Here is a 56,284-nt window from a genome sequence, read left to right on the forward strand (position 1 = left end):
GGGGGCCCGCCCAAGTCGTCGTTCCTGAACCCCCCCCCTAGCTCCCCAGGCCGGGCCGGGGGGCCCCCCCCCCCCCCACGACCTTCAGAACGTCACTCGGTGGAGAAGGCGGCGTCGAAGGAGGTGGTGGGCGGGGTGATGGCGTTGAGGTCGCGGATGTAGGACAGGGCCTCACGGCCGCCGTCCAGGCGGTCCATGCCCGCGTCCTCCCACTCGATGGAGATCGGCCCGGTGTAGCCGATCGAGTTCAGCGCGCGGAAGCAGTCCTCCCACGGCACGTCGCCCCGGCCCGTCGAGACGAAGTCCCAGCCGCGCCGCATGTCGGCCCACGGCAGGTGCGAGGACAGGCGGCCGCGCCGGCCGTCGCCCACCCGCATCCGGGTGTCCTTGCAGTCCACGTGGTAGATGCGGTCGGCGAAGTCGAGGATGAACCCCACCGGGTCCAGGTCCTGCCACACCATGTGCGAGGGGTCCCAGTTGAGGCCGAAGGCGGGCCGGTGGCCGATCGCCTCCAGGGTCCTGACGGTGGTGTGGTAGTCGTAGGCGATCTCGCTCGGGTGGACCTCGTGCGCGAAGCGGACACCGACCTCGTCGAAGACGTCCAGGATGGGGTTCCAGCGGTCGGCGAAGTCCTGATAGCCCGCGTCCACCATCGAGGCCGGCACCGGCGGGAACATCGCCACCGTGTGCCAGATCGACGAGCCGGTGAAGCCCACCACCGTGTCCACGCCCAGCAGGGCCGCCGCCCTGGCGGTGTCCTTCATGTCCTCGGCGGCGGCCTGACGGACGGACTCGGGGTCGCCGGAGCCCCAGATGCGAGCCGGCAGGATGGCCTTGTGCCGGGCGTCGATCGGGTGGTCACAGACGGCCTGGCCGACCAGGTGGTTGGAGATGGTCCACACCTTCAGGCCGTGCTTGTCGAGCTGGGCACGCTTCTGCTCGACGTACGACGGGTCCGCCACGGCCTGCGCGACGTCGAAGTGGTCGCCTGAGCAGGCGATCTCCAGGCCGTCGTAGCCCCATTCGGCCGCCAGCCTGCAGACCTCTTCGAACGGCAGGTCGGCCCACTGGCCGGTGAACAGCGTGATGGGTCTCATGTGTCCTCCACAGTGGTGAAGCGGCTGCCGTCAGCCGCGCTCTGCTCGACCGCGGCCAGCACGCGCTGCACCCGCAACCCGTCGGCGAACGACGGCGTCGGATCGGTGCCGTGCCCGATCGCCTCCAGGAAGTCCCGGATCTCGTGGGTGAAGGTGTGCTCGTAGCCGAGGCCGTGTCCTGGTGGCCACCACGCGCCGACGTACGGGTGGTCCGGTTCGGTGACGAGGATGCGCTCGAAACCTCTGCCGCCCTCGCTGAACCACAGCTCGTTCATCGACTCGAAGTCGAAGGCGAGGCTGCCCAGCGAGCCGTTCAGCTCGATGCGCATCGCGTTCTTGCGGCCGGTGGCGAACCTGGTGGCCTCGAACGAGCCGACCGCCCCGCCGGAGAGCCGGGCGGTGAACAGCGCGGCGTCGTCGACGGTCACGGTGCCCGTCCCCGTGCTTGTTCCCGTGCCGCCCGCCGCGGCCAGGCCGGACGACCCCTCCGCGAGCGGGCGTTCCTTGATGAACGTCTCGGTGAGCGCCGAGACGCCGGTGATCCGCTGGCCGCTGACGAACTCGGCGGCGTCGATGATGTGCGCGCCGATGTCGCCGAGCGCGCCGGAGCCCGCCTTGTCCTTCTGCAGCCGCCAGACCAGCGGGAACTCCGGATCGACGATCCAGTCCTGCAGGTACTGGGCGCGTACGTGCCGGATCTCGCCGAGCCTGCCCTGCGCCACCAGGTCGCGGGCGAGCGCCACGGCGGGCACCCGCCGGTAGTTGAAGGCGACCATGCTCTTGCCGGTGGCCGAAGCCGCGGCCTGGACCATGGCCTGAGCTTCGGCGACGGTGTTGGCCAGCGGTTTCTCACAGATGACGTGCTTGCCGGCCCGCAGGGCGGCGATGGCGATCTCGGCGTGGGTGTCACCGGGCGTGCAGATGTCGACGATGTCGACATCTGGCCGCCCGATCACTTCCCGCCAGTCAGTCACCGCCTCCTCCCAGCCCATCTGTTCGGCCGCGGCCTCCGTGGACTCCTTCGAGCGTCCGGCGATCACCCGCATGCGCGGGACGACCGGTACGTCGAAGAAGGCAGCGACGCTACGCCAGGCCTGGGAGTGGACGCGTCCCATGAAGGCATAGCCGATCATGCCGACGCCGACGGTTCTGTCTGACATGCAGCCCCCGATCAGGATTCGAAGCCAAGTGGCAGATACTTCTCTACGTTCTCCTTGGTAATGGTCTCGGATGCCAGTGTGATCGACTGCGGCACCTGGTTCTCCACCAGGTCACTCATTCCCTTGCCCTGGGCGATCAGACGTGCGAGTTTGATCGCCGACGAGGCCATCGTGGGGCTGTAGGTGACCGTGGCCTTGAGCACCGACGTGCCGCCCTGGATCTCCTTCATGGCGTTGGCCGAGCCGGCGCCGCCCACCATGATGAACTCGTCGCGGTTGGCCGCGTTGATCGCGGCGAGCACGCCGATGCCCTGGTCGTCGTCGTGGTTCCAGAGGGCGTCGATCTTCTTGTGCGCCTGGAGCAGCGAGGCGGCCACCTCGTTGCCGGTCTCCACGGTGAACTGGGCGTCCTGCTTGTCCGTGACCTTGAACCCGTACGACTTCAGCGCGTCCTCGAAGCCCTTGCTGCGGTCCTGGGTGAGCGGCAGCGTGGCGATGCCCTGGATCTCCACGATGATCGGGTTGGCGACGCCCTTGTCCTTGAGCGCCTTGCCGATGTAGTGGCCGGCCGCGACGCCCATGCCGTAGTTGTCGCCGCCGACCCAGGTGCGGTAGGCGAGCTTGTCGGGGAAGACGCGGTCGAGGTTGATCACCGGGATGCCGGCGGCGGTGGCCTGCAGGGCGACCTGGTTGAGCTGCTGGCCGTCGTTGGGCAGGATCACCAGCGCGTTCACCTTGGCCGCGATGAGCGACTCGACGGCGGAGATCTGCTGGTTGATGTCGTTGGTGGGCTCGACCGGCTTGAACTCGACGTCGGAATACTGCTTGGCGGTGGCCTCGGCGTTCTTGGCGATGGCGGCGATCCAGCCGTGGTCGGCCGCCGGCGCGGAGAAGCCGATGACCACCTTGGTGCCCGGCTGGTCGTTGCCGCTGGCCGCCGGAGCGGGCGCGGGGGCCGCGCTGGAGGCGGTCTCGGCCGGCTCGTTGCTGGTGCAGCCTGCCGCCAGCAGAACGGCGCCGCCGACGAGGAATCCTCTGCGCGCGACTTTGTTGCTCATGGTGCTCTCTCCTTCAGATTCCGCCGCTGGAGAAGGACGGCGACGACGATGATCAGGCCCTTGGCGATCAGCTGGTCACTGGTGTTGAGCCCGTTGAGGATGAACAGGTTGGTGATGAGCGTGAAGATCAGCAGACCCAGGATCGAGCCGATGATCGTGCCCCGGCCGCCGGTCAGCAGCGTGCCGCCGATGATGACGGCCGCGATGGCGTCGAGTTCGTACAGGTCGCCGTGGGTGGACGAGCCCGTGGTCGTCCGGGCCATGATGAGGACCGCCGCGATGCCGCAGGTCAGCCCGGACAGCGCGTAGAGCAGGGCGGTGTGCTTGCGGACGTCGATGCCGGCCAGCCGGGCGGCTTCCGGGTTGCCGCCGACCGCGTAGGTGCGGCGGCCGAAGGTGGTGCGGTTGAGCAGGATCCAGCCGAGCACCACGACCAGCGCGAAGACGTAGACCAGCAGCGGGATGCCGAGCACCCGGGTGGTCGACAGGTCGACGATGGCCGAGTTGCCGCTCTGGATGAGCTGGGTCTTGCGATCGGACATGCGCTGGGCCAGGCCGCGCGCGGCCACCAGCATGGCGAGGGTGGCGATGAACGGCACCAATCGCCCGTAGGCGATGAGCAGCCCATTGACCAGCCCCGCGCCGGTGCCGACGAGGACCGCGCAGAGCACCATGACGAACGGCCCGAACTCCTGTGTGGCCACCGTCGTCGCCCAGACCGAGGCCAGCGCCATGATGGCGCCGACCGACAGGTCGATGCCGCCACCGATGATCACGAACGTCGCGCCGACGGTGATGACGCCGATGGTCGCGGCCAGCGTGAGGATGTTGACCAGGTTGGTGCCGGTGGCGAAGGTATCCGGCCGGGTGACCAGGCCGACGACGATCAGCAGGCCGATCGCCACCAGCAGGCCGAGGTGGCGGGCCTCGCCGAGCATGTTCAGCGGGTTGCGTGTCGCCGCGCCCGGCGGCGCGGACCCGCCTGTCTCCGGGACCGCCGCCGGCGGTCTTTTGGGGTCGCTCATCAGGCCGCTCTCCCATCCATGATCATGTCGAGTACGCGGTGCTCGTCGAGTTCGCCGGCGTCCGCCTGGTGGATGACCGTTCCTTCACGCAGCACCAGCACGCGGTCGGCGAGGCCGAGCACCTCCGGCACCTCGCTGGAGACCAGCAGCACCCCGATGCCCCGGTCTGCCAGGTCGCGGATGACCGCGTAGAGCTCGGCCCTGGCGCCCACGTCCACGCCCCGGGTCGGCTCGTCGAGCAGGAGCAGCTTGCGGCTGCCGAGCAGCCAGCGGGCCAGCACGGCCTTCTGCTGGTTGCCGCCCGACAGGTTCTTGATCGGCCGTTCGGGGTCGGGTGGCCGGATGTCCAGCGCCTTCACCAGCCGGTGCGCCTCGGCCCGCTCGCGGGCGCGGTTCATCCAGCCGAGCCTGGCGAAGCTCGGCAGGCTGCCCAGCGTGATGTTGGCGGTGATGCTCTGGTCCAGGAGCAGGGCCTGGGCCTTGCGCTCTTCGGGGGCCAGGCCCATGCCGCGCTTGACGTTGCCGACGACGCTGTGCCGTACCTCCTCGCCGGACAGCTGGACCACGCCGGAGGCGGGGCGGGCGCCGTACACCGCTTCGAGGATCTCCGAGCGGCCGGAGCCGACGAGGCCGGCCAGCCCGACGATCTCGCCCGCGCGTACGGAGAAGGACACGTCGGCGAACGCGCCCGGCGAGCTGAGGCGCTCGACCTTCAGCACCTCCTCGCCGGGCGGGCGCGCCGCCCTGGGCGGGAAGACGTACTCGACGTTCCTGCCGGTCATCAGCGAGACGACGTGCGAGGTGGCGGTCTCGCGGGCGGGCAGGCCGACGGCGACGGTACGGCCGTCCTTCAGCACGGTGACCCGGTCGCCGATCGCGCGGATCTCCTCCAGCCGGTGCGAGATGTAGACGACGGCCACGCCCTGCGCGGTGAGCTCGCGGATGATCCGGAAGAGGTTGTCCACCTCGTCGTGGGCCAGCGCGGCGGACGGCTCGTCCATGATGATCAGGCGGGCGTCGTGGGAGAGCGCCCGCGCCATCGACACGACCTGCTTGGCCGCGGCCGGCAGTCGTCCCACCTCGGTGGAGGGGCGGATCTCGCCGTGGCCGAGCCGTTCCAGCACCTGGCGGGCGGCGCGGTTGGCGGCCGACCGGTTGACGAAGCCGAGCTTGGCGTGCTCGTGGCCGAGGAAGATGTTCTCCGCCACGCTGAGCCCGTCCACCAGGTCGAGTTCCTGGTAGATGGTGGCGAAGCCGAGCCTGATGGCGTCGTTGGGGCTCGACGGGCGCACCTGCGCGCCGTTGAACTCGATGGTGCCCTCGTCCGGCTGGTGGACGCCGGCGAGCACCTTGATGAGCGTGGACTTGCCGGCGCCGTTCTGGCCGAGCAGGCAGTGCACCTCTCCCGCCCGCACGTCCAGATCCACCCCGTCCAGTGCGCGCACACCCGGGAACTGCTTGACGATCCCTCTCATGACGAGCATCGGATCCCCTCTCAGGCGTTGACGATGCGGTTGACGTTGTCGGGCGACAGATAGTGCTCGATGGCGAGCATCCCGGCGCCCAGCGCCGCGGCGTTGATCCCCATCCGGCTCGGCACGATCGACAGATGGTGCGTGGCCAGCGGCAGCGACCTGCGGTAGACCGTCTCCCTGATGCCCGCGAGCAGATGCTCGTGGACCCGGGACAGGGCGCCGCCGATCACGATGACCTCGGGGTTGAAGAAGTTGACCAGGCTCGCGAGCACCTCGCCGATGAGCCGGCCCGCCTCCCTGACCAGCCGTAACGCCTGGGTGTTCCCGGCCTGGACGAGCGCGACGACGTCGGCTCCCGTCTCGGCGGCGATGCCGAGCTCGGTCAGCCTGCGCGCCACGGCCGCCCCGCCGGCCACGGCCTCCAGGCAGGCGCTGTTGCCACAGCGGCAGCCGGCGGCGTCGTGGCCGTTGACCCGGATGTGGCCGATGTCGCCGGCCGAGCCCTGCGCTCCCCGGTGCAGCCTGCCCTCGGCCACGATGCCGCAGCCGATGCCGGTGCCGACCTTGACGAAGAGGAGGTGCTGGGTGTCGGCGAAGGCGTTGCGCTGCTCGCCCAGTGCCATCACGTTGACGTCGTTGTCGACCAGGACGGCGGCGCCGGCGAAGTACTCGGGGATGGGGTAGTCGTTCCAGCCGGGCATGATCGGCGGGTTGTTGGGCCTGCCGGTGGCGTACTCGACCGGGCCCGGCACGCCCATGCCGATGGCCCGCAGCGCCGAGCGGGGGCGTCCGGCCTCGGCGAGCAGCCGGTCGAGCCGCTCGTCCACGTGCGCCAGGACCGGCTCAGGGCCGTCGCCGATGAGCAGCGGGTCCTCACAGGAGGCCAGCACGTCGCCGGACATGTCCATCAGCGCGATCCGGCAGTGCGTGGCGCCGAGGTCGACCCCGGCGAAGGCGTGCTGCTCGGTGTGCAGGCGGAGCTGGCGGGGCGGGCGGCCTCCGGTGGACTCGCCGCTCTCGGTCTCCTCGACGAGGCCGCGCTCGATCAGTGCGTCGACTCGCTGGGCGATCGTGGACCTGGCGAGGCCGGTGAGCCTGGCGAGGTCGGAACGGGTCGTTGCGAAGCCTGCGCTGATGAGCGTCAGCACGTCGCCGGGCGAACCCGGAGCGGAGGTCATGCCGAGACAATAAGATCGCACACCTGGCAATACAAGAGTCCAGAGCGACCAAACTCCGCTGACTTATGTCGATAATCGAACAAACTCCGTTTTGTCAGGACTTAGCGGACAGCAAAGGGCGGTGGTCCACCGTGGGGTGGAACCGCCGCCCTCGCACCTGACCTGCCGCTTGAGCAGGGCTTTCGGGCCCTCGCCGCTAGAGCATCGCCTTCATCGAGTCGGCCGCCGTGAGCACGTAGGGCTGCTCGGCCATGACCGACTCCCAGTTGTCCGCCACCGCCTCCGGCGTGAGGTCGTCGCCCTTCCAGCCGGGCCCCTCCGCCACGAACACCCGCGCCACCCGGCCGCCGCCGACGCTGAACACCTCGCCGGTGACCTCGCAGGAGTCGTGCACGAGGTAGGCGACCAGGGCGCTGACCCGCTCGGGCGAGAACTTGGCCTCGAACTCGGCGGGCAGGATCGCCTCGGTCATCCGCGTCCAGGCGATGGGCGCGATGGCGTTGGCCTTGATGCCGTTGCGCGCGCCCTCGATGCCGATGGTCTTGGTCAGCCCCACCAGCCCCATCTTGGCGGTGGAGTAGTTGGCCTGGCCGAAGTTGCCGAACAGGCCCGCCGGGCTGGAGGTGTTGACGACGCGGCCGTAACCGGCCTCCTTCATGTACGGGTAGGCGGCCTGGCTGACCAGGTAGGAGCCGCGGACGTGCACGGCCAGCACGTTGTCGAAGTCCTCGACCGTCATCTTGCCGAACGATTTGTCACGCAGGATGCCGGCGTTGTTGACGACGATGTCGATCTTGCCGAACGCGTCGACGGCGGCGGCCACGATCGCCCTGGCGCCCTCCGGGGTGGCGACGTTGTCGGTGCTGGCGACGGCCTGGCCGCCGTTCTTGGTGATGAGCTCCACCACGTCGGCGGCCGGTCCCGCCGAGGCGCCGGTGCCGTCGAGCGCGCCGCCGAGGTCGTTCACGACGACCTTCGCGCCCCTGTCGGCCAGCAGTAGCGCGTGCGAGCGGCCGAGACCGTGCCCGGCCCCCGTGACGATCGCGACCCTGTCATCGAAGCGAAGCATCGAACCTCCCACCAGGCGAACAACATTCTAGTACGAGCACCATAACCCGAGCGGGAGGCAACGTGACTGATCGTCGCGGATAGTGATCGACCGGGTCTTTCTCTGCTAGAGTTCTGGGCTCGCACGGGCGGCGTTCCGTCACCACCATCCGCCCTCCACCCCCCGGGCCGGGAGGCCGGACATGCCTATTCGCGTGGTCCAGTGGGCCACCGGCGCCGTCGGGCGCTATGCGCTGCGCAGCGTGATCGAAAGGCCGTCGCTGGAGCTGGCCGGGGTCCTCGTCCACGACCCGGACAAGATCGGCAAGGACGCGGGCGAGGTGGCCGGCTCAACCCCCACCGGCGTCGTCTGCACCGGCGACTCCGGCCGGATCATGGCCATGGACGCCGACTGCGTGCTGCACATGCCGCTGCCCGCCTCCTACTTCGGCCCCGACCGGGCCGCCGACCTGAAGACCATCTGCGCCCTGCTGGCCTCGGGCAAGAACGTCATCACCACCACCGGCTTCGTCTATCCCAAGTCCTACGGCCCCTCCGTCGTCGCCAGCATCGAGGCCGCCTGCGACCAGGGCGGCACCACCCTGCACGGCACCGGGATCAACCCCGGTTTCGTGAGCGACTTCCTGCCGCTGGCGCTCACCGGGCTGTCCGATCGGGTGGACCACATCTATGTACGCGAGTCGTCCGATCTCCGCGGGCACCCCTCACGCCAGGTGGTCGTGGACCTGATCGGGTTCACCCGCTCGGCCAGGGACTACGCCACGATGATCCGGCCCTTCAGGGCGTTCCAGCGCATGCTCTTCGCCGAGAGCGTGCACCTGGTCGCCGACGCGCTGGACGTACGGCTGGACGAGGTGGCGGAGACCGACGAGTTCGAGGTGGCCGCCCGCGCGTTCGAGATCGCCGCCGGGCCGGTGCGCGAGGGCGCGGTCTGCGCCTCCCGCTGGGTCTTCTCCGGCCTGGTGCGCGGCCGGCCCTTCATGACCGTCGAGGTCGTCTACAAGGCCGACGCCGCCCAGACCGGCCGCTGGCCGGAGCCCGGTTTCGCGCTGCACATCGAGGGCGTGCCGCAGATGTCGGTGGCGGTCGAGGAGGTCAGCCACGGGCTCGCCGCGGCGGCGGCGCACGCGGTCAACACCATCCCCGCGGTCTGCGCGGCCCCGCCGGGCATCCGGACCCTGCTGGACCTCCCGCTCCCGACCGGCCGCGGCCAGATCCGGCTGGCCTGAAAGCGGCCGTGGACGCGACTCCGGCCCTCAGGTCAGGGCTCCTGCCCAGGCGGCGAGCTGGGGGCTGACCTGGTCCGCCCAGTGGGCGAGGCGCTCACCGCCGGGCAGCTCGGACTCCAGCAGGGCCAGGCCGGGGGTGGGCACGAAGGCGCCGAGCTCGACCAGCAGCGGCCGGAAGTGCACCTCCACCGCCAAGGCGTGCCGGGCGTCGCCCATGATCAGGATCGGCAGGGCGGCCGTGCCCGAGAGCGCTCCCGGCGGAAGCCGGTCGAGGAACGCCTTGAGCAGCCCCGTGTACGTCGCCTTGTAGGTCGGGCTGGCCAGGACCGCGACCCGGGCATCCGCGAGCTGTTCGAGCGCGAGCTCCAAGGCCGTGTGCGCGCCGGGACGCAGGAGCACCGGCGCCAGGGCGGACAGATCGACGACCTCCCGGACGCCGGAGTGCCCCAGCCGGGCCGCGACGGCGTCGGTGGCGGCCACGGCCGCGTCCAGGGTCCGCGACCCCGCACGCGGGTTGCCCACCACCGTCACGATGCTCATGAGGCCACCGCCGCTGCGGGGAGGTGGCGCCTGTCAGGGCTCATGCGCTCGACGGTACGCAGCCGGATCCATCAAGTCAACATTTCCTACAGGATTTACATAGAATGCCAGACCTCCTGGTCGCCGGGCACGCGGTGGACCCGGCCGCGTGACTCCAGCCACACCAGGTGCGCCAGCGTCTCGTTGTTGGCCGCACGCCGCATGAAGGGCGGGATCGTCTCCCAGGGTCGCGACCACGTCAGCCTGGTGGCCACCTCCCAGCAGGTCGCCCCGGCCGCCCCGGCGATCACCCGCTCGATCTCGGCCAGCCGGTCGCCGTGGTGCTCGATCACGTAGTCGACCCGCTCCCGCAGCTCCAGGAACCGGTACTCGTGCGCGGGCAGCACCTCCTCCACGTCCAGCTCGCGCACGGTGGCGAGCGCGTCCAGGTAGTCGGCCAGCGGGTTCGGCGGGGACTGCGGGTGCACCGCCACCATCGGCGTGATCTTCGCCAGTACGTGGTCCCCCGAGAACAGCAGCTTCCTGGACGGCGAGACGAAGCACAGGTGACCCGGCGAGTGGCCGGGCGTCCAGACGGCCCGCAGGTCCCAGCCGGACAGGTCGAGCCGCTCACCGTCCTCGATCAGCCGGTCTGGCTTGGCCATCGACACCATGTGCCTGATCATCATGGACGCGCCCGCCAGCTCGTCCAGGGTCTGCGGGGGCACGCCGCACCGGTCGAGCAGCGCCCGCTCCCTGCTCACCAGCGACTCGATGGCGCTGTCGTCGTAACGCTCGCGCAGGAGGCTCGCGTCGGCCTCGTGCAGCCCGATCCACGCGCCCGACATCTCACGCACCCGCCCGGCCAGGCCGTAGTGGTCGGGGTGGATGTGGGTGACCAGCACGGCCTTCACGTCGGTGATCGCGTAACCGGCCACGCCGAGCCCGGCGACCAGCGCCTCGTAGGCCTCGTCGGTGTTCCATCCGGCGTCCACGATCGCCACGCCGTCGGCCACCTCCAGCGCGTAGACCAGGACGTACCGTAGCGGGTTCACCGGGATCGGCACCGGGATCGACCACAGGCCGGGCCGTACCCGCTCCACTTCCGGGATCTTCCCGCCGGTCCACGCCGCACGCTGGTCTTCATTGGACGGGGTCACCACGAACTTAGCCATGCGGGAGATTCTGCCCGTAGTTCTGGAACGATGTTCTACGGGGGTCGCGGAACGTATCCGAGATCACAGCGTCAGACGGGGCGGCCGGACTCCTCCGGGACCACCGCGCGGCCCGCGAGCGGCATCCGGACGAACAGCAGGGCCGAGGAGAGCGCCACCACGGCGGCGACCCCCCACGCGGCGGCGATCCCGGCCTGGACGGCCAGGGCGCCGAGAGCGAGGTTGGCCAGCGTCCCGCCGGCCTGCAAGGAGAGCGAGCTCGTCGAGGTGACGGTGGTGCGCTCGGCGGCGGAGACCGCGTTGTGGGTCATCTCCAGGCACAGCAGGCCCGTCACCGAGATGCCCAGGAACAGGACGACATAGGCCAGAGCCGCGCTCAGCAGCCCGGCAGCGCCGTCGAGCCCGGCCGTCGCGGCCAGCGAGCCGACCGAGAGCGCGCTCAGCACCGCCCCCGCGATCGCGCCCCTGGCCGAGCCGCCGGCCAGCCGCGCCGCCCGGGGCGCGAGCGCGCTTCCCACCGCGCTGCCCGCGAATCCGAGCGCCGCGACGACGGCGTACGCCAGGCTGCCGCGCTCCGCCGTACCGGCCAGCTCGGCGAGCCGGCCGGGCGTGAGCAGCTCGATCGCCGTCAGCACCACGCCGGAGCTCGCGGCGGCGAGCATCAGGCGGCGCAGCACCCCGCCGCCCGCCGCGAGGCGCACGCTCGCGGCGACCGTGGCGGGCACCTCCCGCAGCACGCTCGCGGGCGACCTGCGCGGATGCGGCGGCTCGGGCAGCGCGAGCAGCACCACGACGAGGAGCAGCACCGCCGCCAGCGCGCCCACCGACGGCGGCGCCGCCAGCGGGAACATCAGGCCGGGCGGCACCAGGAGCGGCAGGCCGCCACCGACCAGGACGCCGAGGCAGAGCGCCACGGACTCCATGGCGCCGCCCCTGGCCAGCCCCGGCTTCAGATCCGCTGCACGGCCTCGCAGGCCGTGCAGCGTGTCGACGTACCAGGAGGCCGCCGGGCCGCTGGACAGGGCCCTGGCCACCCCCTTCAGCACGCCGCTCACCAGGAACATCCAGAAGGTCGTGGAGACGCTCATCAGCGCGAGCCCCGCCACGGTGAACGCGGCCGAGGCGGCCAGCACCACCCGGCGCCCCACGACGTCGGCGAGCCCGCCGGTGGGCAGCTCCAGCCCCACGGTGACGAGGGAGTAGACCGTCACCACCAGGCCGACCTGGGCCAGGCTGAGCCCTCTTCCGGTCATCAGCAGCACCATGGCGGCCATCGTCAGCCCCACGGGCAGCCACGTGAGGAAGCTGACGAGCATGTAGCGGTGTAACGCCGAGCGGGCGGTCATCGGCCCTCCCCCCGTTCCTCGGCCTGCTCGGCCTCCTTCCCTTCCCCTGCCTCCCCTGCCTCCCCGGCCTTCTCGGCCGCGTGGGCGCGTGGGTAGCCGCCCACCCAGAGGTGGACCTGCTCGGCGTCCGGCGCGCCGGCGTGGCGGGCGATGACGTCCTGGATCAGCTCATCGATCCGGTCCTGCAGCTCCAGCAGCGCCGCGGCCGGCAGCTTGACCAGGTGGTCGCTGATGCCCGCGGCCCGCAGCCACTCGGCCGGCCACTGCGCGACGTCGTAGTCCTGGACCGCCTGCTCCAGCACCGCCACCTGGCGCAGCTGCATGATCTTGACGGCCTCCCGCCCCTCGGGCGTCTCCGACATCTGGTCGGTGTCCCAGGAGGTGTAGCGGTGCCGGGAGCGCCACCGGCGCTCTCGGCCGTCGCGCTGCTCGGGGTCCTCCTCGATGAAGCCGAACTTGGCCAGCTGACGCAGGTGGTAGCTGGTCGAGCCGGAGCTCTCGCCCACCCTGCGGCCGAGCTCGCTGGCCGTCGCGGGGCCGTCGGCGCGCAGCAGGGCCAGCAGGCGCACCCGCAGCGGGTGCGCCACCACCTTGAGCACCCGGGGATCGCTGATCTTGAACGCTTCCTCCACACACCTCACGATAGACCGCAAAGACAATTTTGCAAAGAGAATTCTGCGAAACCTAGGCTCGTAAACTGGAGGGATGCTTGACGACATCTGGGTGGACGAAGCCGTCTACGCGCTCCGTCCCGACTTCGCCGTGCTCGTGATGACCGCGCGCGGCCTGCGTAACGGCCCCACCGACGACTGGTCGCGCGCCCTGCTGGCCGAGGCCGCCGAGCGGGCCCCGCAGCCCGAGAAGATCGACGCCTGGAAGGACGCCTACCGCGCCTTCGGCGCCAAGCCGCAGCGGACCCGGCCGTCCGTCGACGCGCTGACCCGCAGGCTGCCCCTGCCGGAGATCAACCAGGTGGTCGACGCCTACAACGCGGTCAGCGTGAAGCACGCGCTGCCCATCGGCGGCGAGGACCTCGACCGCTACACCGGCCCCGCGCGGCTGATCAGGGCCGTCGGCGACGAGGCCTCGGAGGAGGCGCTCGGGCAGCCGGAGCCGGGCGAGGTGATCTGGCGCGACGACACGGGCGTCACCTGCCGCAGATGGAACTGGCGCCAGGTGGCCCGCACCCGGCTCGTCGAGGAGACGACCAACGCCCTGTTCCTGCTGGAGCGACTGGAGCCGATGTCGCTGGAGGAGCTGAAGGAGGCCGGCGAGGAGCTGGCCGACCTGCTGACACGGCTCTCACCGGAGGTGCGCGTCGCCACGCGGCTCATAGCTGGAGGGAACTAAACCTCGCGCCTTACTGTTGATACCAAACGGTGACGTAACGACGTACACCTGTATTGACTAGGGGGGCGTGACCTCTTTGAACAGTCCTGAGAGGATCGGGCGTGGCGCCATAGCCTCCCGGGCGCGCGCCGCTGGTCCATGCGAGTAGCCTTGGACAGGTTCTCTAACATCAACGCCGATCTGCGGAAGAGGGCGATTTCCGCCGTGTCGTCTGAGTCGTCGCGGACAAACCCGCTGGCAAGCTTTGGTCAGAACGAATGGCTTGTCGACGAGCTGTACCAGAAGTATCTCCAGGACCCCGAGTCTGTTGACAAGGCCTGGTGGAACTTCTTCGCTGACTACAACCCTGACTACGGACCGGGCCGCACCCCGGCCAGGGAGGCGGCGAACGGCACGGCAACCGCGCCCGCACCCGCCAAGGCACCGCCGAAGGCGGCGCCTGCTCCCCCTAAGCCTGCGACCGACCAAGTGCCTGTCGACAAGCCCAAGCAGCCCTCCACTCCGGTGCCCAAGGGCGCCGAAGAGATCAAGCTGCGCGGGGCGGCGGCTCGCACAGCCGCCAACATGGACTCCTCGCTGTCGGTTCCGACCGCGACCAGCGTCCGGGCCATCCCGGCCAAGCTGCTCATCGACAACCGCATCGTGATCAACAATCACCTCAAGCGGGGTCGCGGCGGCAAGGTCTCCTTCACGCACCTGATCGGTTACGCGATCGTCAAGGCGCTGCAGGCCATGCCGGAGATGAACTTCTCCTTCACCGAGGTCGACGGCAAGCCGACCCTGGTCAAGCCCGCGCACGTCGGTCTGGGCCTGGCCATCGACGTGCAGAAGAGCAACGGCGAGCGCCAGCTGCTCGTGCCCAGCATCAAGGGCGCGGAGGAGATGGACTTCCGGCAGTTCTGGATGGCCTATGAGGAGGTCGTCCGCAAGGCTCGCGCCGGCAAGCTCGGCGTCGACGACTTCACGTCCACCACGATCTCGCTGACCAACCCCGGCACCATCGGCACCGTCCACAGCGTGCCGCGCCTGATGCCCGGTCAGGGCACGATCATCGGCGTGGGCGCGATGGAATACCCGGCCGAATACCAGGGCGCCTCCCCCGACACCCTCTCGCGCCTGGCCGTCTCCAAGGTCATGACGCTGACCAGCACCTACGACCACCGGATCATCCAGGGCGCCCAGTCGGGCGACTTCCTGCGCACGATCCACCGGCTGCTGCTCGGCGAGGACGGCTTCTACGACGAGATCTTCGAGGCACTGCGGATCCCGTACGAGCCGGTCCGCTGGGTCCGGGACATCTCGGCCTCGCACGACGAGGACGTCGCCAAGTCCGCACGCGTGATCGAGCTGATCCACGCCTACCGGGTGCGCGGCCACCTCATGGCCGAGACCGACCCGCTGGAGTACAAGCAGCGCAAGCACCCCGACCTCGACATCCAGTCCCACGGCCTGACGCTGTGGGACCTGGAGCGCGAGTTCGCCACCGGCGGCTTCGGCGGCCGGGCGCTGATGAAGCTCCGCGAGATCCTGGGCGTGCTCCGTGACTCCTACTGCCGCACCGTCGGCATCGAGTACATGCACATCCAGAACCCCGAGGAGCGGGCCTGGATCCAGGCCCGGGTCGAGAAGCCCTACTCTCCCCCCGCCCGTGACGAGCAGCTCAACATCCTGAGCAGGCTCAACACCGCCGAGGCGTTCGAGACGTTCCTGCAGACGAAGTTCGTCGGCCAGAAGCGCTTCTCGCTGGAGGGCGGCGAGTCACTGATCCCGCTGCTCGACTCGGTGATCAGCGACGCGGCCGACGAGGACCTCGACGAGGTCGTCATCGGCATGGCCCACCGCGGCCGGCTCAACGTGCTCGCCAACATCGTGGGCAAGTCCTACGCCCAGATCTTCGGCGAGTTCGAGGGCAACCTCGACCCGCGCACCGCGCACGGCTCCGGCGACGTCAAGTACCACCTCGGCGCCACCGGCACCTTCACCGCGCCCAGCGGCAAGACCATCAGCGCCTCCGTGGTGGCCAACCCCTCGCACCTCGAGGCGGTCAACCCGGTGCTGGAGGGCGTCGTCCGCGCCAAGCAGGACCTGCTGGAGCGCGGCGAGGAGGGCTTCACGGTCCTGCCCGTCCTCATCCACGGCGACGCGGCCTTCGCGGGCCAGGGAGTCGTGGCCGAGACGCTCAACCTGTCGCAGCTGCGCGGCTACCGCACCGGCGGCACCGTGCACGTGGTGGTCAACAACCAGGTGGGCTTCACCACCTCGCCGGCCTCCTCCAGGTCCTCGGTCTACGCGACCGACGTGGCCCGGATGATCCAGGCGCCGATCTTCCACGTCAACGGCGACGACCCCGAGGCCGTGGTGCGCGTGGGCGAGCTCGCCTACGAATACCGCAGGACGTTCCGCAAGGACGTGGTCATCGACCTGATCTGCTACCGCCGCCGCGGCCACAACGAGGGCGACAACCCCGCCTTCACCCAGCCGCTGATGTACGACCTGATCGACGCCAAGCGCTCGACCCGCAAGCTCTACACCGAGGCGCTGATCGGCCGGGGCGACATCACGGTCGAGGAGGCCGAGTCGGCGCTGCGCGACTATCAGGCCAAGCTGGAGCAGGCCTTCACCGAGACCCGCGAGGCGGCCAAGAAGCCGCTTGAGGCGGGCGCGATGCGGGTGCCGCCGACCGAGGTGGTCAAGTGGTCCCACGACGACACGCCCACCGCGATCACCGACGAGACGCTCAAGCGCATCGTCGACACCCAGCTCAACCTGCCCGAGGGCTTCACGCCGCACCCGCGCCTGGCGCCGGTGCTGCAGCGCCGGGGGCAGATGGTCGAGCAGGACACGATCGACTGGAGCATGGGCGAGACGCTCGCGTTCGGGTCACTGCTGATCGACGGGCATCCGGTCCGCCTGGTCGGCCAGGACTCCCGGCGCGGCACGTTCACCCAGCGGCACGCCGTGCTGGTGGACCGGGTCACGGGGGCTGAGCACACTCCGCTCAAGACCTTCAACCAGGGCACCACGAAGTTCTACGTCTACGACTCGCTGCTCAGCGAGTTCGCGGCGCTCGGCTTCGAGTACGGCTACAGCGTGGAGCGTCCCGACGCCCTGGTGGCGTGGGAGGCGCAGTTCGGCGACTTCGTCAACGGCGCTCAGACGATCATCGACGAGTTCATCTCGTCCGGTGAGCAGAAGTGGGGCCAGCGTTCGGGGGTCGTGCTGCTGCTGCCGCACGGCTACGAAGGCCAGGGTCCCGACCACTCCTCGGCCCGCATCGAGCGGTTCCTGCAGGTCTGCGCGCTGGACAACATGACCGTCGCGCAGCCCACCACGCCCGCCAACCACTTCCACCTGCTGCGCTGGCAGGTGGAGTCCGGCAGGCACAAGCCACTGGTGGTCTTCACGCCCAAGTCGCTGCTGCGGCACAAGAAGGCGACCTCGAAGGCGGCCGACTTCACCACCGGCACCTTCCAGCCGGTGATCAGCGACAGCACGGTCGACCCCGCCAAGGTCACCCGGGTGGTGCTGTGCTCCGGCAAGGTCTACTACGACCTGCTCGCCGGTCGCGAGGCCTCGGGCCGCGACGATGTCGCCATCGTCCGTATCGAGCGGCTCTACCCCTACCCGGCGGAGGAGCTCAACGCCGAGCTCGCCCGCTACGGCTCGCAGGCCGAGCTGGTCTGGGCACAGGACGAGCCGATCAACATGGGGCCGTGGCCCTATCTCGCGCTCAAGCTGGCGGAGGACCCGCAACTGCTGGACGGCCGCCCGCTGCGGCGCGTCTCCAGGCCCGCCAACAGCTCGCCCGCGGCCGGCTCGCACGCCGCCCACGACGCCGAGCTCGAGGAGATCCTGAAGCAGATCTTCGGCTGATCCGAGCACGACCCCGGTGAGCCCTCGCCTTCTGGCGGGGGCTCACCGCGTTCACCGCGCGGCGGACCCGTGCCAGGTGCTGGCTAAAGTTTGAGGTGGCACAGGTCATTCATGAATGGAGCACGATGTACTTCACCGACCGGGGGATCGAGGAGCTGGTCGAGCGGCGGGGGCAGGAGGAGGTCAGCCTCCTGTGGCTGGGCGAGCGGCTGCGCGAGTTCGTCGACCTGAACCCTGAGTTCGAGACTCCGGTCGAGCGGCTGGCCACCTGGCTCGCCCGGCTCGACGACGAGGACGAGGACTGATCTCTGCCCGCAGACGCGATACATCTTGAGTTTTCGACAGACGCGACATATCGTGTCTTCTATCGGGACGTATCGCCAGAAGGGCGGAAACATGCAGCAGTGGACGATCGAGGGGCCTGAGCAGCTCACGTTCGGGCCGGTGGATGCCCTTGACGTGCGGATCGTCGCCGGGAGACTGGCCGTGCTGGCCAGCGACGGCCCGCCGACACTCGAAGTCACCGAGTTCGACTCGGGCACCCCGCTCCTGGTGACCTACGACGAGGAGTCCAGAGAGCTCAGCGTCACCTACAAGGATCTCACCTGGGACGGCCTGCTCGGCTGGCTGCGACGTGACCGCCGCAGGACCGTGGCCACCCTCACCGTCCCCCGGCACTGCACGGTCAACGCCGGCGTCGTCACCGCCTCCGCCGTGGTGGCCGGGTTCGAGCGGATGACACAGGTCAGGAGCGTGTCCGGGGAGATCGTGCTCGACGGCGTGAGCGGCGAGGTGAGCGCCACAACCGCCTCCGGCGACGTCGAGACCCGGGCGATGGAGGGCGACCTGTCGTTCAAGAGCGTCTCCGGCGAGCTCACGGTCGCCGGCGGCACCCCGCGCAGGCTGCGCGCCAACACCGTCTCCGGGCGCATCACCGCGGACCTGAGACTCAGACCCACCGGCCATGTGACCCTCCACAGCATGTCCGGCGCCATCCTGGTCCGGCTGCCGGAGAACTCCCAGGCGGACGTGGCGGTCAAATCCACCTCAGGCCGGCTGGTCAGCTCGTTCGACGAAGTGTCCAAATCAAGCGGTCCCGCCACGAAGTCGATGACGGGCCGGCTGGGCGGCGGCATGGCGTCCCTCACGGCCACGACCGTCTCCGGCGACGTCACCCTGCTCAAGGGGGAGAAGCAATGAGCCCTGTCTTCGCTCACGGCCGGCTCCGGCTGTATCTGCTCAAGCTGCTGGAGGAGAGCCCCCGCCACGGCTACGAAGTGATCCGGCTGCTGCAGGACCGCTTCCTCGGCGTCTACTCGCCCTCCCCCGGCACCATCTACCCCCGCCTGGCCCGGCTGGAGGAGGAGGGCCTGGTCACCCATGAGGTGATCGACGGCAAGAAGGTGTTCTCCATCACCGACAAGGGCCGCGCCGAGCTCAACGCCCGCCTCGACGAGCTCGACGACCTGGAGGAGGAGATCTCCGCCTCCGTCCGCGACATCGCCCGCGAGGTCAAGGAGGACGTACGGGACACCGTCAAGTCGCTCCGCGAGGAGCTGACCCGGATGGCCAAGGACGTCCGCACCGGCGGCCGCGACCAGAGACAGGACTTCAAGCGGCTCAAGGACGAGCAGAAGCGCCAGTGGAGCGAGCACGCCCAGCAGTGGCAGGGCCAGGGCGAGCGGCTCAGCGAGGAGTGGCGCAGGATCTGGGCCGAGGTCTGGAGCACGGTGGGCGGGGCGCCGGCGAACCGGGTCGACCTCGACAACGAGCTCGGCGAGGCCCTGGCCGACTTCGTCGCCCGGGTGCGCGCCGAGGCGTCGGACTCCCACATCACCCGGGAGAAGCTCGACGAGCTGCGCGCCACGCTCGACGAGGCCGCCGCCCGGCTCAGCGACACCCTCCGGTCATGATCCGCTACGGCCTGCGCCCTCCGGTGCAGCGCCTGGTCCCCCAGCGGCGGAACCAGGCGCCCACGGCCGAGCCGGCCACCGCACCCGAGGCTCCCGGTGAGCACGACCGGCGATCACCCCGCACCGCCCCCACACCCGCGGGCGCCGGCTGACCTGCGTGCTCGTGAAGACGTTCAGTTCGTGAAGACGATTTTGCCAAAGATGTCGCCCTCGTGCAGGGCCGCGAAACCGTCGCGGGCCTCGGTCAGGGGCAGCGTCCGGTCGATGACCGGGCGCAGGCCGGTTTGCTCCAGGAAGACGGCCAGGCGCTGAAGCTGGTCGCGGGTGCCCATGGTGGAACCGGCCACGGACAGCTGCAGGAAGAAGACCCGGTTCAGGTCGGCGGCCGGGGCCGCGCCGCTGGTGGCGCCGCAGACCACGATCCGACCGCCCGGCTTGAGCGACTTGAGGGAATGATCCCAGGTCGCCTGGCCGACGGTCTCCATCACCGCGTCCACCCGCTCCGGCAGTCGCGCGCCCGGCTCGAAGACCTGGTCGGCGCCCAGTTCCTTGGCCCGCTCCCGCTTGGCCTCGGACCGGCTGGTCGCCCAGACCCGGTAGCCGGCCGCCCGGCCGAGCGCGATCAGCGCGGTCGCGACCCCGCCGCCCGCCCCCTGGACGAGCACCGTCGCACCCGGCTCCAGCCCGGACTTGTCGAACAGCATCCGGTACGCCGTCAGCCAGGCCGTGGGCAGGCAGGCAGCCTGCTCGAAGCTCAGCGCGGCCGGCTTCGGCACGAGGTTGCGGCGCGGCACGGCCACCCGTTCGGCGAACGTGCCGTCGTGCAGCTCCGACAGCAGCGACCGCTTCGGATCCAGCGTCTCGTCGGCGCCCGTGCCGATCACGGCGTGCACGATGACCTCGTTGCCGTCCTCGTCCACGCCGGCCGCGTCGCAGCCGAGCACGATCGGCAGCCGGTCCTGCCTGATGCCCACGCCCTTGAGCGTCCACAGGTCGTGATGGTTGAGCGCGGCCGCCCGCACCGAGACGGTCGTCCATCCGTCGGGAACCTCAGGCTCAGGGCGCTCGCCGAGCGTCAGCCCGGCGAGAGGGTTGTCGGGATCGGTCTGTGTGGCGGTAACGGCGAACATGGCCGCACCTTACTTCAGCGGCCTCACTTCAGCTTGACGCGGATCTCGTCGAGTGCGGCGGTGACGAAGCCGTCGTCGCCCGTGGCTCCGATGCGCACGCCGCCCCTGCACACGTCCCTGACCGCGCGCCCTTGCCATCTGCCCCGGCGCGGCGGGGTCCTGACCTCCGCACAGCCAGGGGTCGGGATCAGCATGACCATGTCGCTGGCACCGCCGCCGAACCAGAGCTGCGGCCCGACCGGATCCCCCATCGCGATCTCACCCGCCCGCGCCATCCGCATCTTCACCGTGCCACCCGCGCCGGATCCGGTGCCCGCGGGAGCGTCCTTCGCTGACAGGATCAGGTAGCCGTCGTCGGTCACCTTCCCCCGTAACCTCTCGGCCAGGGCCACCCGGTCGTCGAAGTCCAGCCCCTGCCAGCGGTCGTACATCGCCACCCGCCACGGCCCGAACGCGAACAACAGCACCTGCCCGTACGAGGCGCTGCCGGATTGACGCGGCCACAGCGTGACATTGGGGGCGAACTCCCTGATCGGCTCCCCGCCCTTGGTCACCTCGATCTCGCCGTTGTAGGGGGCGACGAGCTGCCGGTAGCGGCCGTCCACCCACACGCCGTGGAACGGCCGTGACCCCAGCCGGTCGAGGTTCAGCTCGGCGGGATAGCGCACCTCGGCCCGCTGCCCGTCGGGGAAGACGACGTCCAGGACCTCCATGTCGCCGTCGACCACCGCACGTGCGTGGACCACGTTCGGCGCGTTCGTCACCCTCTCCAGTCTGCTGGGGCTCGGCCCGCTGTCCGTGCTGGTGCGGGACGAGCTGGGGAGCGGCTTCGGCGCGGGCTCTGCCACCGGTTCGCGGCTGCTGAGCAGCCCGACGACCGGCACTCCCACCAGCACCAGGACGACCGCCAGCCCGATCCACCGGCGAGGACGCCGGCCGCCCGCCTCGATGACATCGAACTGCTCGGTCACGACCAACCTCGCCAGTTATGGGGCTTATGCCGTGATCCCAGTTCAGTTGAGCGGGGACCGCCAGCGCAACCCCTCGAACCTGGCGAAGTCCTTGTCGCAGGTTACGAATTCACAACCATGCTCGATGGCGAGCGCCGCCAGATAGGCATCGGGGATCAGATTGCCCGTCGCCCCGGCTTGGCGGCAGAGCTTGGTGAAGATCTCCCAGTGTCGCTCACCTGCGTGAATCATCACCGCATGCGGCTGGCTTCGGACACTGTCAGCGAACCGCCTGGCGACGTCGAAGGTCGTGGAGCCTGGTATCCGGCGGTTGGTGACGATGCGTATGAAGCCATTGATGACGAAGTCGCTCACCGCATAAGCCTCATCGCCGCCGAGGATCTCCTTGACGGTGGCGAGACAGGGTTCGTGGTGCTCAACATCCGCCCTCTGGGCGTTGACCAGCATGTTGACGTCAAGCATCCGCATGCCGCACCTCCCCGATGACGCGCTCGATGTCCTCGAGCTCCATCATTTCCGTGATCTCTGCCCACGTGAGCTTCGGTCCTGTGGCGTCGCCGGACAGGGGTAGGTCGATCGGGGGACGCTCCGCCACTTCGGTGGAGCGGTTCATGAGCTGCCTCAAGGCATCCTCCATCACTGAGTTGAGACTGCGTCCGTTTCGTGCCGCGTACGCCTTCGCCTCGTTGAGGAGCGTTTCGTCGATGCGCACCGTGGTCCTCCGCATGACTCCAGCGTCCGCCGCCGACATAAAAATGTCAACAGCGGATAGTAACCACGTCGTCACAATCTTTGCAGCCTTTTTACAGCCTCACCAACTCGCCACATTGACCTTGCCGTCGGTCGACAGCTCGACCGGCTGCCCGACCAGCTCGCGGGACTCGGCGTCGGCCATCAGCTCCTGCCGGGTCACCTGGGCGTACGCTCGCCCGCCCGAAGGCAGGTCGACGACGAGGATGCCCTTCTGCGGCGCCCCGTCCCTGTCGTGCGCGACCGTGTAGCCGGCCACCACGGCGGGCCCCTCGCAGGCGGCGACGATCGGCACCGGCTCGGCGGCGAACACCGGCTCGCCGTCTCCCAGCGCGCCGCCGGGCTCGGTGGACCAGACGGCGTAGGTGTGCTTGGTCAGGTGCATGCCCACCCCGGTGACCAGGCCGTGATCCCCAGGGCCCCGCCGCGCGAGCAGCCGGGCGGCCATCGTGGCGGTGGAGTGGAGCACGTAGTCGCTGGCGGGACCGCCCGCGTACGGCAGACCGCCGGTGACGGTGAGCCCGCGCCGGTCCGTCGGGTCGAGCCCGATGGCGTCACAGGCCTGGCGCAGCGCGATGGCGAAGCAGCTGTAGAGGTCGAGCGCGCCCATGTCGTCCAGGCCCAGACCGGCGCGCGCGAACGCCGAGGCCGCCGCGCTGGCGATGGCCCGCGACGAGCCGAGCGCGGGCCGGGCCGCGACTTCCCAGGTGTCCTCGGCGTAGGCCCAGCCGCGCAAGTAGAGGCGCCGGTCGTGCGGAACGCCGAGCCGGTCAGCGAGCTCGGTGCTGGCCAGGATGACGGCGGCCGCCTGGTCGACCTCCATCACGGCCACGGTGTTCCTGGTGTACGGCCAGCCGACGAACCGGTTGCCCGTCACCAGTTCCTCGGGCGTGCGAGGGGTACGCCGCCAGGCGTGCGGGTTGGCGGCGGCCACCTCGGTCATCGGCGCCATCATGCGGCCCCGGTCGCGCATCTCCTGCTCGATCGAGAGGCCGTGCGCCGCCCGCCGGGCCGTTTCCATGATCGCGTAGGTGTGCACCGGCAGGAACAGCTCGTGCGCGAGCTCGGCCGGGTGCGGCGGCCGTTCCCAGCCGTAGGGCGGTTTGGGGTGGGCGGCATGGCTCCACGGCACCCGCTCGCCGGCCTGCCTGTAGGCGCGGCGGGTGGCGAGCGCCTCGGCTCCGGCGATCAGGGCCGAGTCGAGCTCCCCCGCCGCGATCCGGGACGCGGCGGCACCGATGAGCACCTGCGGCGCCGTACCGCTGACCTTGGAGTAGGCGCGGTGGCGCGGGGTGGCGCCGAGCCGGTCGGCGAGCCGGCCGGTCGGGGAGTCGTACTGCCAGGAGTCGGTGTACACGATCTGGATCGAGTCGAGGCGGTCCACGGGGAGCAGGGCTTCGCGGGCGGCGGCGCGCGCCGTCTCCTCCCACAGGTCGAGTGGCTCGGGGCCGGGCTGCCGACGGACCGTGCGCTGGGCGACGCCGATGAGGCAGGGGGTGCGTGGATCCATGCCACCCATCTAATCAGAATAATATTCTGTCGATGGTGAGTGGCTTTTGATAATCAGTGTTACCACTGTTACCGGCGATGACGATAGCCCTTCCCACCTGGGCGAATGCTTTTTAGTAATAGCTGAGATTCGACGGTTTAGCGCACGGGACGAAACCGTTCCATGCTTTTTCCTGTCGCTTCCTGGCCGATCGGTCGCGCCATTCAATAACGTTCCGATCGTTTTCCTGGCCCACCGGGGCACAGCACCCCGCTCTGGGCCGCCGAGAACTGAGAGGAGCACCATGTCTTCCCGAGCAAGGCGCGTCGCGACCCCCCTCGCGGGACTGATGGCCGCCACCCTGGCCATCGGACTCGTGAGCGACGTCGCGGCGAGCGCCACCGCACCCCCGGATGTCGTGTCGCAGCACGCGGCCACCCCCGCCGAGCAGGCGGTCCAGTTCTGGACACCTGAGCGGATCAGGCGGGCCACGGACCACGACGACGGCATCGACATGCGTTCCCGAGGCGTCAGGGGCGGCGATTCCGTCCCCGACGGCCCGGCCGGAACCGTCCCTCCGAACGGCGAGCAGGCAAAGACCGAGAAGGCCAGGAAGGTCGACCTGCCGAACACCGTCGGCCGGGTGTTCTTCACCCTGCCGAGAACGGACCCGCGTAACCCGAAGAACTGGAGGTACTGCTCGGCGACCTCGGTGCAGGGTAAGTACCGCAACCTGGTGGCCACGTCGGCGCACTGCGTCTACGACATCGGGCAGAACGCCTTCTACACCAACTGGATCTTCATTCCGTCCTACCGGGACGGGGACGGAAGGGCGCCGTACGGCATCTACGCGGCCAGGACGTTCAACGCGCACGACGACTTCGTGGTGCGTGAGGACTTCGACTTCGACTATGCCTTCGTCAACGTCCACAACGGCATCAAGGTCACCAGCGCGAAGACCTACGGCCAGTGGCGCCGGCAGGTCAGGAACGTCGGCCGGCTGGGTGACAACGTGGGCGGCCAGGGCTTCACCTGGAACCGCGACCCCAAGGCGAAGGTCTTCTCCTTCGGCTATCCGGCGGGTGAGCACCCCGACGGCGACCGGCCGTTCAGTGGCCGCACGATGAAGTGGTGCCACGGCAGGACGACCCCGATGCCGGCCGCGCCGAAGTACGACCTACAGGAGCACGTCGGCGTCAGGTGCGCCTTCACCGCCGGCGCCGGTGGCGGACCGTTCCTCTACGGCTACCGGAGCTCGACCCGCACCGGTTACCTGATCGGTGTCAACAGCGTCGCGTGGGACACCGACGGCAACGACCGCTACGACCACATTTCGTCGCCGTACTTCAACACCGACACCTACAAGGTCTACAAGGCCGCCGCCAATCGCTGGACCGGCAACATGTCGTAACCACGGATGACAGCCGAAGGCCCCGAATCTCGCCGGACCGGGGCCTTCGGGCATTCATGATCGTTAATGGCAAGCAAGATCGACAAGATCCGTTCGACAGACGTACCACCACGAAAGCCGCACCAGAAACAACCGTCCATTCACATCCCCCAGGGGGTCCGTGACCTGCGGCGACGTCTGTCCTATAGGATCATTGACCGGCGGGCGCGGCGAGACGCTTGACGCGGTCCTTATAGACCGCGGTCCACGCTGACCAGATAACAAATGCCTATCCCAGCTGCAATAGACCAGTCGATCTGGAAAAATCCACCGTTACGACCTCAGAAAGGCAATTCATGATCCCCCGGGCCAGGCACCTGGCAGCAGCCGCGCTCAGCGGCGCGCTGCTGATGCTGCCTGCCTTCGCGGGGGTCTCGGCCGCCTCGGTGGCCACCAAGATCGCGGACACCTCGGCCGCCTCCAAGGTCTACAAGGTGATGCTCACCAAGACCAGGGCGGACGTGCAGCAGGTCGCCAACTACTGGAAGCCGGAGCAGCTCAAGAAGGCCGACAGCTACAGTCCCGCCACGCCGAGCTCGAAGCCCGCGCCGGCGGCGAAGGCGGCCTCGGGGGGCGCCGTCAACGCGCCGAGCACGGCCGCCGCCTCGGCACTGCGGACCTCCCAGGCGGCACCGCCCGCCGCGCCCAACAAGGGCACGGCCAGGACCATGGGGAAGGTCTTCTTCCGCTTCGGCAGCAAGGAGTATTGGTGCTCGGCCAGCTCCGTCGCGGCCAAGAACCACAGCGTGGTCGCCACGGCCGCCCACTGCGCCTACGACGCGCGGCAGGGCAACGCCGCCGCATACTGGATCTTCGTTCCCAATCCGGGCGCCAACGGTGAGACACCCGACGGCATCTACGTCGGCTCCTCCATCAGCATGCACGAGGACTGGCCGGGCAAGAACGACTACGACTACGACTACGCGTTCGTGACCGTGCACCGCGGCTTCACCTGGCAGAAGCAGGGCGCCAAGTACGTCGCCAAGGACGTCGGCCAGCTGCAGGACAACGTCGGCGGCCTGGGCCTGGAGCTCAGCAGAAGGTCTCCGCTCAGCAAGATCTACGCGTTCGGCTACGCGGCCGGCCCACAGCCCGACGGCAGTCAGCCGTTCAACGGCGTGGCGCTGCAGCCCTGCGTGGGCGGCACCCGAAAGGCCGTGGCCCCCGCCCTCGACCTCAACTTCGGCGTCCAGCTCGCCCCCTGCAACTTCAGCAAGGGCGCCAGCGGCGGGCCGTGGGTCTACAACTGGCAGGCGGACAAGCGGCTCGGCAATCTGATCGGCGTCAACAGCCTGACCTGGAACACTGACGCCAAGGGCGAGTTCGACGCGGTGTCCTCACCGTACTTCAGCGTCGTCACCGGAGAGGCCTACCGGCACGCCGCCGCACAGACCACTCCGACAAATGTGACGTAGCTCATACGTCACTCGCCGGTCACGCGCGGTGATCAGCTTCGATCCGCATCTCGGGACGATCACGACGGCCCTCTAGCCGTTGACATGATCCAGTGAGCCGCCACGCGGTCACAGTCAGCGCTGTACGGTTCCCGCTGTCCGTTCGCTGACCTTCGGGGCGCACGAAGGCGCCGCGTCAGCTAAAGGAAAAGCCTGGAGATGTTTGTGAAGCGAATCCTCCTTCCCGTTGGTGGCGCCGCCCTGGCGACCGGCCTGCTCACGACCGGTCTGACGGGCGCCGTACAGGCCGCCGGCGATGTGGCGACCGACCCGATGGCCAGGAACACCAGCCAGGCCGCCTCCGTCGCATCGTTCTGGCTCGCCTCCAACGGCGCGGCGCTCCGCCGGGCCACGGCCTACACCTGGGATTCCAACCAGGTGAGGAAGGTCGTCTCCAAGGGCGGCTACAACCCCGACGGCCGTCCCGGCAGCACCGCCCCCGGCGGCTCCGAGCGGTCCTCGTCCAACTCCCAGAACGTGAACCTGCCCAAGACGGTCGGCAAGGTGTTCTTCGTCGACGGCTCCGGCAAGTTCCGCTGGTGCTCGGCCACGTCGATCCAGTCGAACTACCGCAACCTGGTCGCCACGGCCGGGCACTGCGTGTACGACACCGACACCAACACCGCACTGCTGGACAACTGGGTCTTCGTGCCCGGCTACTACGAGGGCAAGACCCCGTGGGGCATCTACGTCGGCAAGACGGCGTTCACCCACCACGACTTCGACGTCTACGAGGACTACGACCGCGACTTCGCGTTCGTCACCGTCTACAACGGCATCCAGTTCAACGGCGCCAAGCGGGTGAGCAGCCGCGACTACAAGCGCTTCAGCGGTCCCAAGCGCTCCTGGGGCGGCAAGCACTACATCCTGCTGTCCAAGGACGTGGGCCGGCTCGGCGACAACGTCGGCGGCCAGGGCTTCTCCTGGAACCAGGCCTCCAACCGGACGGTCCGCACCTTCGGCTACCCCTCGGCGGCGCAGCCCGACGGCGACAAGCCCTACAGCGGCGTCACGCCGAAGCACTGCTACGGCCGGACCACCGCGAAGACGGTCGGCGCCCCTTGGCTCAAGATCCAGGAGCACATCGGCCTCAAGTGCGCCGTGACCCCCGGCTTCGACGGCGCTCCCTGGCTGACGCAGTACAGCAACGGCAAGCGCCTCGGCTACGTCAACGGCGTCGCCAGCACCTTCGCCGACCAGGACGGCAACGACCGCATCGACTACATCACCTCGCCGTACTTCGACGGTGAGACCGCGGCGGTCTACGAGGCCGCCAGGAACGTGTGGTCCGGCAAGATCGTCGGCCCGAAGGGCGAGCTCTACAAGTAGCGCACACCTTCTTGAGGGGGTCCGGCTTCGGCCGGACCCCCTTTTCTGGGTCCGGAGGCCCGAACCTGAACGTTCCCTGTGAAGATCGAGCAATCTTAGACGGAGTAGAGGCAAATCCGGTTCCTGTGATCTAAGTCACATTTGCGGCGCCGATGCTTCGCGCACAAGGACTAACGGCACTTTCGTCCCATCCTTCACAGCCCCGGCATACCCTGCACAGACGCGCCCGAACGATCACTTGCCGCTTTCACCTCTGACATGTAACGAAATGGTCACGGCGATTGGGGTTCATGCCGAAGCCTCCACAACGGCTTTCACCTGCGGAGATCACCGCGCTATGTTCCTTGCTATCCCTTTACTGACGCATGGGCCGCATGTTGCGGCCCACGACAGACCAAGGAGCAGTTCCCTTGAAGCGCATCCTCATTCCCGCCGGTGGCGCCATCCTGGCCACCGGCATGCTGGCCGCCGGCCTCGCCGGCACGGCCACTGCCACGGTCACCTCCGACGTCGCCAAGGACCCGATGGCGACGAGCGCGGCCAACGCGAAGGCCATCGCCGACTACTGGGCGGCTTCCAACGGTGCTGCCCTGAAGGCCGCGAAGGAGTCGAACGTCTGGAGCCACAACGACGTCGCCAAGCTCCAGAGCAAGGGCGGTTACAGCTCCGACACCAAGCCGGGCAGCACCAAGCCCATCGGCGAGGAGACGAAGAGCTCGTCCAAGTCGCAGAACGTCAACATGCCGAAGACCATCGGCAAGGTGTTCTTCGTCAACAAGAAGGGCGAGCGCAAGTGGTGCTCCGCCACTTCGATCCAGTCCAAGTACCGCAACCTGGTGGCCACCGCCGGCCACTGTGTGTACGACACCTCCGGTAACACGGACGTCATGGACAAGTGGGTCTTCGTCCCGGGCTACTACCAGGGCAAGGCTCCGTGGGGCATCTACGTCGGCAAGACGGCGTACACGCACTACGACTTCGAGGTGTACGAGGACTACGACCGCGACTACGCGTTCGTGGCCGTCTACAACGGCGTCAAGATCGGCGGCGGTACTCCGAAGAAGGTCTCCAAGTCCGAGTGGGACAAGTTCGATGGCGTCAAGGAAGCCAAGGACGTTGAGATCTCCGAAGCCGAGTACCAGAAGTGCAAGGACTACCACGGCGGTGAGACTCCGGACTGCTGGGCGAAGGCCTCCAAGAATCAGGACGTCGTCGGCCCGGACTACAAGGGCGCGATCAAGGTCCTGAAGGAAGTCTCCAAGGACGAGTACACCGCCGCCCCGACCGGCAAGCGCAACGGCGCCAAGGCCGTCAACGCGACGGTCGTCGAGCACGTCACTCAGTCCCAGTACAAGGCCTACAAGGGCCCGGGCTACCAGAAGATCGATGACAAGGGCAACTACACGATCACCCACTACTTCACCAAGTACTGGGTGAAGGAGACCTCGTCGATCAAGTACTACAAGACGACCTTCTACGTCATCGACGGTTTCATCAAGGACGCGGGCCGTCTCGGCGACAACGTCGGCGGCCAGGGCTTCTCGTGGAACCAGCCGACCCAGAAGATCGTCCGCGTATTCGGCTACCCCGCCGGACCGCACCCCGACGGTCACAAGAACTACACCGGCACCACGCCGAAGTGGTGCTACGGCAAGACCACGAAGAAGCTGGTCGGGTCGGCCTCCAAGAAGATCGAGGAGCACGTCGCGCTCAAGTGTGCGATGACCGAGGGCGCCGACGGTGGTCCCTGGCTCCTCAACTACAGCAACTCCAAGCGTCTCGGCTACGTGAACGGTGTCACCAGCACCTTCAACGACCAGGACAACAACAACCGCGTTGACTACATCTCCTCGCCGTACTTCGACGGCGAGACCAACACGGTCTACAAGGCCGCCGCCAACGTGTGGTCCGGCAAGATCGTCTAGTCACGCTGAGCGATCGGTTTCACCGCATCGTCACCTGTTAGACCCGAAGGGCCCGGCACCGCCGGGCCCTTCGGCTGTTTCCGGGCCGGAGATGTGAAGGCTTTGGACGCATGGGAGCCCGATACGGTGCCACCAAGTCACTGTGATCTGCGTCACATCAGCAACGTAGGTGGAGCCGGCGGGACACTGCCGACCCTGTCGTCACACTAACAACACCCTTATGTTGATCTGCGGAGATGCGCCCTCCGCCCCCTTTGCCCGCCTCATCCGCATCGGCCGGCTAAACATCACGGAACGGTCACGCCCGCCTTGTCCCATCTTTTCCTGGCAAAGCGGCTACCCGACTTCAAGATCCACACTGTATGTTCCTGGCTATCCCTTTACTGACGCATGGGGCGCAGAAAGCGTTCCACGACAGACCAAGGAGTTACCTTGAAGCGCATCCTCCTCCCCGCCGGTGGCGCCATTCTGGCCACCGGTCTGCTGGCCGCCGGCCTGGCCGGTACCGCCAACGCCAACTCGGTTCCCGACTGGGCGTCGGACACCATGGCCAAGGACGCCCCTGCCGCTCAGGCAGTGGTCGACTTCTGGTTCGCGGCCAACGGGCACACCAACAACCTCGCCAAGGCGACTCCCTACACCTGGGAGACCAAGGCCACCTCGAAGCTCAAGGTCAGCGGCGGTTATACGCCCGACACCAAGGCTAACGAGATCAAGCCGATCGGCGAGGAGACGAAGGTCGCCTCGAAGACCAAGAACATCAACCTGCCGAAGACCATCGGCAAGGTGTTCTTCGTCAACGACAAGGGCGACCTGAAGTGGTGCTCCGGCACCTCGATCCAGGGCAAGTACAAGAACCTGGTCGCGACCGCCGGTCACTGCGTCTACGACGACGACAAGAACGCCAGCGTCATGGACAAGTGGGTGTTCGTCCCGGGTTACTACCAGGGCAAGACCCCTTACGGCATCTACGTCGGCAAGACGGCCTTCACGCACTACGACTTCTCGGTGTACAACGACCGCGACCGCGACTACGCGTTCGTGACCGTGTACAACGGCGTCCAGCCTGGCGGCGGCACCCCCACCAAGGTGACCAAGGCCGAGTTCGACAAGTACGAGGGCGTCAAGTTCGACAAGGCGCGCGCCATCTCTGAGGCGGACTACAAGAAGTGCGTCGACTACAACGGTGGCGAGACGGCTGACTGCTGGGCCAAGGCTTCTGACCTGAGTGACGTGGTCGGCCCCGACTACCCGGGTGCCATCAAGGTCCTCAAGGAAGTTTCCAAGGGCCAGTTCGACGCTGCTCCGACCGGCAAGGTCAACGGCAGCAAGGCCGCTGGCGCGACGCTCGTCGAGCACGTCACCGCGTCGCAGTACAAGGCCTACGACGGCCCGGGCTACCAGAAGATTGACGAAAAGGGCAACTTCACGATCACCCACTACTTCGTTAAGTACTGGGTGAAGAAGGAAGTCAAGGTTAGCTACTTCGCCTCTGACTTCTACATCGTCAAGGACGTCAACAAGGACCTGGGCGCCCTGGGCAACAACGTCGGTGGCCAGGGTGTCTCCTGGAACCAGAAGACCGGTGGCAAGGTCTTCGTCTTCGGTTACCCGGCCGACGCCCACAAGGACGGCCACAAGGCCTACACCGGTGTCACGCCGAAGTGGTGCTACGGCGCCACCTCTGGCAAGACCTACGCCTCCGCTGCGTACAAGGCTGAGGAGCACATCGCTCTGAAGTGCGCGATGACCCCGGGTGCCGACGGCTCCCCGTGGCTCATCAAGTACAGCAACACCAAGCGTCTGGGCTACGTCAACGGCGTCACCAGCATCTTCCACGACCAGGACGGCAACGACCGTTACGACTACAGCTCCTCGCCGTACTTCGACGGTGAGACCGCTACGGTCTACAACCAGGCTGCCAACACCTGGTCGGGCTCGCTCAAGAAGTAGTTCTTAAGCAGCCGCGAGCGCGAGGGTCCAAACCTCGTACTCACTCAGTTCCACCCGAAGGGCCCGGCTTCTGCCGGGCCCTTCGGCCTTTTACCGGACATCCCGAAAGCTCTTAACTGTGGGACCAAAGTGACGATAGGGTTCTAACACCCCTTTTGTTAATGTTGTGGAGTCTTCCCGTGAAGCGCCTGCTCATCCCCCTCACCGCCACCGCCCTGAGCGCTGCCGCTCTCGCCGTGCCCGCCAGCGCGGCGGTCCCCACCTGGGCGTCCGACCCTCTCGCCCCCAAGCCCGCTGACGGCTACAGCAACGCCAACTTCTGGCTCGATGCCAACGGCGCCGCCCTCCGCAAGGCCACCCAGTACCACTGGGACGCCAAGGCCGTGAACAAGGTCGTCGTCGCCAAGGCCAGCGACCAGCCGGATGACGGCAAGCCCGGCTCGACCGCCCCCGCGACCAACGCGCCGGCCGGCGCCAAGGTCAAGAACGTGAACCTGCCGCGCACCATCGGCAAGGTGTTCTTCCTCGACAACAAGGGCGAATACCACTGGTGCTCCGCCACCTCCATCCAGTCGAGGCACCGCAACCTGGTCGCCACCGCGGGTCACTGCGTCTTCGAGAACGGCAAGGACGACGTCTACGACAAGTGGGTGTTCGTCCCCGGCTACTACCAGGGCAAGGCCCCCTGGGGCGTCTACGCGGGCGCCTACGCCTTCACGGCCTACGACCTGGACACCTACGACGACTACGACGGCGACTTCGCCTTCGTCGCGGTGCACAACGGCTTCCGGTTCAACGGCCAGAAGCAGGTCGGCAAGGCCGAGTACGACAAGTGGACCGGCGACAAGTGGGTCAAGGACGTCGCCATCGACGCGGCCACGTACCAGAAGTGCGTCGACCTCAACGGCGGCGAGACCGCCGACTGCTGGGCAAAGCTTTCGACGACCGCCGACATCGTCGGCCCCGATTACAAGGGCGACAAGAAGAGGGCCTACAAGGAAGTCGAGAAGGAGCAGTTCGACAAGGCTCCCAAGGGTGACGGCAACGGCACCCAGGCCGCGGACAAGATGGTCGTCGACCACGTCACCCAAAGTGAGTACAAGGCGTACAAGGGCCCCGGCTACCAGAAGATCGACGCGCAGGGCAACTTCACCATCACCCACTACTTCCTGAAGTACTGGGTGAAGGAGACCGCGAAGACGGACTACCTCAGGACGGTCTTCTACGTCGGCCTGGCCAAGGACACCGGTCGCCTGGGCGACGCGGTCGGCGGCCAGGGCGTCGCCTGGAACCAGCCCCTGGGCCAGCAGGTCACCGTCTTCGGCTACCCGGGTGAGCCGCACCCCGACGGCCACAAGGCCTTCACCGGTGTGACGCCCAAGTGGTGCTACGGCAAGACCGGCACCAAGACGTACCAGGCGAACACGTTCCGCGTCGAGACGCACCAGGTGCTCAAGTGCTCGATGACCGGCGGCGCGGACGGCGGCCCGTGGCTGCTGCGCTACAGCAACAGCAAGCGCACCGGTTACCTCAACGGCGTGACGAGCATGTTCCACGACCAGGACGGCAACGACCGGGTGGACACCATCAGCTCCCCCTACTTCGACGGTGAGGTGGCCGACGTGTACAACAAGGCCAACTACGCCGAGACGAAGCCGGTCGTCGGCCCGAACGGCGAACTGCTCAAGTAACGACCGCACGGCAAGTAACGACCGCACGGGAGCCCGTCACCGCGCAAGGTGACGGGCTCCACGCATGCTCAGACGGCGACCAGCTCATGTCTCAGACGGCCACCAGCTCCCGGGTCCGCTCGTGCAGCGCCACCACTGCGGGCTCGTTCCGGTACGGCTCCAGCCGCCTGCGCAGGTCGGCCACGTAGGACCGGGACCGCGCCGACTGCAGCTCGCCGGCGAGCGTCAACGCCCCCACCGCGACCGTGCAGGCCTCCTCCAGCTCACCGCACTGCAGCAGCCCCGCCGTCAGCAGCGACAGGTTGAACATCCGGCCCCGTACGTACCGTCCGTCCATGTCGAGGGAGCGCCGGGCCTGCCGCACCGTGCGCTCGCCCTCGCCGAGGTCGCGGAAGCAGTGGGCGAACTTCGCCGCCAGGTAGGCCTCGTCGAAGTAGCTCAGCCAGCGGGGCTCGTCGGCGGGGCTGCGGGCGTCGAAGGCGCGTTCGGCCTCGTGCAGCGAGTGGCCGCAGGAGCGGGCGTCGCCGAGCCCGGCGTGGGCGTGCGCCTCCAGGACGTGGCTGGAGGCGAGCAGGGTGGGGACACCGGCCCGGCGGGCGGCGAGCTGGGCGGCGCGCGCCAGGTCGAGCGCGTGGGACAGCTGGCCCATGTAGATGGCCTGGTGGGCCATGCCGGCCAGGATCTCCCCGCCGAGCGCGTGGTCGTCGGCGCCTCTGGCCAGGCGTAGGGCCTGGATGAGGTAACGCTGGGCGAGGCCGTGCTGCTCCAGGTCGTACGCCATCCAGCCCGCGAGCCTGGTGAGCTCGGCAGCGGCGGCGGCGAGCCGGCGGCCGGTGCTGTCGCCGTAGGAGCCGTCTCTGAGCAGCGGGGTCACCGCGGTGTCGAGGTATTTGACGACCGAGGAGCGGACCCGCCCGCTGCCGAACCGGTTGTCGAGCTCGCCAAAGGAGCGGGTGACCTCGTGCACGGCGGCGATGTCCGCTCTGCCCACCCGGCGCGCGCCCGTACTGCTGGGCCGTCCTTCAGGCGGGGACGTGAGCCATCGCACGGCCCCCACCGAGCCCGCGCCTATCGCGAACGTCGAGTCGATCAGGAACCTTCGCCGCTCCACGTCGGCCCGCCACAGCGCTGTCACTGTCCTGACCCCCTCCTGCCACGTGTGCGTGAACTCCTGCCCGAGATCGAGGGGTGTCGTGATGGCGGACATGCCGAGATCCTCCGCCGTCACGGGCCTGCCGAGTCGTAGGGCGAATATCTCTGTGAGGAGGCAGGGCACCGGGTCTCTCGGCCGCTGGCCGCCTATCCAGCGCAGCACGGAGCTGTGGTCGTACTTCAGGCCGGGGGTGCCGCGCGCGGCGCCCAGGTCGTTGAGGCGCCTGGCCAGTCCCTTGTGGGAGAAGCCCGCCTCCGCGATGAGCTGCTGCAGCTGTCGGTTGGGCTCGCGTTCCATCGCTCTCCTCATGACAGGAGTCGGGGGCGCCCGCATCCTTACAGAGAGCTCTTTTTATAGCACGGGGAGTTAGCGGAATTGAGAGATTCCCGGTGCCGGCTTGAATTGTCGTTGGGGATGCGGGACCGCGTCCTCCTGCCCGGAGAGAGGCCTTTCAGTCCTTCGTACGGGCCACGCCGTCGGCCCTGGCCTGAGCGGCGACGGCCGCCGTGACCGCGGGGGCGACGCGCTCGTCGAAGGGGCTCGGGATGACGTACTCGGCGGTGAGGTCGTCACCCACGACGGCGGCCAGCGCGTTGGCGGCGGCCACCTTCATGTTCTCGGTGATCGTGGTGGCCCTGACGTCCAGCGCGCCCCTGAAGACGCCGGGGAAGGCCAGGACGTTGTTGATCTGATTGGGATAGTCGGAGCGGCCGGTGGCGACCACCGCGGCGTGCCGGGCGGCGACCTCCGGGAGGACTTCGGGCGTGGGGTTGGACAGGGCGAAGACGATGGCGTCGTCGGCCATCGCGGCGATGGTCTGCTCGGTGACGGTCGAACCCGACAGGCCCACGAACACGTCGGCGCCCACCAGGGCCTCTTCGGTGGAGCCGGTGTGGCCCGCCTTGTTGGTGTCACGCGCCAGGGCCTGCTTGACGGGGTTGAGGCCTTCCCTGCCGTCGTAGATCAGGCCCTTGGAGTCGGCCACCGCGATGTCGCCGATGCCGGCCTCCAGCAGGATGCGGGCGACCGCGACGCCCGCGGCGCCCGCGCCGGCCACCACGGCGCGCAGGTCGCCCAGGGTGCGGCCGGTGAGGCGCGCGGCGTTCCGCAGGGCGGCGAGCACGACGATGGCGGTGCCGTGCTGGTCGTCGTGGAAGACCGGGATGTCGAGCAGCTCGCGGAGCCTGGACTCGACCTCGAAGCAGCGCGGCGCGCTGATGTCCTCCAGGTTGATGCCGCCGAACGAGGGCGCGAGCCGGGTCACGGTCTCCACCAGCTCGTCGACGTCGGTGCAGGCGAGGCAGAGAGGGACGGCGTTGACACCGCCGAACTCCTTGAACAGCAGGGCCTTGCCCTCCATGACCGGCATGGCGGCGGCGGGCCCGATGTCGCCGAGGCCGAGGACGGCGGTGCCGTCGGTGATGACGGCCACCACGTTGGAGACCCAGGTGTAGTCGTCGGCCAGCGCCGGCGTCTCGGCGATGGCGGTGCAGACGCGGGCCACCCCGGGGGTGTAGGCGAGCGACAGGTCACCGGCGTCGCGGACCGACACGGTGGAACGGACTTCGAGCTTTCCCCCGCGGTGCAGGGCGAAGGCAGGATCGTGATCGAGAGCGGGTGTCATGGACACAGAACCCCAGTAGTTCAGCGGACGGAAGAGACCTTCGGAAGACACTCGAGAGGCCTGGCTTCGGTAGCCGCCAGGTTCCCCTCGTCGATCGTCTCGTTGAGGGGGTTACGGGGGTCACCCGTTCCCCCATACTGCCACATGCTGAGACGGCCTCCGGTATCGAGGCCGACGCTGATCCGTTGACGCATTGTTAAATGGCAGATGACGGACCGCTGCTAAAACCCATCTAAACTGCACAAAACTCAACTTTCGTGGCATATCACTTGAGGAGGCCTCTCATGGCCCTCTGGCCCTTGACACGCCGCGGCTCCGCCGCCGGCGCGCTCGCCCTGACCGCCGCTCTGGCACTGACCGCCTGCGGCGGCGACACCGGAGGCTCGAGTACGACCTCCAGTGCCACCGCCTCGGCCGCCGGTGGCGCACAACTGGTCAAGCCCGGCAAGCTCACCGTCTGCACGAACATCCCGTACGAGCCGTTCCAGTTCAAGGACGCCAGCGGCAAGATCGTCGGGTTCGACGTGGACATCGTTGATCTGGCCGCCAAGAAGCTCGGCGTCCAGCAGGAGATCGTGGACATCGACTTCGCCGTCATCAAGAGCGGTGCCGCCATGGCCGCCAAGAAGTGCGACGTGGCCGCCGCCGGCATGACGATCACCCCCGAGCGCCAGCAGAACATCGACTTCTCGGTCCCGTACTTCGACGCCACGCAGGCCCTGCTGGCCAAGAAGGGCACCGGCGCCACCTCCCTGGAGGACGTCAAGGCCAAGAACCTCAAGCTCGGCGCGCAGGCCAGCACCACCGGCCTCGACTACGTCAAGAAGCAGGGCTTCGACCCGGTGGAGTACGCCGACTCGGCCAAGGAACTCCTGGCCCTGCAGTCCGGCCAGGCCGACGTGATCGTCCAGGACCTCCCCGTGGTGCTCACCTGGCTGAAGAAGTCGGACGTCGCGGAGAAGTTCGAGGTGATCGCCAGCCTCGACACCGGCGAGCAGTACGGCATCGGCCTCAAGAAGGGCGCCGACCCGGTCCTGCTCAAGACGATCAACGACGAGATCACCAAGGCCAAGTCCGACGGCACCTATGACGAGATCTTCGTCAAGTGGTTCGGCAAGAAGCCCGGCGAGCTGGGCTGATCCATGGCGGAACTGCCCGGTACGGCTGAGCCGGTACGAGCCCGGCTCAGCCCCCGTAAGAAGCAGCGCATCAGCCGCGGCATCCAGTACGCCCTCCTGATCGCCGCCCTCGTCGGGGTCGTGCTCTACGCCGACTGGCCGAGCCTGGCCCAGAACTTCGCCAAGGTCGACGTGGCGGCCGAGGCCCTGCCCGAGCTGTTCACGGTCGCCCTGCGCAACACGATCATCTACACGGTCGGCGGCTTCGTCCTGTCGGCCGTGTTCGGACTGCTGCTCGCGCTGATGCGGCTGTCGACGGTGCGTCCGTACCGGTGGATCTCGTCCATCTACATCGAGATCTTCCGCGGCCTGCCGGCCCTGCTGATCTTCCTGCTGATCACCTTCCTGCCGCTGGCGCTGCCCGGCTTCGTGGTGCCGTTCGGCACCTACGGACAGGGCATCCTCGGGCTCGGCCTGGTCGGCGCGGCCTACCAGGCGGAGATCTTCAGGGCGGGCCTGCAGGCCGTCCCCCGGGGACAGGTCGAGGCCGCCAGGTCACTGGGCATGTCGGCGGCCAGGTCGCAGGTCACCGTGGTGATCCCGCAGGCCATCCGGATCGTCATCCCGCCGACCACCAACCAGTTCGTGGCCCTGCTGAAGGACTCCTCCCTGGTCCTGTTCCTGGGCGTCTCCGGTGAGTACGTCGAGCTGGCGAAGTTCGGCAACGACCTGGCCTCCCAGTACGCCAACGCCACGCCCATCATGGTCGCCGGCATCACGTACCTGATCGTCACCATCCCGCTGGGCTACCTCGCGGGACGGCTGGAGAAGCTCAAGGGGACGGGCCGATGACCCACGCCATCGAGATCAAGAACCTGCACAAGCACTTCGGCGCCAACAAGGTGCTCTTGGGCATCGACATGCTGGTCGAGCCCGGCCAGGTGGTGTGCGTGATCGGGCCCTCCGGCTCCGGCAAGTCGACGCTGCTGCGCTGTGTGAACCTGCTGGAGGTGCCGACCAGGGGCCACGTCTACGTCGAGGGCATCGAGGTCACCGACCTGGATGTGGACATCGACGCCGTCAGGCGCCGCATCGGCATGGTGTTCCAGCAGTTCAACCTGTTCCCGCACATGACGGCCCTGCAGAACGTGATGATCGCCCAGCAGCGGGTGCTCAGGCGGTCCAAGCGGGAGGCCGAGGTCGTCGCCAGGGACAACCTGGAGAAGGTCGGCGTAGGCGACAAGTGCGACTCCTTCCCCGCCCAGCTCTCCGGCGGCCAGCAGCAGCGGGTGGCCATCGCCAGGGCGCTGGCGATGAACCCGGACCTGATGCTGTTCGACGAACCCACCTCGGCGCTCGACCCGGAGCTGGTCGGCGACGTGCTCGCCGTCATGCGCAAGCTGGCGGAGGAGGGCATGACCATGCTCGTCGTCACACACGAGATGGGCTTCGCCCGCGAGGTGGCCGACCGGGTGGTCTTCATGGACGGCGGCGTCATCGTCGAGGACGGGCCGCCCAGCCAGGTGATCGGCGACCCCCAGCACGAACGCACCCGCTCCTTCCTCCACCGCGTCCTGCACCCCGAGGGATGACGACCGGGGCGTCCCGTTTCGGGGCGCCCTGGTTCTCGTGTAATACTCCGGCATGGACCTGACCTCTTACGCCGAGTGGGCGGTCCGCCTGGTCAACGATCCCGCCGCACCGCCCGAGCTCCAGCCGCTCCGGGCGGAGCTGGCCGCGGTGTTCGACGCCGGCGACGGCGCGACGGTGGCCGGCCTGCTCAACGCGCTGCTCTCCCGCTATCCGGTACGCCCTCAGCTGACGGACCACGACGGGCACTGGCATCTGCACCTGGCGGATCAGACCGGCGCCGCGGCCGTGATGGGCCTGGCCGCGGTCGTCGCCGAGCTGGGCGCCGAGCGGCTGGGCCGCTGCCTGGACCCCCGGTGCGCACGCGCCTTCCTCGACACCTCCTCCAACCGCTCGCGCCGCTACTGCTCGACGCGCTGCGCCAGCCGGGCCAACGTGGCCGCCTACCGGGCGCGCCGCCGCCAGTGACGCAGCCGCCGGTGACGCGGTGGCCGGTAACGCAGTGGCCGGTGACGCAGCGGCCAGTAACGCAGCACGACCCGCCCGACCAGCTCGGGGACCGCGCCGAAGTCCCAGCTGTCGCGGCGGCCCGAGGCGCGCTGGTTGTCGCTCTCCAGCCACCAGCCGTCCTCGCCCTGCCAGGCGGCCCGCTTGACGATCAGCCGGTCCGGCTCGCCGGGCAGCCTGGCCACCACGAGGTCGCCGGGACGCACCCGGGCGCCACGCCGGACCAGGAGCCAGTCCCCGGGCAGCAGCGCCGGACGCATCGAGTCGCCCTCGACACGCACTCTCATGGCTGTGACCCCCTCCTCCGAAGGCGTTTCAACGCGAGTAAGGTCGGTACTTGGACCAAGCTGATTCGGCATCAAGGAAGGATTTTCTGATGCTCGCACGACTGCTACGACCCAAGCATGTCGCTTCCGCCCACTGCGACCTGCCCTGCGGTGTCTACGACCCCGCTCAGGCCCGGATCGAGGCGGAGTCGGTCAAGGCGATCATGGAGAAGTACGCGGGCAACGAGGACCCGGTCTTCCGCGCTCGCGCGATCACCATCAAGGAGGAGCGGGCCGAGCTGGTCAAGCACCACCTCTGGGTGCTCTGGACCGACTACTTCAAGCCGCCGCACCTGGAGCAGTACCCTCAGCTTCACCAGCTCTTCTGGGACGCCACGAAGCTGGCCGGCGCTGCGGGTGGCAAGGGGACGGTCGACGTCGCGAAGGCCGAGGACCTCCTGGGCAAGATCGACGAGATCTCCAAGATCTTCTGGGAGACCAAGGCCGCTTAAACCGGCACAAAAGGCTCTGTGCGGCTCCAGACCGCACAGAGCCTTTTCCGTCGATGGCGAGTCTGAATCCGCCAAGCACGTCCCGAGGGCGGTAAGTTGCAGTAGGCGTCTTATACGCGAGGAGGAACGTGACCGAGGAAACCGAGACGCGCACGACAGGCGAGGCCGCCATCCGCGACGTGGTGAGCATCAGGCTCCCCGCCGCCAGCGCCTACCTGTCAGTGTTGCGTACGGCCACGGCCGGGCTGGCAGCCCGGCTGGACTTCACGCTGGACGAGATCGAGGATCTGCGGATCGCGGTCGACGAAGCGTGCGCCATGCTGCTGAGCGAGGCGGTGCCGGGCACCGACCTGACCGCCGAGTTCGAGCTCACGGGCCAGGAGATGCAGGTCCGCGTCGAGGTCGCGACAGTGGGGAGTTCCGCACCGAAACGCGATGATTTCGCCTGGATGGTGCTGACCGCGCTGGCAGACGACGTCGACGCGGTGACCGACTCCCCCGACCGCATGGCGATCGTCCTGCGTAAGCGCCGAGGCGTGGCGAGGTCGGCGTGACGGAAGGGACTGGAGCCATGGCCACCAGCGAACACGCCGTGCCCGACCGGGTGCGTGCTCGCATGCTCTTCGCCGAGCTGTCCGAGCTCGGTCCCGAGGAGCCGCGCCGCCAGCGCATCAGGGACGAGCTGGTCGAGCTTCACCTTCCCCTGGTCGAATACCTGGCCCGCCGCTTCCGCAACCGGGGCGAATGGCTCGACGACCTCACTCAGGTCGCCACCATCGGCCTGATCAAGTCCATCGACCGGTTCGACCTCAACCGCGGCGTCGAGTTCTCCACCTATGCCACGCCCACGATCGTCGGCGAGATCAAGCGCCACTTCCGTGACAAGGGTTGGGCGGTCCGGGTGCCGCGCCGGCTGCAGGAGCTCAAGCTCTCGCTCACCAAGGCGATCAGCGAGCTGTCGCAGCGCGAGGGCCGGGCGCCCACGGTGGCCGAGCTGGCCGCCTACCTCAAGATGACCGAGGAGGAGGTGCTCGAAGGACTGGAGTCGGCCAACGCCTATTCGACCGTGTCCCTCGACGCCCCTGACTCCGGCGACGACGACGCTCCGGCCGTCTCCGACTCGCTCGGCATCGTCGACGAGTCGCTGGAGGGGGTCGAATATCGCGAGTCGCTCAAGCCGCTGCTTGAGCGGCTGCCGCCGCGCGAGAAGCGCATCCTGCTGCTGCGGTTCTTCGGCAACATGACCCAGTCGCAGATCGCCACCGAGCTCGGCATCTCACAGATGCACGTGTCGCGGTTGCTCGCCCGCACCCTCGCCCAGCTCCGCGAGGGCCTGACAGCCGACGACTAGGTGTCGTCCCCATAGAGGGCGTGGGTGGTGGGAGGCGCCAGCAGCGTGCCGAGCCCGATCAGGGCGACCACGATCAGCGGGATCCCGATGAGTGGCTGGTCCGACTGGATGAGCGTGACCGCCACGGGGATCATGAAGATCTGGGTCAGCACGCTGGGCGCTCTCCCCCACCGCTCGGCCGCCATCAGCCCGCCCCAGGCCACCCAGAGCAGTCCGGCGCCGATGAGCAGCCCGAACGCCGCCTCGGCCAGCGCGGCCGTCAGGTCGTCCGCCCCGCCGCGCACCGTCTCCACCAGGACGTAGATGCCCAGCCCCGAGGCGATCAGCCCTTCGAGGGCGACGACGAGGGCGGCGGCGATCAAACTCCACGGACGCTTCGACACATCCGAACCCTACCTATGCGCAGGCCCGGTGCGCCGCGCGGCACCCACAGCGAACCCTCGCAAAATAGGACTTTATCCACAAAGTAGACATCGACCAGCGGATACGCTGGCCGTATGCGCACGATGCTCTTGGTGAACCCCAAGGCCACCACCACGAACGCCCGGACGCGCGACGTGCTGATCCGCGCGCTGGGCGCCGCCGTGGACCTGACCGTCGAGCAGACGGGCTACCGCGGACACGCGGCCGCCCTGGCCGCCACGGCCCGCGCCAAGGGCTACGACGTGGTGGCCGTGCTGGGCGGCGACGGGACCATCAACGAGACGGTGAACGGGCTGCTCAACCCGGTCAACGGCGGCGAGCAGCCCGGAGACGACCCGAGCGCGGGGCGGCCGGGCCTGATCGTCATCCCCGGTGGCAGCGCCAACGTCTTCGCCAGGGCCCTGGGCCTGCCGAACGAGCCCATCGAGGCCACCGGCGCCGTGCTGGAGGCGCTGCGCGAGGGCCGGCGGCGCACCGTCGGCCTGGGGCAGGCGCTGTGGGAGGGCGAGAGCCGCTACTTCACCTTCTGCTCGGGCCTGGGCTACGACGCGGAGGTCATCAGAGCCGTCGAGGGACTGCGGGGAGCCGGGCGGAAGGCCACCCCGACCCGGTATGTCAACACCGCCCTGCGGCATTATCTGGCGACCGACAAGCGGCATCCCGCCATGCGCCTGACCGGCCCCGGCATCCCGTCCGCCGCCGGCGTGTTCATGGCGATCATCAGCAACACCTCGCCCTGGTCGTACATCGGCAGCAAGCCCGTCACGCCCACGCCGTGGGCGGGCTTCGAGACCGGGCTCGACATGCTGGCGCTGCGGCGGATCGGGCCCGTGGCGATGGTGCCGACCATCCGGCACATCCTCACCCAGCGTGACAGCCTGCCGTCCGGCAGGCACCTGGTGCAGCTCCACGACGAGGCGGAGTTCACGCTCACCGCGAACCGCCCGGTGGCCTTTCAACTGGACGGGGACTACCTGGGCGAACGCGAGTACGTCACATTCCGGGCTACCCCGAACGCATTACAGGTTCTGGTCTAGCAGGTTACATTCTGTGATTGTGTGACGCATCCGACATCCTAAACGGCCAAAACTTCGGTCACACCCTCTTGCGTGCACTCTCCGTGGCTGAAAAGCTCAATTCACGACGTCGGAACGTAGGACCTTTAACACCCCAAAGATCCTCCGGACGTCGGGTGAACATCTCCCGGTACACCGTTCCGGGACCTTGTTCGCACGCCTTAGTGAAATCATTCACAAAGTTAGCCGGAGCCGACCTAAGGCTCCATCGACTAAGGAGTGGACGCATGGACTGGCGCCACGTAGCTGCCTGCCGTGACGTGGACCCCGAGCTGTTCTTCCCGATCGGCAACACCGGACCGGCACTCATGCAGATCGAGGAGGCCAAGCAAGTCTGTCATTCCTGCTCGGCCATGGACGCCTGCCTGAAGTGGGCGCTGGAGTCCGGCCAGGACGCCGGTGTCTGGGGCGGCCTCAGCGAGGACGAGCGCCGGGCGCTCAAGCGCCGCAGCGCACGGGCCCGCGCCCGCGCCACCGCCTAACAGGGCCCCTTTCGGAGAAGTACAGCGTGGCAAAGGAGCCCCGTCTGAAAACCGCAGCGAATCGCCGAGCCTGGACAGCGCCGCGCCCCTGATCACAGGGACGCGGCGTTCAGGCTTTCCGGGCGGGATCACCCGGCAGGCAGCGGGATCGAGAGCGTGACCTCCGTGCCGCCCCCCTCGCGCGGTTTCACCGCCAGCCTGCCCGAGAGCTCCCCCTCGACGAGGGTGCGGACGATCTGCAGGCCGAGACTGGTGGAGCTGTCGAGGTCGAATCCCTCGGGCAACCCCTGGCCGTCGTCCCAGACGAGCACGTTGAGCCGCTCGGCCCCCGGCTCGACCACCACCTGCAGCCGCTTGGGCCGGCCGTGCTGGAGCGCGTTCTGCAGCAACTCGGTCAGCGCCATCGCGAGCGGGGTGGCGATCAGCGAGGGCAGCACCCCGAAGCCGCCCACCCGCCGCGGCATGACCGCCGCCTCCGGCGCCGAGACCTCTCCCGCCATCGCGATCACCCGGTCGGCGATGTCGTCGAAGTCCACGAACTCCTCCGGCGCGTGCGAGAGCGTCTCGTGCACGATCGCGATCGAGCCGACCCGCCGCACGGCCTCCTCCAGCGCCTCGCGGCCCTCCGGCACCTGCAGCCGCCTGGCCTGGAGCCGGAGCAGCGCGGCCACGGTCTGCAGGTTGTTCTTGACCCGGTGGTGGATCTCGCGGATGGTGGCGTCCTTGGTCATCAGCTCGCGCTCGCGCCGCCGGAGCTCGGTCACGTCGCGGATGAGCACCAGCGCGCCGATGCGGCCGCCGCCGACGATCAACGGGATCGCCCGGAGCTGGACGATCGTGCCGCCCGACTCCACCTCGGTCTCCTTGGCGGCCCGCCCGCTGGCCACGATCATGAGGTCTTCGTTGATGGGCTCGTCGGAGTAGCACAGCGTCGCGGTCACCCTGCCGAGCTCGGCCCCCACCAGGTCGGCGTGCAGCCCGAGCCGCCGGTAGGCCGACAGCGCGTTGGGTGAGGCGTAGGTGACGCGGCCCGCCCGGTCCAGCCGCAGCAGGCCGTCGCCGACGCGTGGCGAGCGGACCAGGATCGGCTCCTCGCCGGAGAAGGGGAAGCGCCCTTCGGCCACCATCTGCGCCAGGTCGGACGCGCTCTGCAGGTAGGTGAGCTCCAGCCGGGACGGGGTGCGGGCCGACGACAGGTTCGTGGAGCGCTGGATGATCGCCAGGAAGCGGGCCTCGCCCTCCGGGACCGCGCGCCGTACCGGGATGGTCTCCTCACGGACCGGCACCCCGGTGGACCAGTCGGGGTCGCCCTCCCGGCAGATGCGCCGCTCGTTCCAGGCGGTGTCGATCAGCGGGCGCTCGCCCTTGGCGGCCACGGAGCCGACGATGTCGTCGTGATAGACGGTGGGCCCGGTGGTGGGGCGCATCTGGGCGATCGCTATCCAGCCGCCCTCACCGAGCAGGGGCGCCCACAGGATGAGATCGGCGAACGACAGGTCGGCCAGCAACTGCCAGTCGGAGACCAGGGAGTGCAGCCAGTCGAGGTCCTCCGCGTTCAGCGCGGTGTGGCGGACGACGAGGTCGCTGAGAGTCGGCACGAGTGCATCATGCGTGCTGACCCGCCGAACAGCCAAACCGGGCCCCTGGTTGAATGCGCACATGGGGCTGTACGCGCACCTCGGCCACAGGGGCGGGCCGTGGGCCGGCCACGACACGACGTCTCGGCATACGAGACGCCAAAAGCCCTGCCTACCCGCGCTTATAGCGAAATCTCACATTGTGAGAACCATCACACTGTCTAAGCCCTTACGTCCCTATTACCCGCCCTTCCTGGGCCGGTCGACCAGGATCCGCACGCCCCGCCCCGCTCTCACCCCGACCTCGGTTGCGGCCACGCCCACCCCTGCGGTTATCCTTCACCATCAGCCTGAGCTGCCCGGATCGGCGTGCGACAGGGCGAGCGAGCCGCCCGGCCACGCCCTCCCGGATCCCGCCACCCGTGCGGAGCCGCAACCGCGGGCAGGAGGCTGCCGGCCGCCGTCCGTGCCGGCGGGCCGCCTTCACCCGAGGTTGACCGCTCGGGCCAATGTGAGTTCCGATGATCTCGCGGTGATCCGACACGCCCTCACCGCCGTGGCAGAAGTGAAGGTGAGAGCGTGACAGACGACGGCCCTCGCGTACCGAAGTACTACGACGTGAAACGGAGCCTGCTCGAGCTCACCAAGTCGCTCGCGCCGGGCACCGCGCTGCCGCCCGAGCGGACGCTGGCCGTACGGTTCGAGACCTCGCGCACGACCGTCAGGCAGGCGCTGACCGAGCTGGTCGTGGAAGGGCGGCTGCTGCGCATCCAGGGCAAGGGCACGTTCGTCGCGCAGCCCAAGGTCGCCCAGGTCCTGCAGCTGACCTCGTACATCGGCGACCTGCGCACGGCCGGGCTGGAGCCCGACACCAAGATCCTGGAGATCGGCTACCTCACCGCCGACGAAGCGCTGGCCAGGCGGCTGGCCATCAACCCGGGCGGGCGCGTGCTGCGCATCCACCGGCTGCGGCTGGCCAACGGCGAGCCCGTCTCGGTCGACACCACCCACCTGTCCGCGCGCCGCTTCCCGCGGCTGCGGCGGGAGCTGGAAGTGCACTCCTCGCTGTACGAGACGCTGCACAACGCCTACAACGTACGGCTGACGGACGCCGAGGAGATCATCGAGACCGTCCTCGCCACCCCGTACGACGCGAAGCTGCTCGGCGTGGACGTGGGCCTGCCCATGCTGCTGCTGACCCGCCACGCCTTCGACGCCGACGGCAACCCGGTCGAGTGGGCGCAGTCGCTCTACCGGGGAGACCGCTACAAGTTCGTCACCCGGTTGCGCCGCCCATAGTCACCGCCTCCGGCGCTCTACGCTGGCCTGATGAGTGTGATCGTCGTCTGCGGGACCGACTCCGGGGTGGGCAAGACCGTCGTGTGCGCGGCGCTGGCGACGCTGGCGCGGGGCCGGGGAGCGAGCGTGGCCGTGGTCAAACCCGCCCAGACGGGGGTGCCGCCCGGCGCGAGAGGCGATCTCGACGAGGTCATCCGGCTGTCCGGGGTGACGACCACGTTCGAGCTGGCCCGGTACGCGGCGCCGCTGTCCCCGGCCGCAGCCGCGCGGGCGGCGGGTGAGCCGGCGGTGTCGATGCCCACGGCGGCGCGTCTGGTCCGTGAGCTGACCGAGAGCAACCGGCTGGTGATCGTGGAGGGCACGGGCGGGCTGCTGGTGCGCTTCGACGACGACGGTGCGACCATCGCCGACCTGGCCAGGCTGCTCGGGGCGCAGGTGCTCGTGGTGACCGGGGCCGGACCCGGCACGCTCAACCACACCGCGCTGACCCTGGAGGCGCTGGCCCATCGAGGGCTCGACCTGGCCGGGGTGGTGATCGGAGCCTGGCCTGACCGTCCGGGCCCCGCCGAGCGGAGCAACGTGGGGGATCTGGAGATGCTGGCGGCGCGGCCCCTGGCCGGGGTGCTCCCCGAGGACGCGGGTAAGCTCGGCGACGACGAGTTCGCCGCCGTGGCACGGCGCGGCCTCGCCGTCACGCTGGGCGGTTCGTTCGACCCGGCGGTGTTCAGGGAGACCTTCACGCTGGGGCCATGAGCTTGCGCTCATGCACCGGTTGTGGCAACTTCTCGTGCTGTTTCCGGGAATGAGAGATGCCATGGACAACACGGCGGCGATCGACGGGGTGCTGGCCAAGGTGGGCCCCCGGCTCAAGCGGCTGCGCGCCCAGCGAGGCCTGACCCTGTCCGCGCTGACCAAGGCCACCGGCATCTCCACCAGCACCCTGTCCCGGCTGGAGTCCGGCCAGCGCCGCCCCAGCCTGGAGTTGCTGCTGCCCATCGCCCAGGCCTACCGGGTGCCCCTGGAGGAGCTCGTGGGCGCGCCTGAGGTCGACGACCCCCGCATCCAGCCCTCCCCGCGCCGGCTGAACGGCATGACCGTCCTGCCGCTGACCAGGCAGCCGGGGAGCCCGCAGGCGTACAAGATCATTATTCCGCCGGACCGGCCCCGGTCGGAGCCGCAGACACACGAGGGCTACGAGTGGCTGTACGTGCTGTCCGGACGGCTGCGGCTGCTGCTGGACGACCGTGATCTGGTGCTGCGCGCGGGCGAGGCCGCCGAGTTCGACACCCGGCTGCCCCACTGGTTCGGCTGCGCCGACGACCAGCCGGTCGAGATCCTCACGCTGTTCGGCTCCCAGGGCGAACGGATGCACGTCCGGGCGAAGCCGAAAGCCTAACCTTTTCCCGACTTAGCGGGATAATCCGCTGTGGGGGTGGGGTTAGCTCCACCCTGGAGCGACACAGCAGGGCCATGTCGCGCATGGTGCCGCGATCAATACCGTTGGAGACATGAAAGCCATCCGCCCCTGGTCGGCGAGGGCCTGGCTGGCGACGGCCCACGTCATGACCGGGCCGCCCGTAGGGTTCGCGCTCGCCGTGCTCACCCTCGTGCTGGCCGTGATCCCGCCCGCGCTGCGCCGCGGCATGCCCTGGCTCACCCGGGTGCAGCGCTCCAGGTTCGAGGCCTTCCTCGGCGTGCGCATCCCGCCGGTGCCGGCCGCGCCGTCCCTGCGCACCAGCAGCCTGTGGCGGCAGATCGGCTATCACCTGCTCTCCCCGCTGGTGGGCATGGTGGGCGCGGTCATGGTCGCGGTCGTATGGGGAGCGGGCCTGGTCGGGGTGAGCGCCTTCTTGCCACCGCTGATCCAGCCGCCGCCCCTGGTCTTCCCCATCGACCTGCGCAACCCCGTGGTGCTGGCCGTCTACATCGTCCTCGGCATCCTGCTGCTGTTCCTCGCGCCCATCCTGGCGCGGGCGATGGCCATGCTCGACCTGTCGATCGCCCGCACCCTGCTCGGCCCCAGCCACCAGGAGCTGGGACAGCGGATCGAGACCCTGACCGAGAGCCGGGCCGGCGTGATCGACGCCGCCGACGCCGAGCGCCGCCGCATCGAGCGTGACCTCCATGACGGGGCCCAGCAGCGGCTGGTGTCGCTGGCGATGAACCTCGGGCTGGCCCGCGCGACCCTCAGCGACCTGCCCGACCCGGCCCGCGAGGCGATCGAGCGGGCGCACGAGGAGTCCAAGCAGGCGCTGAAGGAGCTGCGCGACCTCGTCCGCGGCCTGCATCCGGCGGTGCTCAACGACCAGGGCCTGGACGCCGCGCTCTCCGGCGTGGCCGCGCGGGCCCCCATCCCGGTGCGGCTGCGCGTCGACATCGAGCGCCGCACCACCCCGACGATCGAGGCGGTGGCCTTCTTCATCGTGTCCGAAGCACTCACCAACATCGCCAAACACGCCGCGGCCACCAAGGCCGAGGTGACCGTACGCCGCGAGGGCGATCGGCTGCACGTCCTCGTCCACGACGACGGCTGCGGCGGCGCCACGCTCGACGGCGGCACCGGACTGCGCGGCCTCGGCCAGCGGATCGACTCCGTGGACGGCACCCTGCGCCTGCGCAGCCCGCTGGGCGGGCCTACGACGATCGAGGTGGATCTGCCGTGCGAGTAGTGCTGGCCGAGGACTCCGTGCTGCTGCGCGAGGGCCTGATCCGGCTTCTGGAGGCCGCCGGCATGCAGGTGGTGTCCGCCGTCGCCGACGCCGAGCAGTTGCTGCGCGCGGCCGAGGAGCACCGGCCCGACCTGGTGCTCACGGACGTGCGGATGCCGCCCACGCACACCGACGAGGGCCTGCGCGCCTCGCTGGTGCTGCGCCGGGCGCAGCCCGCGCCCGCGGTCCTGGTGCTCTCCCAGTACGTCGAGGAACGCTACGCCGCCCAGCTCCTCGCCTCCGCCGCCACGGGAGGCGTCGGCTACCTCCTCAAGGACCGGGTGGCGGACGTGGACGAGTTCATCGACGCGCTGCGCAGGGTGGCGGCGGGTGGCACCGCGCTGGACCCCGAGGTGGTCGCCCAGCTCCTGCTGCGCGGCCACAGCGACCCGCTGGACCGGCTGACGCCCCGGGAGAGCGAGGTGCTCCAGCTGATGGCCGAGGGCCGCTCCAACGCGGGCATCGGCAGGCAGCTCGTGCTCAGCGAGGGAGCGGTGGGCAAGCACATCGGCAACATCTTCACCAAGCTCGACCTGTCCCCCGCCGAAGGCGATCACCGGCGAGTGCTCGCCGTCCTGCAGTTCCTCAAGATCAGGAGCCTGCCATGAGAGCGGCCTGGTTGATCGCCGGCTCTGTGATGACCGTGCTGGCCCTGCTCATGTCCACCGTGGCGCTTTCCCGAGGGATGGCCATGGCGCAGGCGCCGAGCGAGCACACCACCCGGACCATCCCCTTCCCGGGCAACTCCCAGCTCCGGATCGAGGCGAACGGAGGCCACGTACGACTCGACATCCACGCGGGCGAGGCCGGCATGATCGTCGTCGACCGGGAGCTGCAGTGGTCACAGGCCAAACCGTCCGTCTCCGAGGACTGGAACGGCCGGACGCTGCGGCTGGACACCTCCTGCGTGCAGGAATGGCTGCAGGAGGAGCACTGCGAGGTCGACTATCGACTGTTCGTGCCTCAGGAGACCGACATCGAGGTCGTCAGCTCCACCAGCCCCGTCGGCGTCGACCGCGTGCACGGCGACGTGCGCGTCACCTCCGTCTCCGGCGACGTCCGCGTCTACGACATCCCCGGCCCCCTGCGCGTCAGAAGCGGCTCGGGCGCTGTCAGGGCGAACGACCTCTTCGCGGACCAGGCCGACGTGGAGGTGGGCTCCGGGCATGTGGACCTGGAGTTCAGGACGGCGCCCAGCCGGGTGCGGGCGGTGGTCAGGACATCCGGCGACATCGACCTGCACCTGCCTGACGCTCCCTATGACGTGTCGGCGAACGCCCCGCAGGTCTCCGTCTCCACCGACCACACCGCCACGTCGCCACGGAAGATCACCGTGTCCACTCCGGAGGGCACGGTGGACATCTGCTGCTGAGCGGGAGCCCAAGGACTGTTTACTCTTGTGACTCATTGGTAAGTTCCCGGGCATGGAGTCTGCGAAGCACGCCGGTGACGCCGCCGTCGCCGTGTCCAAGGCCTACGGTGTCGAGACCATGTTCACCCTGTCGGGCGGGCATGTCTTCCCCCTCTACGACGGCGCACAGCACGAGGGCATGCGCATCCTCGACGTGCGTCACGAGCAGAGCGCGGTCTTCGCCGCCGAGGCCACCGCCCGGCTCACCAGGACACCCGGCCTGGCCGTGCTGACGGCCGGGCCCGGCATCACCAACGGCGTCAGCGGCGTGGCGACCGCGCATTTCAACGCCTCACCGGTGGTCGTCATGGGCGGTCGCGCGCCACAGTCGCGCTGGGGCAGCGGGGCACTGCAGGAGATGGACCACCCGCCGCTGCTCGCCCCGATCACCAAGCTGGCGTTCACCGCCTCGGGCGCCGACTCGGTGAGCCAGGACGTCGAGATGGCCTTCCGGACGGCGGTCGCGCCCCACCGTGGCCCGGTCTTCCTCGACTTCTACATGGACCACCTGTTCTCGCCCGCCCCCGTGCACGAGACGCAGACGCAGTCGCCCTCGCCGCTGGAGCCCGACCGCGACGACCTGCGCGCCATCGCCAGGCTGCTGGCCGAGGCCGAGCGGCCGGTGCTGGTGTACGGGTCCGACGTGTGGATGGACCGGGCCGAGGAAGCCGCCCGCGACTTCGCGGAGACCTGGCGGCTGCCGGTCATCCCCAACGGCCAGGGCCGTGGCATCCTGCCCGCGGGCCACGAGCTGCTCGTCACCCGCGCCCGCGGCGACGCCTTCGCCCAGGCCGATCTGGTCGTCGTCATCGGCACCCCGCTCGACTTCCGGCTCGGCTACGGCTGGTTCGGCGGCAAGGACGGCGCGCCGCTGGCCAAGGTGGTGCACATCGCCGACGCGCCGTCCCACCTGACCACGCACATGCGGCCGGTCGCCTCGGCCGCGGGCGACCTGTCCGTGGTGCTCTGGAGCCTCGGCGACGCCTGCGGCGAGGCGGGCGTCAAGCCGACCCGCTACGCCGGCTGGGTGACGAAGCTGGCCGACAAGGCCGCCGCCGCCATCGCCGGCGACGCGGCCCTGCTGGCCGCCGACTCCGACCCGATCCACCCCATGCGCATCTACGGCGAGCTGGGCAAGGTGCTGGCCGAGGACGCCGTGGTGATCGGCGACGGCGGCGACTTCGTCTCCTACGCGGGCAAGTACGTCGAGCCCAGGCAGCCGGGCAACTGGCTCGACCCGGGCCCGTACGGCTGCCTCGGCACCGGGCTCGGCTACGCCATCGCCGCCCGGCTGGCCCGCCCGTCCTCCCAGGTGGTGCTTCTGCTGGGCGACGGCGCCGCGGGGTTCTCCCTGATGGACGTCGACACGCTGGTACGCCACCGCCTGCCGGTCGTGATGATCTGCGGCAACAACGGCATCTGGGGCCTGGAGAAGCACCCGATGCAGATGCTCTACGGCTACGACGTCGCCGCTGAGCTGCAGCCGCAGTGCCGCTACGACCAGGTCGTCACGGCGCTGGGCGGCGGCGGGGAGCTGGTCACCGACCCCTCGGAGATCGGCCCCGCACTGCGCCGGGCGTTCGACTCCGGGATCCCGTACATGGTCAACATCGCCACGGACCCGGCGATCGCCTACCCGCGCAACACGACCGGCGTGTGAGGCGGCGCGCTACGGCTTGACGGTGGTGGTCACCGTCACGCTCGGGGTGGGCGTGCTGCACGGCACCATGGGGATGAGGACGACGTCCACCGTCTTGCCCACCTCGAGCAGCTCGCCGCCGTCCGGCCAGCTCTGGCCGATCTTGAGGCAGGACGGCTCCACCTCGCCATGGGTCTGGTCGTCGGCGTTGAGCTTGAAGCCCGCCTTGGCAATCAGTGTCCGGGCCTGGAAGTACGGCATCTCGACCACCTGCGGCACCGGCCTCTTCACTTTCGGCGTCGGTGTCGGTGTCGGTGTCGGTGTCTTGGAGGGCTTGGGACTGGGACTGGGGCTGGTGGTCTTGGTGGGCTCGACCTCCGCCTCGGTGGGAGTCGGTGACGTCCTGTTGGTAACCGGCTGCTCCCGAGTGGGCTGGGGCTTGGTCTCCCTGGGCTTGGTCGGCGTCGACTCGTCCGGCTCGGCAGTGGGCTCCGGGTCGCCCGACGACGACGCGGACGGCGACGAGCCCGCCTTCACATCCACGTACGGGGGGCTCTCCGAGCTCATCTCGTTCAGCGCGACCGCGCCGGCGCCCAGCCCGAGCACCACCGCGGCGGCGAGGCCCACGATCAGCCCGCCTCTGCGGGGAGCCTTGCTCGCGCGCCGGCCGCCCTGGCGTGGCCCGGCCACCGTGGTGGCCTCGGGGGTCGCCTGAACCGCTCCCGTGTGGTGGGCCACCGGGGGCGGCGGCGCCATCGTGGCGCCCGTCGTCGGCGGGACGGCGACGTCCATCGAGAGATCACCGGCGGCGATCATCCGAGCCGCGTCGCTCATCGCCCTGGCGCTCGGGAAGCGCCTGGCAGGGTCCTTGGACAGCGCGCGCTCCACCAGCGCCCGCACCGGCGGCGGGATGTCGCCCGGCAGCGCCGGGGGCGCCTCGCGAATGTGCTTGAGCGCGATGGTGACAGGGCTGTCACCATCGAACGGCCGCTGCCCCGCCAGGCACTCGTAGGCGACCACGCCGAGCGCGTAGATGTCCACGGCGGGCGTGACGGGCGCGCCCTCGGCCTGCTCGGGCGCGCAGTAGGCGGCCGTGCCGAGCACCATGCCGGCATCGGTGAGCCGGTTGGCCAGATCGGACCTGGCGATGCCGAAGTCGGTGATGACGAGTGTGCCGTCGCGCTGCACCAGCAGGTTGCCCGGCTTCACGTCGCGGTGCACGATCCCCTGGTCGTGCACCGCCTGCAGCGCCGAGGCCGCCTGCGCGATCAACTCCATCGCGGGCTGCGGCGAGATCCTGCCGAGACGGGTCAGCAGCCGGTCGAGCGGCTCCCCGTCGACGAACTTCATCACCAGGTAGACGGTGTCGCCGCTGACGCCGTAGTCGTAGACGTCGACCACGCCGGAGTGGTTGATCGTCGCCATCGCTCTTGCTTCCGCCTGGAAGCGCGCGAGGAATCCCGGGTCCTGCATGCGCCCTGGGAGCAGCACCTTGACGGCGACGGTCCGTGCGAGGACCGTGTCCTCTCCGCGCCAGACCTCGCCCATGCCACCGGCGCCGATGCGGGTATCCAGGCGATACCGCCCCGCCAGCGTCGTCCCTTGGGCCACCATGACTTCCCCCGCTACCCCTCTACCTCTAGAACCTCTCCCACCCCAGGGTTCTCCAACCAAGCGGACTTGTGTCGCAGCGAGGTAACACAGAGGTCACGGAACTCCGAGAGTGTACGGCTCACTGTCCTCACATGCCACACAATTGCCACAAGCCGTACAAACCCTATCCTGCGGCCTACCGACCACACTTGTCCCGGTTTTCTGTGAGATCACAGCACCGTACCGGGTGCGCTGCCCGCAGCCGAAGCCGGGACCGGCACTAGGCTGACGGCCATGACGCTCGCGCCCGGTCTCCGTTCCAAGCTGCTCATCATGGTGGAGCGAGAGGACACAGCTCAGAAGATCGGCAGCGGCGACGTCCCGGTGCTGGCCACGCCCCGGCTGCTGGCGCTGGCCGAGCAGGCCACCGTCCAGGCGCTCGGCCAGGCCCTCGCGCCCGGCGAGACCTCCGTCGGCACCCGGATCGAGCTCGAACACCTGGCCGCGAGCCCGGTCGGCGCCCATGTGCAGATCGGCGTCGAGCTCACCAAGGTCGACGGCCGACGGCTGACCTTCGCCTTCCAGGCCCGGGACAAGCACGCCGTGGTCGCCCGCGGCACGATCGAGCGGATCGTGGTGGACCGCGACCGGTTCCTCGCCCGCGCTACTCGATGACCGCGATCAGGTGACCCTCCTGGATCACGTCGCCCTCGGCCACCTTGAGCTGGACCACCACGCCGTCATCCTCGGCGAGCACCGGGATCTCCATCTTCATCGACTCGAGGATGACCAGCGTGTCGCCTTCGGAGACCTTGTCGCCCTCCTGGACGACGACCTTCCACACGTTGGCCACCATCTCAGCGTGGACCTCAGCCATCGCGACTCCCTTGTGTAGTGATCCGACAGTCTCCACGACAACGCGCGCGCATCGGCCCGACCGAGCCCGTGTGTCGCCCGCCGCGTGGGGCCCTGCGCCGAGCGTCTCCTTGAGCACGCGCCCAACCCTACGACCGCCGGGACCGCCGTCCCTCTCCCCCTGAACCACCGATCCGGCCGACCGGATCTGTTGGAAACCTACAACCAACCCACAGCGCCGTACAGGGCCTGCGACACCGGGCTCAGCGCCGGCGCGGCGGGCGCCCCGAGGCGCCGGGCTCAGCGCCGGTGTGACGGGCGGCCGGCGACCCGGGCCAGGGCCTCGATGGCGACGGGATCGTAGGCCGTGCCCGCGCCCAGCCTGAGCCGCTCCAGGGCGGCACCCGCACGGTCGCGGTCGGTCGAGCCGCCGAGCAGGTCGTCGTAGGCGTTGGCGACCTTGATGATGCGGCTCGACTGCGGCGGGTCCTCGCTCACCTCGTCGCACTGCCGGCTGACCAGGTCGGCGACCCGGTCGAGCACGCCCGTCTGCCTGATCACCTCGGCCCCCAGCTCGGCGATGCGGCGGGCCTGCTCCGGGTCGGTCAGCACGGTCGCGCCGCCGGGGATCGGGTCGCGCAGCGAGAGCTGGCCGATGTCGTGCATGAGCGCGGCGTACTCCAGCTCCAGCAGCTCCGGCTCGGCCATGCCCTGCTCCCTGCCGATCGCCACCGCCAGGCGGCTGACCCGGCGGGAGTGGCCCGGCTCGACGTAGCCGCCGACCTCGGTGACCCTGGACAGGGCGCGGACCGTCTGCAGGTAGGTGGCGCGGATGCCGGCGTACTTGCGGAAGGCCACCTGGGTGACGAGCAGCGGGGCGGCGAAGACCAGCAGGGCCACCAGATCCATGCTGTGCGTCGCCAGGGCCAGCAGCACGCCCGACGAGGCGACGGCGGCGGCGAGCGGGAAGGCGACGTTGAGCTCGTCGCGCACCGCCACCCTGAAGGCGGTGCGCAACTGCTCGGCCCGGAGCATGGCGGCGATCAGCACGTCGATCAGCAGGCTGAGGCTGATGAGCACCACCATCACGCCGAGCGCCGGCCACCACGTGCCCATCTCTCCCTGGGTGGCCTGGTAGAGGGGGTCGGCGAGCGGGCGGAAGGCGAAAGCGAGCAGGGCGCCGGTGAGCAGGCGGCGGGCCATCGCGTCCAGGCGCGGCGGGCGGCCGACCGCCAGGTGCGGCAGCGCGCCGGCGATCATCCCCACGGCGATCACGGCCACCACCTGGAGCGCTGAGTGGCGCAGCGGGGCCTGGCTGAGGTCGAGCAGCAGCGTGTAGCCGAGCGCGGCGGCGGCGCCGACGGGGGCCACCTCCCTGTTGCCCGGCATCGTCAGCCTGGCGAGCTCGCCGGCCGCGATGAGCGCGCCGAACCCGACCGCGATCTCGGGCCGGTCGAGACCCACCGCGCAGGTGTGCGCGATCCCGGCCACG

The 56,284-nt window shown here is 69.2% G+C and carries 54 protein-coding genes (1 of these 54 cut by a window edge); 30 read left to right on the forward strand and 24 right to left on the reverse strand.

The features are described from left to right. Positions 1–92: 92 nt before the first annotated feature. The 7 genes from ACIBQX_RS16930 to ACIBQX_RS16960 form a co-directional block, all read right to left on the reverse strand. Complete coding sequence (locus ACIBQX_RS16930) at positions 93–1,097, reverse strand: sugar phosphate isomerase/epimerase family protein (protein WP_397005282.1); 1,005 nt, start codon at positions 1,095–1,097, stop codon at positions 93–95. Then, positions 1,094–2,257, reverse strand: coding sequence for a Gfo/Idh/MocA family protein (locus ACIBQX_RS16935; RefSeq protein WP_397005284.1), 1,164 nt, complete (start codon positions 2,255–2,257; stop codon positions 1,094–1,096). The genes ACIBQX_RS16930 and ACIBQX_RS16935 overlap by 4 nt, the downstream gene beginning before the upstream one ends. Before the next feature lie 11 nt (positions 2,258–2,268). Then, positions 2,269–3,315, reverse strand: coding sequence for a substrate-binding domain-containing protein (locus ACIBQX_RS16940; RefSeq protein ID WP_397005286.1), 1,047 nt, complete (start codon positions 3,313–3,315; stop codon positions 2,269–2,271). Beyond that, positions 3,312–4,340, reverse strand: coding sequence for an ABC transporter permease (locus ACIBQX_RS16945; protein WP_397005288.1), 1,029 nt, complete (start codon positions 4,338–4,340; stop codon positions 3,312–3,314). Before ACIBQX_RS16945 ends, ACIBQX_RS16940 begins: the two co-directional genes overlap by 4 nt. Further along, entirely contained in the window at positions 4,340–5,824 is a 1,485-nt protein-coding gene (locus ACIBQX_RS16950) for a sugar ABC transporter ATP-binding protein (protein WP_397005290.1), read from the reverse strand. Before ACIBQX_RS16950 ends, ACIBQX_RS16945 begins: the two co-directional genes overlap by 1 nt. Before the next feature lie 11 nt (positions 5,825–5,835). After that, positions 5,836–6,993, reverse strand: coding sequence for an ROK family transcriptional regulator (locus tag ACIBQX_RS16955; protein WP_397005292.1), 1,158 nt, complete (start codon positions 6,991–6,993; stop codon positions 5,836–5,838). Positions 6,994–7,189: 196 nt separating this feature from the next. Continuing rightward, entirely contained in the window at positions 7,190–8,062 is an 873-nt protein-coding gene (locus tag ACIBQX_RS16960) for an SDR family oxidoreductase (protein ID WP_397005293.1), read from the reverse strand. 181 nt (positions 8,063–8,243) lie between these two features. Here ACIBQX_RS16960 and ACIBQX_RS16965 point away from each other — a divergent pair, with 181 nt between their 5' ends. Beyond that, positions 8,244–9,290, forward strand: a complete 1,047-nt coding sequence (locus ACIBQX_RS16965) for a dihydrodipicolinate reductase (RefSeq protein ID WP_397005295.1) — start codon at positions 8,244–8,246, stop codon at positions 9,288–9,290. Between the two features lie 27 nt (positions 9,291–9,317). On the opposite strand, the gene ACIBQX_RS16970 is transcribed toward ACIBQX_RS16965, so the two are convergent. The 4 genes from ACIBQX_RS16970 to ACIBQX_RS16985 all read right to left on the reverse strand — a co-directional run bounded on the left by ACIBQX_RS16970 (position 9,318) and on the right by ACIBQX_RS16985 (position 12,962). Next, entirely contained in the window at positions 9,318–9,830 is a 513-nt protein-coding gene (locus tag ACIBQX_RS16970; protein ID WP_397005297.1) for an NAD(P)H-dependent oxidoreductase, read from the reverse strand. 95 nt (positions 9,831–9,925) lie between these two features. Continuing rightward, positions 9,926–10,984, reverse strand: coding sequence for an MBL fold metallo-hydrolase (locus tag ACIBQX_RS16975; RefSeq protein ID WP_397005299.1), 1,059 nt, complete (start codon positions 10,982–10,984; stop codon positions 9,926–9,928). A gap of 71 nt (positions 10,985–11,055) precedes the next feature. Beyond that, entirely contained in the window at positions 11,056–12,330 is a 1,275-nt protein-coding gene (locus ACIBQX_RS16980; RefSeq protein WP_397005301.1) for an MFS transporter, read from the reverse strand. After that, on the reverse strand, positions 12,327–12,962 hold the full coding sequence (locus tag ACIBQX_RS16985) for a winged helix-turn-helix domain-containing protein (RefSeq protein ID WP_397005303.1): 636 nt from the start codon (positions 12,960–12,962) through the stop codon (positions 12,327–12,329). Before ACIBQX_RS16985 ends, ACIBQX_RS16980 begins: the two co-directional genes overlap by 4 nt. 73 nt (positions 12,963–13,035) lie before the next feature. On the opposite strand from ACIBQX_RS16985, the gene ACIBQX_RS16990 reads away from it, so the two are divergent. The 6 genes from ACIBQX_RS16990 to ACIBQX_RS17015 all read left to right on the forward strand — a co-directional run bounded on the left by ACIBQX_RS16990 (position 13,036) and on the right by ACIBQX_RS17015 (position 19,618). Beyond that, entirely contained in the window at positions 13,036–13,680 is a 645-nt protein-coding gene (locus ACIBQX_RS16990; RefSeq protein ID WP_397005305.1) for a B3/4 domain-containing protein, read from the forward strand. A 204-nt stretch (positions 13,681–13,884) separates the two neighbouring features. Further along, positions 13,885–17,553: a multifunctional oxoglutarate decarboxylase/oxoglutarate dehydrogenase thiamine pyrophosphate-binding subunit/dihydrolipoyllysine-residue succinyltransferase subunit gene (locus tag ACIBQX_RS16995; RefSeq protein WP_397005307.1), complete on the forward strand. Its 3,669-nt coding sequence runs from the start codon at positions 13,885–13,887 to the stop codon at positions 17,551–17,553. A 125-nt stretch (positions 17,554–17,678) separates the two neighbouring features. Next, positions 17,679–17,858: a DUF6104 family protein gene (locus ACIBQX_RS17000; RefSeq protein WP_189136413.1), complete on the forward strand. Its 180-nt coding sequence runs from the start codon at positions 17,679–17,681 to the stop codon at positions 17,856–17,858. Positions 17,859–17,949: 91 nt separating this feature from the next. Further along, a complete protein-coding gene (locus ACIBQX_RS17005; protein WP_397005309.1) occupies positions 17,950–18,753 on the forward strand; it encodes a DUF4097 family beta strand repeat-containing protein in 804 nt (267 codons plus the stop codon). Continuing rightward, positions 18,750–19,466 (forward strand): PadR family transcriptional regulator, encoded by a 717-nt coding sequence (locus tag ACIBQX_RS17010; protein ID WP_397005311.1) that lies wholly within the window; start codon positions 18,750–18,752, stop codon positions 19,464–19,466. The genes ACIBQX_RS17005 and ACIBQX_RS17010 overlap by 4 nt, the downstream gene beginning before the upstream one ends. Further along, positions 19,463–19,618: a hypothetical protein gene (locus tag ACIBQX_RS17015; RefSeq protein ID WP_397005313.1), complete on the forward strand. Its 156-nt coding sequence runs from the start codon at positions 19,463–19,465 to the stop codon at positions 19,616–19,618. Before ACIBQX_RS17010 ends, ACIBQX_RS17015 begins: the two co-directional genes overlap by 4 nt. A 21-nt stretch (positions 19,619–19,639) precedes the next feature. Here ACIBQX_RS17015 and ACIBQX_RS17020 read toward each other — a convergent pair whose 3' ends face one another. From ACIBQX_RS17020 to ACIBQX_RS17040, 5 genes are all read right to left on the reverse strand, one after another. Beyond that, positions 19,640–20,596, reverse strand: coding sequence for a zinc-binding dehydrogenase (locus ACIBQX_RS17020; RefSeq protein ID WP_397005315.1), 957 nt, complete (start codon positions 20,594–20,596; stop codon positions 19,640–19,642). A gap of 23 nt (positions 20,597–20,619) precedes the next feature. Beyond that, positions 20,620–21,567, reverse strand: a complete 948-nt coding sequence (locus ACIBQX_RS17025) for a hypothetical protein (RefSeq protein WP_397005317.1) — start codon at positions 21,565–21,567, stop codon at positions 20,620–20,622. Positions 21,568–21,609: 42 nt separating this feature from the next. Beyond that, positions 21,610–22,035 (reverse strand): type II toxin-antitoxin system VapC family toxin, encoded by a 426-nt coding sequence (locus ACIBQX_RS17030; RefSeq protein WP_397005319.1) that lies wholly within the window; start codon positions 22,033–22,035, stop codon positions 21,610–21,612. Beyond that, positions 22,022–22,279 carry a hypothetical protein gene (locus tag ACIBQX_RS17035; RefSeq protein WP_397005321.1) on the reverse strand — a complete coding sequence of 86 codons (258 nt, stop codon included), beginning with the start codon at positions 22,277–22,279 and terminating at the stop codon, positions 22,022–22,024. The genes ACIBQX_RS17030 and ACIBQX_RS17035 overlap by 14 nt, the downstream gene beginning before the upstream one ends. Positions 22,280–22,378: 99 nt before the next feature. Next, positions 22,379–23,827: an acetyl-CoA synthetase gene (locus ACIBQX_RS17040; RefSeq protein ID WP_397005323.1), complete on the reverse strand. Its 1,449-nt coding sequence runs from the start codon at positions 23,825–23,827 to the stop codon at positions 22,379–22,381. A 283-nt stretch (positions 23,828–24,110) separates the two neighbouring features. Between ACIBQX_RS17040 and ACIBQX_RS17045 the strand changes: the two genes are divergently transcribed. From ACIBQX_RS17045 to ACIBQX_RS17070, 6 genes are all read left to right on the forward strand, one after another. Next, positions 24,111–25,217 (forward strand): trypsin-like serine peptidase, encoded by a 1,107-nt coding sequence (locus tag ACIBQX_RS17045; RefSeq protein WP_397005325.1) that lies wholly within the window; start codon positions 24,111–24,113, stop codon positions 25,215–25,217. Positions 25,218–25,552: 335 nt separating this feature from the next. Further along, complete coding sequence (locus tag ACIBQX_RS17050) at positions 25,553–26,671, forward strand: trypsin-like serine peptidase (protein ID WP_397005327.1); 1,119 nt, start codon at positions 25,553–25,555, stop codon at positions 26,669–26,671. A 198-nt stretch (positions 26,672–26,869) separates the two neighbouring features. Next, positions 26,870–28,039 carry a trypsin-like serine peptidase gene (locus ACIBQX_RS17055; RefSeq protein WP_397005329.1) on the forward strand — a complete coding sequence of 390 codons (1,170 nt, stop codon included), beginning with the start codon at positions 26,870–26,872 and terminating at the stop codon, positions 28,037–28,039. A 410-nt stretch (positions 28,040–28,449) separates the two neighbouring features. After that, on the forward strand, positions 28,450–29,964 hold the full coding sequence (locus tag ACIBQX_RS17060) for a trypsin-like serine peptidase (RefSeq protein WP_397005331.1): 1,515 nt from the start codon (positions 28,450–28,452) through the stop codon (positions 29,962–29,964). Positions 29,965–30,396: 432 nt separating this feature from the next. Further along, positions 30,397–31,917 (forward strand): hypothetical protein, encoded by a 1,521-nt coding sequence (locus ACIBQX_RS17065; RefSeq protein WP_397005333.1) that lies wholly within the window; start codon positions 30,397–30,399, stop codon positions 31,915–31,917. Positions 31,918–32,096: 179 nt separating this feature from the next. Beyond that, positions 32,097–33,608, forward strand: a complete 1,512-nt coding sequence (locus ACIBQX_RS17070; RefSeq protein ID WP_397005335.1) for a trypsin-like serine peptidase — start codon at positions 32,097–32,099, stop codon at positions 33,606–33,608. Between the two features lie 91 nt (positions 33,609–33,699). Here ACIBQX_RS17070 and ACIBQX_RS17075 read toward each other — a convergent pair whose 3' ends face one another. After that, complete coding sequence (locus tag ACIBQX_RS17075; protein ID WP_397005337.1) at positions 33,700–35,058, reverse strand: hypothetical protein; 1,359 nt, start codon at positions 35,056–35,058, stop codon at positions 33,700–33,702. Between the two features lie 154 nt (positions 35,059–35,212). Then, a complete protein-coding gene (locus ACIBQX_RS17080) occupies positions 35,213–36,385 on the reverse strand; it encodes an NADP-dependent malic enzyme (RefSeq protein WP_397005339.1) in 1,173 nt (390 codons plus the stop codon). A 284-nt stretch (positions 36,386–36,669) separates the two neighbouring features. Here ACIBQX_RS17080 and ACIBQX_RS17085 point away from each other — a divergent pair, with 284 nt between their 5' ends. Genes ACIBQX_RS17085 through ACIBQX_RS17100 form a run of 4 tightly spaced genes read left to right on the forward strand, consistent with a single transcriptional unit; the run spans position 36,670 to position 39,561 of the window. Next, a complete protein-coding gene (locus ACIBQX_RS17085) occupies positions 36,670–37,524 on the forward strand; it encodes an ABC transporter substrate-binding protein (protein ID WP_397005341.1) in 855 nt (284 codons plus the stop codon). 3 nt (positions 37,525–37,527) lie between these two features. Further along, on the forward strand, positions 37,528–38,355 hold the full coding sequence (locus ACIBQX_RS17090; RefSeq protein WP_397005343.1) for an amino acid ABC transporter permease: 828 nt from the start codon (positions 37,528–37,530) through the stop codon (positions 38,353–38,355). Next, complete coding sequence (locus tag ACIBQX_RS17095; protein ID WP_397005345.1) at positions 38,352–39,095, forward strand: amino acid ABC transporter ATP-binding protein; 744 nt, start codon at positions 38,352–38,354, stop codon at positions 39,093–39,095. Before ACIBQX_RS17090 ends, ACIBQX_RS17095 begins: the two co-directional genes overlap by 4 nt. A gap of 52 nt (positions 39,096–39,147) precedes the next feature. Further along, positions 39,148–39,561, forward strand: a complete 414-nt coding sequence (locus ACIBQX_RS17100) for a CGNR zinc finger domain-containing protein (protein WP_397005347.1) — start codon at positions 39,148–39,150, stop codon at positions 39,559–39,561. Here the strand turns inward: ACIBQX_RS17100 and ACIBQX_RS17105 are convergent. Next, positions 39,537–39,887: a S24 family peptidase gene (locus ACIBQX_RS17105; RefSeq protein WP_397005349.1), complete on the reverse strand. Its 351-nt coding sequence runs from the start codon at positions 39,885–39,887 to the stop codon at positions 39,537–39,539. The genes ACIBQX_RS17100 and ACIBQX_RS17105 overlap by 25 nt on opposite strands. Before the next feature lie 89 nt (positions 39,888–39,976). On the opposite strand from ACIBQX_RS17105, the gene sodN reads away from it, so the two are divergent. The 3 genes from sodN (at position 39,977) to ACIBQX_RS17120 (ending at position 41,729) form a co-directional block, all read left to right on the forward strand. Further along, on the forward strand, positions 39,977–40,378 hold the full coding sequence (sodN, locus tag ACIBQX_RS17110) for a superoxide dismutase, Ni (protein WP_397005351.1): 402 nt from the start codon (positions 39,977–39,979) through the stop codon (positions 40,376–40,378). 128 nt (positions 40,379–40,506) lie between these two features. Then, positions 40,507–40,932: an anti-sigma factor gene (locus ACIBQX_RS17115; protein WP_189136393.1), complete on the forward strand. Its 426-nt coding sequence runs from the start codon at positions 40,507–40,509 to the stop codon at positions 40,930–40,932. A 17-nt stretch (positions 40,933–40,949) separates the two neighbouring features. Beyond that, positions 40,950–41,729 carry an RNA polymerase sigma factor SigF gene (locus ACIBQX_RS17120; RefSeq protein WP_397005353.1) on the forward strand — a complete coding sequence of 260 codons (780 nt, stop codon included), beginning with the start codon at positions 40,950–40,952 and terminating at the stop codon, positions 41,727–41,729. On the opposite strand, the gene ACIBQX_RS17125 is transcribed toward ACIBQX_RS17120, so the two are convergent. Continuing rightward, positions 41,726–42,112 carry a hypothetical protein gene (locus tag ACIBQX_RS17125; protein ID WP_397005355.1) on the reverse strand — a complete coding sequence of 129 codons (387 nt, stop codon included), beginning with the start codon at positions 42,110–42,112 and terminating at the stop codon, positions 41,726–41,728. The genes ACIBQX_RS17120 and ACIBQX_RS17125 overlap by 4 nt on opposite strands. Positions 42,113–42,226: 114 nt before the next feature. Between ACIBQX_RS17125 and ACIBQX_RS17130 the strand changes: the two genes are divergently transcribed. Then, on the forward strand, positions 42,227–43,189 hold the full coding sequence (locus ACIBQX_RS17130; RefSeq protein ID WP_397005357.1) for a diacylglycerol/lipid kinase family protein: 963 nt from the start codon (positions 42,227–42,229) through the stop codon (positions 43,187–43,189). A 266-nt stretch (positions 43,190–43,455) separates the two neighbouring features. Next, on the forward strand, positions 43,456–43,710 hold the full coding sequence (locus tag ACIBQX_RS17135; RefSeq protein WP_189136389.1) for a WhiB family transcriptional regulator: 255 nt from the start codon (positions 43,456–43,458) through the stop codon (positions 43,708–43,710). Between the two features lie 128 nt (positions 43,711–43,838). Here ACIBQX_RS17135 and ACIBQX_RS17140 read toward each other — a convergent pair whose 3' ends face one another. Beyond that, positions 43,839–45,308, reverse strand: a complete 1,470-nt coding sequence (locus tag ACIBQX_RS17140; RefSeq protein WP_397005359.1) for a histidine kinase N-terminal domain-containing protein — start codon at positions 45,306–45,308, stop codon at positions 43,839–43,841. Positions 45,309–45,866: 558 nt separating this feature from the next. Between ACIBQX_RS17140 and ACIBQX_RS17145 the strand changes: the two genes are divergently transcribed. The 7 genes from ACIBQX_RS17145 to ACIBQX_RS17175 all read left to right on the forward strand — a co-directional run bounded on the left by ACIBQX_RS17145 (position 45,867) and on the right by ACIBQX_RS17175 (position 52,365). Then, on the forward strand, positions 45,867–46,586 hold the full coding sequence (locus tag ACIBQX_RS17145; protein ID WP_397005361.1) for a GntR family transcriptional regulator: 720 nt from the start codon (positions 45,867–45,869) through the stop codon (positions 46,584–46,586). 30 nt (positions 46,587–46,616) lie between these two features. Next, the gene (gene bioD / locus ACIBQX_RS17150; protein WP_397005363.1) at positions 46,617–47,339 is read left to right on the forward strand and encodes a dethiobiotin synthase; all 723 of its coding nucleotides are present in this window, start codon (positions 46,617–46,619) and stop codon (positions 47,337–47,339) included. A 61-nt stretch (positions 47,340–47,400) separates the two neighbouring features. Continuing rightward, positions 47,401–47,982, forward strand: coding sequence for a helix-turn-helix domain-containing protein (locus ACIBQX_RS17155; protein ID WP_397005365.1), 582 nt, complete (start codon positions 47,401–47,403; stop codon positions 47,980–47,982). A gap of 112 nt (positions 47,983–48,094) precedes the next feature. Next, the gene (locus tag ACIBQX_RS17160) at positions 48,095–49,255 is read left to right on the forward strand and encodes a histidine kinase (RefSeq protein WP_397005367.1); all 1,161 of its coding nucleotides are present in this window, start codon (positions 48,095–48,097) and stop codon (positions 49,253–49,255) included. Then, positions 49,246–49,902: a response regulator gene (locus ACIBQX_RS17165; protein ID WP_397005369.1), complete on the forward strand. Its 657-nt coding sequence runs from the start codon at positions 49,246–49,248 to the stop codon at positions 49,900–49,902. The genes ACIBQX_RS17160 and ACIBQX_RS17165 overlap by 10 nt, the downstream gene beginning before the upstream one ends. Next, positions 49,899–50,666, forward strand: coding sequence for a DUF4097 family beta strand repeat-containing protein (locus ACIBQX_RS17170; RefSeq protein ID WP_397005371.1), 768 nt, complete (start codon positions 49,899–49,901; stop codon positions 50,664–50,666). The genes ACIBQX_RS17165 and ACIBQX_RS17170 overlap by 4 nt, the downstream gene beginning before the upstream one ends. A gap of 52 nt (positions 50,667–50,718) precedes the next feature. Further along, positions 50,719–52,365 carry an acetolactate synthase gene (locus ACIBQX_RS17175; protein WP_397005373.1) on the forward strand — a complete coding sequence of 549 codons (1,647 nt, stop codon included), beginning with the start codon at positions 50,719–50,721 and terminating at the stop codon, positions 52,363–52,365. 9 nt (positions 52,366–52,374) lie between these two features. On the opposite strand, the gene ACIBQX_RS17180 is transcribed toward ACIBQX_RS17175, so the two are convergent. After that, positions 52,375–53,958 carry a protein kinase gene (locus ACIBQX_RS17180; protein ID WP_397005375.1) on the reverse strand — a complete coding sequence of 528 codons (1,584 nt, stop codon included), beginning with the start codon at positions 53,956–53,958 and terminating at the stop codon, positions 52,375–52,377. Positions 53,959–54,231: 273 nt separating this feature from the next. On the opposite strand from ACIBQX_RS17180, the gene ACIBQX_RS17185 reads away from it, so the two are divergent. Then, positions 54,232–54,612 carry a thioesterase family protein gene (locus ACIBQX_RS17185; protein WP_397005377.1) on the forward strand — a complete coding sequence of 127 codons (381 nt, stop codon included), beginning with the start codon at positions 54,232–54,234 and terminating at the stop codon, positions 54,610–54,612. Here the strand turns inward: ACIBQX_RS17185 and ACIBQX_RS17190 are convergent. Beyond that, positions 54,602–54,814: a biotin/lipoyl-binding carrier protein gene (locus ACIBQX_RS17190; protein ID WP_397005379.1), complete on the reverse strand. Its 213-nt coding sequence runs from the start codon at positions 54,812–54,814 to the stop codon at positions 54,602–54,604. The genes ACIBQX_RS17185 and ACIBQX_RS17190 overlap by 11 nt on opposite strands. Positions 54,815–55,092: 278 nt before the next feature. Continuing rightward, positions 55,093–56,284, reverse strand: partial view of an HD-GYP domain-containing protein gene (locus ACIBQX_RS17195; protein WP_397005381.1) — the 3' portion only. The gene runs 68 nt beyond the window's last position; only the last 1,192 of its 1,260 coding nucleotides appear in the window; the start codon falls outside the window, past its right edge; its stop codon occupies positions 55,093–55,095.

The sequence above is a fragment of the Nonomuraea sp. NPDC049714 genome (assembly GCF_044465295.1).
In the GTDB taxonomy this organism is placed as follows: domain Bacteria; phylum Actinomycetota; class Actinomycetes; order Streptosporangiales; family Streptosporangiaceae; genus Nonomuraea.

Bases quoted from the DNA above. Each gene is read 5' to 3' on its own strand.
- ACIBQX_RS17090 (WP_397005343.1), top strand. From the start codon at position 37,528: ATGGCGGAACTGCCCGGTACGGCTGAGCCGGTACGAGCCCGGCTCAGC.
- ACIBQX_RS17010 (WP_397005311.1), top strand. From the start codon at position 18,750: ATGAGCCCTGTCTTCGCTCACGGCCGGCTCCGGCTGTATCTGCTCAAG.
- ACIBQX_RS17085 (WP_397005341.1), top strand. From the start codon at position 36,670: ATGGCCCTCTGGCCCTTGACACGCCGCGGCTCCGCCGCCGGCGCGCTC.
- ACIBQX_RS17045 (WP_397005325.1), top strand. From the start codon at position 24,111: ATGTCTTCCCGAGCAAGGCGCGTCGCGACCCCCCTCGCGGGACTGATG.
- ACIBQX_RS17170 (WP_397005371.1), top strand. From the start codon at position 49,899: ATGAGAGCGGCCTGGTTGATCGCCGGCTCTGTGATGACCGTGCTGGCC.
- ACIBQX_RS16945 (WP_397005288.1), bottom strand. From the start codon at position 4,340: ATGAGCGACCCCAAAAGACCGCCGGCGGCGGTCCCGGAGACAGGCGGG.
- ACIBQX_RS16930 (WP_397005282.1), bottom strand. From the start codon at position 1,097: ATGAGACCCATCACGCTGTTCACCGGCCAGTGGGCCGACCTGCCGTTC.
- ACIBQX_RS17190 (WP_397005379.1), bottom strand. From the start codon at position 54,814: ATGGCTGAGGTCCACGCTGAGATGGTGGCCAACGTGTGGAAGGTCGTC.
- ACIBQX_RS16975 (WP_397005299.1), bottom strand. From the start codon at position 10,984: ATGGCTAAGTTCGTGGTGACCCCGTCCAATGAAGACCAGCGTGCGGCG.
- ACIBQX_RS17020 (WP_397005315.1), bottom strand. From the start codon at position 20,596: ATGTTCGCCGTTACCGCCACACAGACCGATCCCGACAACCCTCTCGCC.
- ACIBQX_RS16980 (WP_397005301.1), bottom strand. From the start codon at position 12,330: ATGACCGCCCGCTCGGCGTTACACCGCTACATGCTCGTCAGCTTCCTC.
- ACIBQX_RS16960 (WP_397005293.1), bottom strand. From the start codon at position 8,062: ATGCTTCGCTTCGATGACAGGGTCGCGATCGTCACGGGGGCCGGGCAC.
- ACIBQX_RS17175 (WP_397005373.1), top strand. From the start codon at position 50,719: ATGGAGTCTGCGAAGCACGCCGGTGACGCCGCCGTCGCCGTGTCCAAG.
- ACIBQX_RS17005 (WP_397005309.1), top strand. From the start codon at position 17,950: ATGCAGCAGTGGACGATCGAGGGGCCTGAGCAGCTCACGTTCGGGCCG.
- ACIBQX_RS17120 (WP_397005353.1), top strand. From the start codon at position 40,950: ATGGCCACCAGCGAACACGCCGTGCCCGACCGGGTGCGTGCTCGCATG.
- ACIBQX_RS16965 (WP_397005295.1), top strand. From the start codon at position 8,244: ATGCCTATTCGCGTGGTCCAGTGGGCCACCGGCGCCGTCGGGCGCTAT.
- ACIBQX_RS17155 (WP_397005365.1), top strand. From the start codon at position 47,401: ATGGACAACACGGCGGCGATCGACGGGGTGCTGGCCAAGGTGGGCCCC.
- ACIBQX_RS17030 (WP_397005319.1), bottom strand. From the start codon at position 22,035: ATGCGGATGCTTGACGTCAACATGCTGGTCAACGCCCAGAGGGCGGAT.
- ACIBQX_RS16950 (WP_397005290.1), bottom strand. From the start codon at position 5,824: ATGCTCGTCATGAGAGGGATCGTCAAGCAGTTCCCGGGTGTGCGCGCA.
- ACIBQX_RS16935 (WP_397005284.1), bottom strand. From the start codon at position 2,257: ATGTCAGACAGAACCGTCGGCGTCGGCATGATCGGCTATGCCTTCATG.
- ACIBQX_RS17095 (WP_397005345.1), top strand. From the start codon at position 38,352: ATGACCCACGCCATCGAGATCAAGAACCTGCACAAGCACTTCGGCGCC.
- ACIBQX_RS17135 (WP_189136389.1), top strand. From the start codon at position 43,456: ATGGACTGGCGCCACGTAGCTGCCTGCCGTGACGTGGACCCCGAGCTG.
- ACIBQX_RS17075 (WP_397005337.1), bottom strand. From the start codon at position 35,058: ATGGAACGCGAGCCCAACCGACAGCTGCAGCAGCTCATCGCGGAGGCG.
- sodN (WP_397005351.1), top strand. From the start codon at position 39,977: ATGCTCGCACGACTGCTACGACCCAAGCATGTCGCTTCCGCCCACTGC.
- ACIBQX_RS17000 (WP_189136413.1), top strand. From the start codon at position 17,679: ATGTACTTCACCGACCGGGGGATCGAGGAGCTGGTCGAGCGGCGGGGG.
- ACIBQX_RS16990 (WP_397005305.1), top strand. From the start codon at position 13,036: ATGCTTGACGACATCTGGGTGGACGAAGCCGTCTACGCGCTCCGTCCC.
- ACIBQX_RS17160 (WP_397005367.1), top strand. From the start codon at position 48,095: ATGAAAGCCATCCGCCCCTGGTCGGCGAGGGCCTGGCTGGCGACGGCC.
- ACIBQX_RS17130 (WP_397005357.1), top strand. From the start codon at position 42,227: ATGCGCACGATGCTCTTGGTGAACCCCAAGGCCACCACCACGAACGCC.
- ACIBQX_RS16955 (WP_397005292.1), bottom strand. From the start codon at position 6,993: ATGACCTCCGCTCCGGGTTCGCCCGGCGACGTGCTGACGCTCATCAGC.
- ACIBQX_RS16940 (WP_397005286.1), bottom strand. From the start codon at position 3,315: ATGAGCAACAAAGTCGCGCGCAGAGGATTCCTCGTCGGCGGCGCCGTT.
- ACIBQX_RS17015 (WP_397005313.1), top strand. From the start codon at position 19,463: ATGATCCGCTACGGCCTGCGCCCTCCGGTGCAGCGCCTGGTCCCCCAG.
- ACIBQX_RS16970 (WP_397005297.1), bottom strand. From the start codon at position 9,830: ATGAGCATCGTGACGGTGGTGGGCAACCCGCGTGCGGGGTCGCGGACC.
- ACIBQX_RS17050 (WP_397005327.1), top strand. From the start codon at position 25,553: ATGATCCCCCGGGCCAGGCACCTGGCAGCAGCCGCGCTCAGCGGCGCG.
- ACIBQX_RS17185 (WP_397005377.1), top strand. From the start codon at position 54,232: ATGACGCTCGCGCCCGGTCTCCGTTCCAAGCTGCTCATCATGGTGGAG.
- ACIBQX_RS17105 (WP_397005349.1), bottom strand. From the start codon at position 39,887: ATGAGAGTGCGTGTCGAGGGCGACTCGATGCGTCCGGCGCTGCTGCCC.
- ACIBQX_RS17040 (WP_397005323.1), bottom strand. From the start codon at position 23,827: ATGGATCCACGCACCCCCTGCCTCATCGGCGTCGCCCAGCGCACGGTC.
- bioD (WP_397005363.1), top strand. From the start codon at position 46,617: ATGAGTGTGATCGTCGTCTGCGGGACCGACTCCGGGGTGGGCAAGACC.
- ACIBQX_RS17100 (WP_397005347.1), top strand. From the start codon at position 39,148: ATGGACCTGACCTCTTACGCCGAGTGGGCGGTCCGCCTGGTCAACGAT.
- ACIBQX_RS17180 (WP_397005375.1), bottom strand. From the start codon at position 53,958: ATGGTGGCCCAAGGGACGACGCTGGCGGGGCGGTATCGCCTGGATACC.
- ACIBQX_RS17055 (WP_397005329.1), top strand. From the start codon at position 26,870: ATGTTTGTGAAGCGAATCCTCCTTCCCGTTGGTGGCGCCGCCCTGGCG.
- ACIBQX_RS17080 (WP_397005339.1), bottom strand. From the start codon at position 36,385: ATGACACCCGCTCTCGATCACGATCCTGCCTTCGCCCTGCACCGCGGG.